Source organism: Streptomyces sp. NPDC017520, from assembly GCF_044329855.1.
Taxonomy (GTDB): Bacteria; Actinomycetota; Actinomycetes; order Streptomycetales; family Streptomycetaceae; genus Streptomyces.
On record NZ_JBIRKB010000002.1, the window covers coordinates 339,461 to 395,203 of the forward strand.

A 55,743-nucleotide genomic window follows, 5' to 3' on the forward strand; every position below is an offset into this window, starting at 1 on the left:
TGTCTCGTTTTGCCGGACTGTTGTCCATCCCTCGGACACGTGCCCGCCGGATTCCGCAGCGCGGGCGAGCAGAGAATCAGAGCGCGCGGGCCCTGACGCGTCGGGCCAGCTCGGCGGTGGCGGCGGCGGGATCGCCGGCCTCGGTGATGGCCCGGACGACGACGACCCGGCGGGCTCCGGCGTCCAGCACCTGATCCAGATTGCCCGCGTCGATCCCGCCGATCGCGAACCAGGGCCGTGACCCGCCGAGGGAGGCGGTGTAGCGCACGAGGTCGAGGCCGGGGGCGTGGCGGCCGGGCTTGGTGGGGGTGGGCCAGCAGGGGCCGGTGCAGAAGTAGTCCACCCCGTCCTGGGCGAGCGCCGCGTCGACCTCGGCCTCGGCGTGCGTGGAGCGGCCGATCAGCCGGTCGGCGCCGATGATCGCCCGGGCGGCGGGGACCGGGAGGTCGCCCTGGCCGAGGTGGAGCACGTCGGCGCCGATGGCGTGGGCGACGTCGGCGCGGTCGTTCACCGCGAGGAGCTTGCCGTGCCGGCGGCAGGCGTCGGCGAACACGGCAAGGTGCTCCAGCTCCTCGGCGGCCTCCATGCCCTTGTCCCGGAGCTGGACGATGTCGACGCCGGCGGCGAGCACCGCGTCCAGGAAGGCGGGGAGGTCACCCTGGCGCCTGCGGGCGTCCGTGCACAGGTAGAGCCGGGCGTCGGACAGCTGCTCGCGAGGCGTGGACATGGGTGGGCTCCCCCGTGGTCGTGACGGTGCACGGGCCGCGCCGGGCGGCCCGTGCACCGCTTCCTGTCGTGTCGGTCAGACGGCGAGCGCCTGGGCGCGGCGCTTCACCTCCGTACCGCGATTCTCGCTCAGCGCCTGCGCGGGGGTGCCGGGCAGGGTCGGGTCGGGAGTGAAGAGCCACTCCAGCATCTCTTCGTCGGAATAGCCGTCGTCCCTCAGGAGGGTCAGGGTGCCGGAGAGGCCCTTGACCACCTTGTCGCCGTCGATGAAGGCGGCCGGCACCTGGAGCGCCCGGTTCTCACCACGGCGTACGGCGATGAGCTGGCCATCCCTGACCAGCTGCCGTACGCGCGTCACCTGGACATCGAGCATTTCCGCGATGTCGGGAAGGTGGAGCCAGGCGGGGACGAGAGCATCGGTCTTTGCGTCAATCTCGGTCACAGGGACAAGCGTGCCATCCCGGACGGACAGCCGGTACCCGGGCCGACCGTACGGGGGCGGCCCGGCGGGTCACCGGTCCCTCACAGGGCGGCGGACTTCAGCGGCACGGCGGGGTCGGCCACCTTCTCCGGGTCGAGGGCGGCCCCCGACTCGATGAGCCTGCGGCCCTGGGCGAGGTCGCGCGGGCGGCCTACGGCGAGCACGGCCGCCAGCGCGCCGTCGCGCAGCCAGCACACCGACCAGGCGGCGTCAGCCCCGTCGCCGCGCCACACCAGGGTGTCGGCGTCCGCGTGGTGGCCGGCGTACTGCACGAAGCGGCCGAACTGCTCGGACCAGAAGTACGGGACCGGGTCGTAGACGGGGAGCGGCTCCCCGTCCCGTGCGGCCATGATCGCGGCGGCCGCCGTGCGGGGGCCCTGGAGGGCGTTGTCCCAGTGGTGGACCAGCAGGCGTGTCCCGTAGCGGGCGGAGGGGAAGGAGGCGCAGTCCCCGACCGCGTACACATCGGGCAGCGAGGTGCGCAGCGCGCTGTCGGCGGTGACCGAGCCGTCGGGGCCCAGCGCGACCCCGGAGCCGGCGAGCCAGCGGGTGGCGGGGCGCGCGCCGATGCCGACGACCACGGCCCCGGCGGGCAGCACCCGGCCGTCGTCGAGGACGACGGCCCCCTCCTCGACGCGGTCGACCCGGGTCCCGGTGAGGAGTTCGGCGCCGCTGTCGGCGTACCAGGCGGCCATGGGGGCGGCCACCTCGGCGGGCAGGGTGCCCGCGAGCGGGCGGGCGGCGGCCTCGACGACGGTGACGGCGCAGCCCGCGGCGCGGGCCGCGGTGGCGAACTCGGCGCCGATCCAGCCCGCCCCGACGACGACCACGTCGTGCTGCCGGTCCAGGACGGGCCGCAGCCGGGCGGCGTCGTCGAGGGTGCGCAGCAGGTGGACGCCGGGCACGCCCTCGGAGCCGGGCAGGGTGATGGGCTCCGCGCCGGTCGCGAGGACCAGGGCGTCGTAGGACACCGGCCCGTCGGCGGTGTCCAGCACATGGTCGGCGGCGCGCAGGGCGGCGACGTCCAGGCCGAGGCGCAGGGTGATGTCCAAGGCCTCGAAGTCGACGTCGAAGGCCGAGTCCTCGGCCTTGCCGAGCAGGACGGCCTTGGACAACGGCGGCCGGTCGTAGGGCTGGTGGGGTTCGGCGCCGATCAGGGTGACGGGCCCGGTGAAGCCCGCCTCGCGCAGGGCCACGGCGCTCTGCACGCCCGCCATGCCCGCACCGGCGACCACCACGTGCCGTGCCTGCCGCGCCGCCCGCTGTTCCGTCTGCTCGCTCACCCGTCCACCTTAATCACCTGATGGTGCGTCAGACAGAGGGGTGCCGGAGGGAACCCGGGAAGGAGCTCAAGAAGGAAGCTGTTCCACCACGCTGGTGCCGCTGCCCTCCTGGGACTCCCAGACCCACCGCTCCTCCAGCCGCACCCGGCCGTCGGCGAGGTCGACGACCGTGGAGAGGCAGTGCCCGGACGAGGTCGTTCCGTCCTGCTTGAGCTGCACGTAGCGGAAGTCCAGCGCGTCCCCGTCGCGGGTGCCGACGAGATGACCGCGCACCACGTCGCCGCCCGCGTACTCGGCCCAGATCCGGCCGTCCCGCTCGTGGTACGTGAAGCGGGTGCGGGTGCCGACCTGGCCCGGGGCCTGGTCGGCGACGGGTGACAGGACGAGTCCGTCGAGCGAACGGGCCATGACGGGCGCTCCTTTACTGACCGCGGGCGAGGGGGTCTAGGCTGGCCACGGTAGAACACTCGCGGGAGCCCGGACGCACCGGGCTGAGAGGGAGGCTGGCCGGCCTCCGACCGTACGAACCTGCTCCGGGTCATGCCGGCGAAGGGAGGGGCTGGACACCCATGCGCGTCTCGGAGAGAAGCTCCGGATCCGATGCCCTCGTCAAGAGAGGCTCCGGATCCGACGTCCTCGTCATCGGGGGCGGAATCATCGGCCTGGTCACGGCGTGGCGGGCCGCCCAGCGGGGGCTGCGCGTCACGGTCGCGGACCCGGAACCGGGCGGCGGCGCCGCCCAGGTCGCGGCGGGCATGCTGGCCGCCGTCACCGAACTGCACTACGGCGAGCAGATGCTGCTCGGGCTCAACCTCGCCTCCGCCGCCCGCTACCCCTCGTTCGTCGCCGAGCTGGAGGAGGCGAGCGGCCGGGACACCGGCTTCCGGACCTGCGGCACGCTCGCCGTCGCACTGGACTCCGACGACCGGGCGCATCTGCGCGAACTGCACGCCCTCCAGGAGCGTTCGGGCCTGGAGTCGGTCTGGCTGAGCGGCCGGGAGTGCCGCCGCCTGGAGCCGATGCTGGCCCCCGGCGTCCGGGGCGGCCTCCGGGTCGACGGCGACCACCAGGTGGACCCCCGCCGCCTCGCCGCGGCACTGCTGACCGCGTGCGAACGGGCCGGGGTCGCGTTCCGCCGGACGACCGCCGAGCGGCTCACCGTGGCCGGGGGCCGGGCCGCCGGGGCGCTGCTCGGCGACGGTACGGAGTTCGCGGCCGATCAGGTCGTGCTCGCCGCGGGCAGTCTCAGCGGCCGGCTCGCCGGGCTCCCGCCGGAGCTCGTGCCGCCGGTCCGCCCGGTCAAGGGCCAGGTGCTCCGGCTCACCGTGCCCCGGGCGTACGCCCCCTTCCTCAGCCGCACCGTGCGCGCCGTGGTCCGGGGCGGTCACCTCTACCTCGTGCCGCGCGAGAACGGCGAGCTGGTCGTCGGCGCCACCAGCGAGGAGATGGGCTGGGACACCACGGTCACCGCCGGCGGGGTGTACGAGCTGCTGCGCGACGCCCACGAGCTGGTACCGGGCATCACCGAGCTGCCGCTCACGGAGACCCGGGCCGGTCTGCGTCCCGCCTCGCCCGACAACGCCCCGCTGCTCGGCCCGACCGCCCTGCCCGGTCTGCTGCTCGCCACCGGCCACCACCGCAACGGCGTCCTGCTGACGCCCGTCACCGGGGACGCGATGGCCGACGTCCTGACCACCGGCGAGCTGCCCGAGACGGCCCGCCCCTTCGCCCCCGGCCGTTTCGAGACCGCCGTCCTCGCCGCCCCCGTACCCCAGGAGCAGCCCGTATGACCCAGCAGTACGCCGTACCGGAATCCGGCGCCACCGTCTCCGTCCCGGTGTCCGCCGCCACCGTCTCCGTCTCGGTGAACGGGGAAGTCCGCGCCGTTCCCGCCGGGACGGATCTGGACGCCCTCGTCGCCACGCTGACCCCGGCCCGCTCCGGGGTCGCCGCCGCCGTCAACGAGAGCGTCGTCCCGCGCGGCCAGTGGGCCGCGACGAGGCTCGGCGAGGGCGACCGCGTCGAGGTCCTGACCGCCGTACAGGGAGGCTGACCATGTCCGACGACGTCTTCACGCTGGGGCCCACCACGTATCGCTCCCGGCTGATCATGGGCACCGGCGGGGCCCCGAGCCTGGACGTGCTGGAGCGCTCGCTGATCGCCTCCGGCACCGAGCTGACCACGGTCGCGATGCGCCGGCTCGACCCGACCGTGCGGGGTTCGGTGCTCTCGGTGCTGGAGCGGCTCTCCATCCAGGTCCTGCCGAACACCGCCGGCTGCTTCACCGCGGGCGAGGCGGTGCTGACCGCCCGGCTGGCCAGGGAGGCGCTCGGCACCGACTGGGTGAAGCTGGAGGTGGTGGCCGACGAGCGGACCCTCCTGCCCGATCCGATCGAGCTGCTGGACGCGGCCGAGGTCCTGGTCGACGACGGGTTCACCGTGCTGCCCTACACCAACGACGATCCGGTCCTGGCCCGGAAGCTGGAGGACGTGGGGTGCGCGGCGATCATGCCGCTCGGCTCCCCCATCGGCTCCGGGCTCGGCATCCGCAACCCGCACAACTTCGAGCTGATCGTCGAGCGGGCCGGGGTGCCGGTGATCCTCGACGCGGGGGCCGGGACCGCCTCGGACGCGGCGCAGGCGATGGAGCTGGGGTGCGCCGCTGTGATGCTCGCCTCGGCGGTGACCCGGGCCCAGGAGCCGGAGCTGATGGCGGGTGCGATGCGTCACGCGGTGGAAGGCGGCCGGCTCGCGTACCGGGCGGGCCGGATTCCGCGCCGCCACTTCGCCGAGGCGTCCTCGCCGGTGGACGGGCGGGCGGCACTCGACCCGGAGCGGCCGGCGTTCTGAGCGCCGGTACGTCATCGGGGGCGCCGCCCCCGAACCCCCGCTCCTCAATCGCCGGAGGGGCTTGAATCGCCCCCGGACGGGCCGGAAGCCCGGGCGCGCGGCCGAAGGACGTGTCCCTGTCACGGATCGGCTGCAGAACGGCCCCGGGTACGCCCTCGCCCGTCCGGGGTGTCGGCGGCGGCTCGTAGACTCTCGGGGTGGACACGACCCTCCAGGACCCTCTCGTCGGGCAGCTGCTCGACGGCCGGTATCGCATTGAGGCGCGCATCGCCGTCGGCGGGATGGCCACGGTCTACCGGGCCGTGGACACCCGCCTGGACCGGGTGCTCGCCCTCAAGGTGATGCACCCGGCGCTCGCCACCGACGTCTCGTTCGTCGAGCGCTTCATCCGTGAGGCCAAGTCGGTGGCCCGCCTGGCGCACCCCAATGTCGTCGCGGTCTTCGACCAGGGCGCCGAGGGCGCGTATGTCTACCTCGCGATGGAGTATGTGGCGGGCTGCACCCTGCGCGACGTGCTGCGCGAGCGCGGGGCCCTCCAGCCCCGGGCGGCGCTGGACATCCTGGAGCCGGTCCTCGCCGCGCTCGGCGCCGCGCACCGCGCCGGGTTCGTGCACCGGGACATGAAGCCGGAGAACGTCCTGATCGGGGACGACGGCCGGGTGAAGGTCGCCGACTTCGGACTGGTCAGGGCGGTCGGCACGGCCACCGACACGACCGGCTCCCTGCTGGGCACCGTGTCGTATCTGGCCCCCGAGCAGATCGAGCACGGCGACGCCGACACCCGCAGTGATGTGTACGCCTGCGGGGTCGTGCTCTACGAGATGCTGACCGGCGTCAAGCCGCACACCGGCGAGAACGCCGCCCAGGTCATCTACCGGCACCTCAACTCCGACGTCCCGGCCCCGTCCGCCGTCGTGCCGGGGCTCCCGGTCGCGCTGGACAGCCTGGTGGCGAGCGCGACCGCCCGCAATCCCGAGGTGCGCCCGCACGACGCGGTACTGCTGCTGGCCGAGGCGCGTGAGGCCCGTGCCACGCTGACCGACGCCGAGCTGGACGCCGTCCCGCCGGGGGCCCTGTCGGATGCCCATGACGGCGCGGACGACCGTACGAGCGTGATCCCGCGGGCCCTCCCGGCGGACGGCGACGGGGGCGGAGTGCACCGCACCAGCCGGCTGGTGATGGAGCCCGCCGGCCCCGCCGCCCCCCGGCGCGGGGCCGGTCGTCGCGGCCCGTTCGGCGGGCCGCACCGCAAGCTGATCACCGTGCTCGCCGCCGTACTGCTGACGCTGGGCATCGGGACGGGCGTCTGGTACATCAACTCCGGGCAGTTCACCCAGGTCCCCTCGCTGCTGGGCCAGACCCAGCAGACCGCCGAGAAGCGGCTCTCCGACGAGGGGCTCGGGCTGAAGGGCGTGGAGCGGGTCTTCAGCGACACCGTCGAGCGGGGCTCGGTCGTGAGCAGCGACCCCGCCTCGGGCGACCGGATCCGGGGCAACGGCTCGGTGAAGCTCGTCGTCTCGCGGGGTCCGGAGATCGTGCGGGTGCCCGATGTGGCGGGCCGTTCCCTCGCGGACGCCCGGCGCTCCCTGAAGAAGGTGGGCCTGGCCCCCGGGATGGTGACCAGACAGTTCAGCGAGGACGTGGCCCGCGGCGAGGTGATCCGCACGGATCCCCGCGCGGGCACCGACCGCACCCCGGACACGGCCGTGGCGCTCGTCGTCAGCAAGGGCGCCCCGATCGACGTCCCGGACGTCACGGGGCTCTCCGCCGAGGAGGCCACCGCCGAGCTGGCGGCCGAGGGGCTGAAGGCCGAGGTGCTGCCGGGCCGGGTCCACTCCGCCGAGGCCGAGGGAGATGTGGCCGAGCAGTCCCCCGGCGGGGGCACCGAGGCCGCCGAGGGCGACACGATCGAGCTGACCGTCTCCAAGGGCCCCCGGATGCTGGACGTCCCGGACGTCACCGGCCGGGACGTCGACGAGGCGCGGAGCACCCTGGAGGAGGCGGGCTTCGACGTGAAGGTCGACCGGCCGTTCCTCTCCTTCAGCGACACGATCGCGAGCCAGTCCGTGGACGGCGGCGAGCAGGCCCCGGAGGGGTCCACGATCACGATCAAGACCAAGGGGTTCTAGAACCAGATGCACACGCTGCGCAACCCGGTGGGCGGACACGTTCCGGTCGCCGGCGGTCTGGCCAAGGTCGGCCTGGAGTACGCCCGGGAGCTGGCGGCGGAGACCGTGCAGGTCTTCGTGGCCAATCCGCGCGGCTGGGCCACGCCCGCCGGGAACCCGGCGCAGGACGAGCTGTTCCGGGCCGGGTGCCGGGCGGCCTCGATCCCGGCGTACGTCCACGCCCCGTATCTGATCAACTTCGGCTCGCACACCGAGGCGACGGTCGAGAAGTCCGTGGAGTCCCTGCGCCACTCACTGCGGCGGGCCCGGGAGATAGGCGCGCTGGGTGTGGTGGTGCACACCGGTTCGGCGACCGGCGGACGGCCGCGCGCCGAGGCGCTGGCCCAGGTGCGCGAGCACCTGCGTCCGCTGCTGGACGAGCTGACCCACGACGACTCCCCGGATCTGCTGCTGGAGTCGACGGCCGGCCAGGGCTTCTCGCTCTGCTCGCGGACCTGGGACTTCGGTCCGTACTTCGAGGCACTGGACTCGCACCCGAAGCTGGGCATCTGCCTGGACACCTGCCACATCTACGCCGCCGGGCACGATCTGGCAGGTCCCTCGGGGATGCGGCAGACGCTCGACCTGCTGGTCGACACGGTCGGCGAGGGGCGGCTCAAGCTGATCCACGCCAACGACTCCAAGGACGTCGTGGGCGCCCACAAGGACCGGCACGAGAACATCGGCGCCGGTCACATCGGGGTGGAGCCCTTCCGGGAGCTGCTCGCGCATCCGGCGACCGAGGGCGTGCCGCTGATCATCGAGACGCCCGGCGGCAAGGAGGGGCACGCGGCGGACGTGGCCCGGTTGAAGTCCCTGCGCGAGCCGCGTCAGAGCTCGGGGCCGTCCCCGGGCTCCTCCTGATAGGAGTAGCGCTGCTCGCCCCAGGGGTCGCCGATGTTGTGGTAGCCCCGTTCCTCCCAGAATCCGCGCCGGTCCGCCGTCATGTACTCGATGCCCCGGACCCATTTGGGGCCTTTCCAGGCATACAGATGCGGGACGACGAGGCGGAGCGGGAAGCCGTGCTCGGCGGTGAGGAGTTCGCCGTCCTTGTGGGTGGCGAACAGGGTGTGCTCGGCGGCGAAGTCGTCGAGGCGCAGATTCGATGAGAAGCCGTACTCCGCCCAGACCATCACATGGGTGGCGTCGGGGGCGGGCGGCGCCAGTTCGAGGACCGTACGGGCGGGGACTCCGCCCCATTCGGCGCCGATCATGCTGAATTTCGTCACGCAGTGCAGATCGGCGACGACCGAGGAGAACGGCAACGCCGAGAACTCCTGGTGGTTCCAGCAGTGCTTGTCACCGTCGGCGGTGGCCCCGAAGACCCGGAACTCCCAGCGGTCGGGCTTGAACTTGGGAACGGGCCCGTAGTGGGTGACCGGCCATCCGCGTTGCAGCCGCTGTCCCGGCGGAAGCTCGGACTGCTCTGTCTCGCGGTTTTCCCGGCTTTCCGGCTGACCCATGCCTCCATGGTGACAGACAGGCAGGGGTGGTCATGACCAGGGGAGCGTCCCATCCGGGCAACTCGTACTAAGCGTGCACTTACTGGACGGCCACCGGGCGCGGTGCGAGGATCTCGCCAACTCGCCAGATCGATCACCGGTTGGAAGGAGCCTTTGCCATGCAGGGCGACCCCGAGGTCCTTGAGTTTCTCAATGAACAGCTGACCGCCGAATTGACTGCCATCAACCAGTACTTCCTGCACGCCAAGATGCAGGACAACTTCGGGTGGACGAAGCTCGCCAAATACACCCGGGCCGAGTCCTTCGACGAGATGAAGCACGCCGAGATCCTCACCGACCGGATCCTGTTCCTCGAAGGGCTGCCGAACTACCAGCGGCTCTTCCATGTGCGGGTGGGCCAGACGGTCACCGAGATGTTCCAGGCGGACCGCCAGGTCGAGGTGGAGGCGATCGACCGCCTCAAGCGCGGTATCGAGGTGATGCGCGGCAAGGGCGACATCACGTCCGCGAACATCTTCGAGTCGATCCTGGCGGACGAGGAGCACCACATCGACTATCTCGACACCCAGCTGGAGCTGGTCGAGAAGCTCGGTGAGCCGCTCTACATCGCCCAGCTGATCGAGCAGCCGGAGAGCTGACCGTCAGGCGGCTTCCGGCAGGCGTGCGTCCCCGAGCGCACGCACGGCGGCGGGCTCCTGTCGCTGGTCGAGCAGCTCACGGCGGGGGCAGTCGCCCCGGCCCAGCAGCGCCTGGATGCGCCGCACACATCCACCGCAGTCCGTCCCCGCCTTGCAGGCCGAGGCGATCTGGCGGGGTGTGCAGGCTCCGGCGTCCGCATGCTTCTTGACCTGTGCTTCCGTGATGCCGAAGCAGGAACAGACGTACATGCGGTTCACCTCCCTGCGGGTCGGTCACGGGCGCCGCTCCGATTTCCACGGTGAGGCTAACCTAACCTTACCCGCCGCTCAACCGGCGGAAAAGCCCGGATACGACTGTGGGGCACGGATCACATGGATCCGTGCCCCACAGGTGCGACTGCCGGAAGATCCTCCCGGCCTGCCGGACTCCTACTGGTCGCGGTACATCTCGGCGACGAGGAAGGCCAGGTCGAGGGACTGGCTGCGGTTGAGCCGGGGGTCGCAGGCCGTCTCGTAGCGCTGGTGCAGGTCGTCCACGAAGATCTCGTGGCCGCCGCCCACGCACTCCGTGACGTCGTCGCCGGTCAGCTCCACGTGGATGCCGCCCGGGTGGGTGCCGAGGCCCTTGTGGACCTCGAAGAAGCCCTTGACCTCGTCCAGGACGTCGTCGAAGCGGCGCGTCTTGTGGCCGGAGGCGGCCTCGAAGGTGTTGCCGTGCATCGGGTCGGTCACCCAGGCGACGGTCGCGCCGGAGGCGGTGACCTTCTCGACCAGCTCGGGGAGCTTGTCGCGGACCTTGTCGGCGCCCATCCGGACGACGAAGGTCAGCCGGCCCGGCTCGCGCTCGGGGTCGAGGCGGTCGATGTAGCCGAGCGCCTCGTCGACCGTGGTGGTCGGGCCGAGCTTGATGCCGATCGGGTTGCGGATCCGGGCGGCGAACTCGATGTGCGCGCCGTCCATCTGGCGGGTGCGCTCACCGATCCACACCATGTGGGCGGAGGTGTCGTACAGCTCGCCGGTGCGCGAGTCCGTACGGGTCAGCGCCGACTCGTAGTCCAGCAGCAGGGCCTCGTGCGAGGCGTAGAACTCGACCGCCTTGAACTCGGCCGGGTCGGTGCCGCACGCCTTCATGAAGTTCAGCGCGTTGTCGATCTCGCGGGCCAGTGCCTCGTAGCGCTGACCGGAGGGGGACGACTTCACGAAGTCCTGGTTCCAGGCGTGGACCTGGCGCAGGTCGGCGTAGCCGCCGGTGGTGAAGGCGCGCACCAGGTTCAGCGTGGAGGAGGACGCGTGGTACATCTGCTTCAGCCGCGCGGGGTCCGGGATCCGGGCCTCCTCGGTGAAGGCGAAGCCGTTCACCGAGTCGCCGCGGTAGGTCGGCAGGGTCACGCCGTCGCGGGTCTCGGTCGACTTGGAGCGCGGCTTGGAGTACTGACCGGCGATGCGGCCGACCTTCACCACGGGCACGGAGGCCGCGTAGGTCAGGACGGCGCTCATCTGGAGCAGCGTCTTCAGCTTGGCCCGGATGTGCTCGGCGGACACCGCGTCGAAGGCCTCGGCGCAGTCGCCGCCCTGCAGCAGGAACGCCTCGCCCTTGGCGACGGCTCCCAGGCGGGCACGCAGCTGGTCGCACTCGCCGGCGAAGACGAGCGGCGGATACGACGCGAGGTCCGCGAGTACATCGCGCAGGGCCTCGGAGTCGGGGTACTCGGGCTGCTGCGCCGCGGGAAGGTCTCGCCAGGTGTTGCCACCGGCGACGGAGGTATTGGCGTTCACGGTCACGAGCACAACATTACGGGGTCGGAAGAGGCGTCCAGCCGTGCGCTCAACAGATGAGACACGCGCTCCGATGCCGGGACCGGTCCGCTAGGGTCGGGGCATGTCGACGCGACTGATCGGGATCTCGATCCAGAACTGGTGGTGGACCGCTCATCCGGCGGCCCGCTGATTCATCGCGCTGACACTTCGCGAAGGCCGCCCGAGGGGCGGCCTTTCTGCGTTGCGGAGCCGTTCCTCCCCCTGTGAATCCCGTACGCGATGCCGTACGGGCCGTCCGGAAGGAACCTGCTCCCATGTCGCAGACCGCATCCCGCTCCGCCTCCGGTCTCATCCGCCGGCTCCTGGCGGACGACGCCCCGCCGTTCGCCCTGCTGCGCCGGCGCACGCCCGGCCGCGACCACGATCACGTCGAACTGCTGATCGGCGGGGTGCGGGAGGCGGACCGGCTGGCCGACCTGCCGGTGGGCGCGGCGCCCGCGCTGGCCCTGGTGCCGTTCCGGCAGATCGCCGAGCGCGGCTTCGACGTGCGCGACGACGGCACCCCGCTGAGCGTGCTGGTCGCCGACGAGACGCACGAGCTGGAGCTCGCGGAGCTGCTGGCCGCGCTGCCCGCCCATGACGTGCGGGTGGAGGACCGGGGCTTCGACGTGGAGGACGCTGAGTACGCGGAGATCGTGCGGCGGGTCATCCGGGACGAGATCGGGCAGGGCGAGGGCGCGAACTTCGTGATCCGGCGGACGTTCCGGGGCGAGATCCCCGGGTTCGGGCGGGCGGACGCGCTGGCGCTGTTCCGGCGGCTGCTGGCGGGCGAGCGGGGCGCGTACTGGACGTTCGTCGTCCACACCGGGGACAGGACGCTGGTGGGGGCGAGCCCGGAGGTGCACGTACGGATGTCCGGCGGGACGGTCGTGATGAACCCGATCAGCGGGACGTACCGCTACCCGGCCGAGGGGCCCACCGCGACGGGCCTCCTGGCGTTCCTGGGGGACCGCAAGGAGAGCGAGGAGCTGTCCATGGTGGTCGACGAGGAGCTGAAGATGATGTGCACGGTGGGCGACATGGGCGGGGTGGTGGTCGGGCCCCGGCTCAAGGAGATGGCGCACCTCGCGCACACCGAGTACGAGCTGCGCGGGAAGTCCTCGCTGGATGTGCGGGACGTACTGCGCGAGACGATGTTCGCGGCGACCGTCACCGGCTCCCCGGTGCAGAACGCGTGCCGGGTCATCGAGCGGTACGAGTCCGGGGGCCGCGGCTACTACGCGGGCGCGCTGGCCCTGCTGGGCCGGGACGCGAACGGGGCGCAGACCCTGGACTCGCCGATCCTGATCCGTACGGCCGACATCGCCCCGGACGGCTCGCTGAAGGTGCCCGTCGGGGCCACCCTCGTACGCCACTCGGACCCGGAGAGCGAGGTCGCCGAGACGCATGCCAAGGCGGCCGGGGTGCTCGCCGCGCTGGGGGTGCGGCCGGGCCGGCCCGGGGCGGAGGCGGAGCGCCCGCGGCTGGCGTCCGACCCCCGGGTGCAGGCGGCCCTGGACGACCGGCGCGGGGGGCTCGCGCCGTTCTGGCTGCGGATGCAGGAGCGCACCCGGGATCTCGCGGGGCACGCGCTGGTGGTGGACGGCGAGGACACGTTCACCGCGATGCTGGCCCATCTGCTGCGGGCGTCCGGGCTCGACGTCTCGGTGCGGCGCTACGACGAGCCGGGACTGCGCGAGGTGGTCCGGGCACACGAAGGACCCGTGGTGCTGGGTCCGGGACCGGGCGATCCGGGCGATCTCACCGATCCGAAGATGCGACTGCTGCGGGAGATCACCGCCGAGCTGGTGCGGGACCACCGGCACGGGCTGCTGGGGGTCTGCCTCGGGCACGAGCTGATCGCGGCGGAGCTGGGTCTGGAGATCGTGCGCAAGGCCGTGCCGTACCAGGGGGCACAGACCCGGATCGAGCTGTTCGGCCGGCCGGAGACGGTGGGTTTCTACAACAGCTTCACCGGGCGGTGCGACGGCCCGGCCGCCGTCGAGCTGGCCGCGCACGGGATCGAGGTGAGCCGCGACGAGGCGAGCGGTGAACTGCACGCGCTGCGCGGTCCCGGATTCGCCTCGGTGCAGTTCCACCCGGAGTCGGTGCTGACGGTGCGGGGCTCGGTGATCGTGACGGAGCTGCTGGCGGGGCTGCCGGTGGTGCCGAGCTGAGAGGCTGCGAGGTCACCCGAGCCTCCGAGGGGCGGCTTCACGCCCTCGGCACGAGGACGTTCTCGCTGTGGCGGCGGGCCAGGTAGTCGGTGACGTTCTTGACGGTCGCGTCGATGATCTGGCCCACCGCGTCCTCGGTGTAGTACGCCTGGTGGGAGGTGACGACGACGTTGGGGAAGGTCACCAGCCGGGCGAGGGTGTCGTCGTCGATGCCCTCCAGGGACTTGTCGAGGAAGAACAGCCCGGCCTCCGCCTCGTACACGTCGAGTCCGACGCCGAGGAAGCGGCCCGCGCGCAACTCGGTGACCAGGGCGGCGGTGTCGATGAGGCCGCCGCGGCTGGAGTTGACGAGGATCGCGTCGTCCTTCATCGCCTTGAGGGCGGCCGCGTCCAGGATGTGGTGGGTGCTCGGCAGCAGCGGCACATGCAGGCTGATCAGGTCGGCCTCGGCGAACAGCCGCTCCTTGTCGACGTACTCCATGCCCAGCTCGACGCAGGCCGGGTTCGGGGCCACGTCCCAGCCGAGCAGCTTCATGCCGAAGCCGTGGGCGATCCGGGTGAACGCCTCGCCGATCTTCCCGGTGCCGAGCACGCCGACGGTCCGGCCACGCATGTCCCGGCCGAGCAGCCCGTCCAGGCGGAAGTCGAAGTCCCGGGTGCGGCTCGCGGCGCGGATGATGCGCCGGTTGACGGCCATGGCGAGCGTCCAGGCGAATTCGGCGACCGAGTACGGGGAGTAGTACGAGACCCGGGCGACACGCAGGGCGAGGCGCTCGGCGACCTCCAGGTCGATGTTGTTGAAGCCGGTGGAGCGCTGGGCGATCATCTGCGTGCCGCCCGCGGCGAGCGTCTGGAGCACCTGGGCGCCGAGGTCGGCGTTGACGCTGGTGGAGACGATCTCATGGCCGGCCGCGATGGGGGCGGTGTCCCGGTTCAGGAAGACGTCCAGGCAGCGGACCTCGTGCAGCCCCGCGAAGGCCTTCTCGATCAGGGGCTTCTCGTCGGACTGCACACCGAAGGCCAGGATTTCCACGGGTTCTCCCGAGCTGTTTCCGCGGGCGGGGCCGGACAACGCGAATATACGGCTCCGCCCGGTCAGGCGTCGTCGAGGCCGCGCTCGATGGCGTACCGCACGAGTTCCACGCGGTTGTGCAGCTGGAGCTTGCCGAGGGTGTTCTGCACGTGGTTCTGCACGGTGCGGTGCGAGATGACCAGGCGTTCCGCGATCTGCTTGTACGACAGTCCCTTGGCGACCAGTCGCAGCACCTCGGTCTCCCGGTCGGTGAGCTGCGGGGCCTTGGGCTCGTTCGACGCCACGGGGACGGGGTCGGAGGCGAGCCGGCGGTACTCGCCGAGGACCAGGCCCGCCAGGCCCGGGGTGAAGACCGGGTCGCCGGCCGCGGTGGAGCGGACGGCGTCGGTCAGCTCCTGGGTGGAGGCGGACTTCAGCAGATAGCCGGTGGCCCCGGACTTCACCGCCTCCAGGACGTCGGCGTGCTCGCCGCTCGCGGAGAGGACCAGGACCCGCAGGCCCGGGTGGGAGCCGACGAGCTCCTTGCAGACCTGGACGCCGGGCATGCCGGGGAGGTTCAGGTCGAGGACCAGGACGTCCGGGCTCACGGCCTTGGCCCGGCGGACCGCCTGCGGGCCGTCCCCGGCGGTCGCGACGACGTCGAAGCCGGACTCGGCCAGATCGCGGGCGACCGCGTCGCGCCACATGGGGTGGTCGTCGACGACCATGACCCTGATGGGCCGGTCCGCGGCCCCCTGCTCGTCCTGTGTCGTGTTCTGCGTACTCATCGGGCCGATCCTGCCTTCCCCCGGGAAACCTTCGGTGCTTTCGGAACCTTCAACTCGACCTCGCAGCCCTGTCCGGGCACCGAGATCAGCTCTGCCGTGCCGCCCAGGTCGCGCAGCCGGCCCCGGATGGACAGCGCGACGCCGAGCCGCCCCTCCCCCTCCGCCTGGGCGAGCCGCCCCTCCGGGATGCCGGGGCCGTCGTCCCGGACGGTGACGATCACCTCGTCCGGCTCGTCCTCGACCAGGATCCACGCCTGGGCCTCCGGGCCCGCGTGGACCCGCACGTTGTCCAGCGCGGCGCTGACGGCGGCGGCCAGCTCACGGGCCGACTCGGCGGGGAGCAGCACCGGGGCGCCCGGCTCCGCGAAGCTCGTGCGGGATCCCGCGTGCGGGGCGAGCAGGGCGCGCAGGTCGCAGGCGGCCCCGGCCCCTTCGTCGTCGTCCACGTCGACCGTGCGGACCTGGGCCCCCTCGGCGGCGTCCTCGGAGACCCGGGTCGGTGGGACCAGGCCGCTGGAGACCAGGGTGCGCAAAGCGACCTCCTGCTCCCCGGCCATCCGGCCCAGCTCGGCCGCCTCGCCGCCGATGGCGGTGCCCCGGCGCTGGACCATGGCGAGGACCTGGAGCACGCTGTCGTGGATGTCGCGGGCGAGCCGTTCGCGTTCGCGGGTGGTGGCCTCGATCTCCAGGGCGCGGGCCAGGGTGCGTTCACTGGCGCGGGCGACCTCGACGACGTACCCGATGGCGATGGAGGCGACCCAGACCAGCAGGACGTTGTGGTAGGTGTCCCGGCTGGGCTCGCCGCGCTGGATGATGTTGGCGGCGGCGACGAACGTGGAGGCGAAGGCCGCCCACCGCCAGCCGCCCTTGATCGCGAAGGCGAGGACCGCGCCGGCCGTCCAGATCGACGGCAGCGTCGGACCGTCGAACGACTGGGAGTCGAAGTCGGCGAGCGGGGTGAGCAGGATGCCGGTCAGCGCGACGATCAGGTCCGCGACGAGGAACCGTTTGGTGCAGCTCGCGGCCGAGCGGACCTTCGGCAGCGTGGCGAGCGTCCAGACGAGGAGGAACGCCAGGTAGGCGACGGCCACCCACGGCCGCTCGAACCTCTGCTGGCCGAAGTTGTCCTTCCCGAAGATCGCGAGCAGCACCGCGTAGAGCATCGTCAGGACGCGGTAGCCCGTCAGCGCGCGCCAGAGCGGCAGCTCGACCGACATCCGTACGACCCGCTCACGCTTGGCCATGGCCCCCACCCCCCGGACGGTGAACGACGCGGTTACGCGTCGGACCGTTCCGTTCCGTTCTCGTCGCTGCTCGCGGCGGCCTGCTTCTGGGCGCGCTTGGCCTCTTCGGCCCTGGCCTTCGTCTCCTGGGCCCTGGCCTTCGCCTCGTCGGCGATCTGGCGCTTGGCGGCGGTGGCGTAGACGTCCACGTACTCCTGGCCGGAGAGCTTCATGATCTCGTACATGACCTCGTCGGTCACCGAGCGCAGGATGAAGCGGTCGCCGTCCATGCCCTGGTAGCGGCTGAAGTCCAGCGGCTTGCCGATCTTGATGCCGGGGCGCATCAGCTTGGGCATCACCTGGCCGGGCGGCTGGATCTTCTCGGTGTCGATCATGGCGACCGGGATCACGGGCGCTCCGGTGGCCAGCGCGACCCGGGCCAGACCGCCGGGCTTGCCCCGGTAGAGGCGGCCGTCGGGCGAGCGGGTGCCCTCGGGGTAGATGCCGAAGAGGCCGCCGCTCTCGACGACCTGGATACCCGCCTTGATCGCCGCCTCGCCCGCGCCGCGCGCTCCGGAGCGGTCGACGGGGAGCTGGCCGACGCCCTTGAAGAAGGCGGCGGTGAGCTTGCCCTTGACGCCGGGGGCGGTGAAGTACTCGGCCTTGGCGATGAAGGTGACCTTGCGGTCCAGCACGGCCGGGAGGAAGAACGAGTCGGAGAACGACAGGTGGTTGCTCGCGAGGATCGCCGGACCGCGCTCGGGGATGTTCTCCAGGCCCTCCACCCACGGCCGGAAGGCGAGCTTCAGGGACCCGCCGATGGAGAACTTCATTGCGCCGTAGATCAACTCTTGTGCCTCCTGTGTGCTGTGGTTGAGACCTTAGCCTGTGGGGCCGTCGCGGCCGGTGCCCGGCATGGGCGGACCGGCCGCCCGGACGGGCCGTCGCGGGGCGGCCCCGGGGGGCGTGACGGCCCTGGTCGGTGTCGGTCCGGTCGCGTACGGTGAAGTCATCCGTCAAGCACTCCCCCGGGTGCCCGCCCGCCCCGTCCCACGAACAGGAGACCCTGGTGCCGGTCCTCCCTGGAGCCGAGCCGTTCCGCCACGAGGGCGGAGAGGTCGGCGTCCTCCTCTGTCATGGCTTCACCGGATCGCCGCAGTCGCTGCGCCCCTGGGCGGACCATCTCGCCGAGCGCGGGCTGACGGTCTCGCTGCCGCTGCTGCCGGGCCACGGCACCCGCTGGGAGGACATGGCGGTCACCGGCTGGCAGGACTGGTACGCGGAGGTGGACCGGGAGCTGCGGGTCCTCGGGGAGAAGTGCGAGCGGGTCTTCGTCTTCGGTCTGTCCATGGGCGGCGCGCTGAGCCTGCGGCTCGCGGCCAAGCACGGGGACGCGATCAGCGGTCTGGTGCTGGTCAACCCGGCCAACAAGGTGCACGGCCTCTCGGCGTACGCGCTGCCGGTGGCCCGTCATCTGGTGCGGACGACCAAGGGCCTGGTCGACGACATCGCGCTCCCGGGCTCGCACGAGGTGGGCTACGCCAAGGTGCCGCTGCACGCCGCGCACTCGGTGCGGCAGTTCTTCCGGCTGGTCGACGGGGAGCTGCCCCAGGTGACCCAGCCCGTGGTGGTGCTGCACAGCCCGCAGGACCATGTCGTGCCGCCCGCGGACAGCGCACGGATCCTGAGCCGGATCTCCTCGACGGACGTCACGGAGATCCTGTTGGAACAGAGCTACCACGTGGCGACGTTGGACCATGATGCGGAGCGGATCTTCGATGAGAGCTACCGGTTCATCGGCCGTCTCGCACCGAGCGTCGGGATGAAGGGGAGCACGTCCGGTGGCTGAGCACGACGCGGAACGCACAGGCAGCGACGAGGAGCGCGAGCCGCGCCCCACGGAGCCCGAGCCCGCGGCCGTCCCGGAGGGGACGAAGCCGGAGGGGACGAAGCCGAAGGGGGCGGAGGGAGCGGAGCAGGAGCGGGCGATCGACGAGGACGCGGCGTGGGCCGCGATCGTCGAGGGGTACGGGGAGGAGCCGCCGGACCCGCCGGGCGCCAAGCCGTTCAAGTCCATCGAGGACCTGGCCCTGCTGGAGGACGATCAGCGCAATGTGGTGGGGCCGAAGGACGGCTCCGCCGGTGGCCCGGCGGACAAGGGGTCGGGCAAGGCGCCCCCGAAGCCGCCGGAGAAGAAGCCGCTGGGCAGCTCCGTGGTCTTCGCCCCCGGTGTCGCCGGCCCCCGCGACTACGAGCTGCCCGAGTCCAAGGACGACGGCGAGGGCGTGCCGGACGACGGGGACGAGGGCCATTTCGTGCCCCCGGAGCCGCCGCCGCTGCCGGAGGCCGACGTCACGGCGAAGTTCGCCTGGCTCGCGGTGATCGGCGGGCCGGTCCTGATGCTGATCGCGGTGATGCTCCGCTGGGAGATGACGTGGTGGCTCACCACGCTCTGCATCGGCGGCTTCCTCGGCGGCTTCGCCACCCTGGTGGCCCGGATGCCGCACGACGACGATGACGACACCTACGGCGACCCGGGGCGCGGCGCGGTCGTGTGACCCGTGGGAATTCTGAGGGCGGCCAGAACCGGCAGATGGTCCGTGGCCGCCCTCAGGTCGTCCCCGCTCACCCCGTCCAGCCCGCTCGGCACACCGCAGCCGAGCACCTCGATGCCCGGGGTCGCGAAGACGGCGTCGATGCGCTTACGGGGTTCGTCGGGCGGGAACGTCAGCTCGCCGCCCCACGGAGCGACGGCCCGGCAGTCCTGGAGGGGCCCGGCCAGGTGCCGGAACGCCTTGCCGGTCGGTACGTCGTTGAGGTCGCCGCCCGCCACAGCGTGGTCCACGCCCATCGCCGCCATCCGTTCCAGCAACAGGCCGGCCTGGGCGAGGCGTTCGTCGCGCTGGAGGCTCAGATGGCAGCTCAGCACCCCGAGCCTGGTCCCGGCGATCCGCACCACGGCGGTGGCGAAGCCCCTGCGGTGCAGGCCGGGGGTGAGCGGCAGCAGGACGTCCTCGGTGCGCTCGACGGCCACCCGGAGCGAGCACAGCAGCAGCGGTCCGGCGGCGGTGGCCCCGCCGCTCAGCACCACCAGGCCGCTGCTCTTCGCGAGCCTGGCCGCGGCCTTGCGCCAGCGGAAGAAGCGCGGGGCCTCCTGGACGAGGACCAGGTCGGGCGCGCAGGCGCGGATGACGCGGGCCAGCGCGGCGGTGTCGTCGTGCATCGACCGGACGTTGTAGCTCAGCACTCTGATGACGGCCGAACCGTCCGGCTCGGTACGGGAGACGGGCAGGGGCGTCAGGACCATGCGGGCCACGATACGACGGACGCCCGCCGTGGCCCGGGAGGGCGACGACGGGCGTCCGGTGGGTCGGGTGAAGCCGTTCTCAGCCCTGGCGAGCCAGGTCGGCCGCGCCCACGAGCCCTGCCTTGCCGCCGAGTTGGGCGGCCAGCACCTGGGCGTGCGGGCGCCATTCGCCGCCGATCAGCCAGCGCCGGAACGACTTGCGGATCGGGTCGAGGACGAGCTCGCCCTCGTCCGACACGCCGCCGCCGACGATGAACGCGGACGGGTCGAACAGCGAGGCGAGGTCCGCCAGTCCGGCACCGGCCCAGCGGGCCAGCTCGCGGAACGAGTCGACGGCCACCGGGTCGCCCTGGCGGGCGGCCGCGCTGATGTGCTTGCCCTCGATGCCGTCCACCGAGCCGTCGCCGAGGCCGAGCAGTATGGCGGCGTTCTCGGGGGTGGCGTTGGCACGCTGCTTGGCGTACCGGACGAGCGCGCGACCGGAGGCGTACTGCTCCCAGCAGCCCTGGCTGCCGCAGCCGCACAGCAGTCCGTCCGGGACGACCCGGATGTGGCCGAACTCGGCGGCCACGCCGAAGCGTCCGCGGCGCAGCTTGTTGCCGATGATGATGCCTCCGCCGAGGCCGGTGCCGAGCGTGATGCAGATGACGTCGTCGTGACCCTGGCCGGCCCCGAAGCGATACTCGCCCCAGGCCGCGGCGTTGGCGTCGTTCTCGACGACGACGGGCAGGCCGACGCGCTGCTCGACCTTGTCCTTGAGCGGCTCGTGACGCCAGTTGATGTTCGGTGCGAAGAGCACGGTGGCGCGCTTGTCGTCGACGTAACCGGCGGCGCCGATGCCGACGGCCTCCACCTCGTGTCCCTCGCTCGCGCCGGCCACCGCCGCGCAGATCGCGTCGACGATGCCTTCGGCCGTCGGCGGGGTCGCCACCTTGAACGTCGAGAGGATCCGGCCCTCTTCGTCGACCACTCCAGCCGCGATCTTCGTGCCGCCGATATCGACGCCGATGGTGAGTCCCATGAATCCCTCAGTTTCGGTCGAGCCCCGCTAGGGGCAACCGTACCCGAGGCGTGGCCCGGCCTGGCCGGGACCGGTCGGTGACGGCCGGCCGTCCGGTCGGTTACGGCCGATCGCCCGGTCGGTTACGGCCGATCGCCCGGGCGGTGACGGCCGGTCGCCCGGTCAGTCCAGGTCGATGCGTTCGGTGCCGGAGGGGCCTTCGTCCCGGGGGTCGGACGGGTCGTCGGCGGCCTTCTTCGAGGGGTCGGCGGGGCGCGCGGCGCCCGACGCTCCCTCGGTGGTGCGGGTCCAGCGGCTCTCCTGGCCCTCGACCGCGGAGCGGTAGGCGGCCAGCAGCTCGCTGCCCGCGGCGGCGAGGTGGTCGAAGAGCTGGGGGTTGCGTTCGATGACCGGTTCGACGGCGGACCTGGCCTGCCGGATGGCCTGCTGGACCGCGCCCTGGGCGGCGGCGCCCAGCAGCGGGGTCTGGAGCGAGGAGACCTTGTCGGCGACCGCGTCGACCAGCTTGCGCAGTTCCTCGGCGGCGGATCCGGGCTGGGGGCCGTACTGCGCCCGGCGGCGGGCCTTCTCGGCCGCGAGGTCCTCGGCGCAGGCGTCGGCCCACGCGTCGCCGTCGGCGGGACGATCGGTGGCTTCACTCATGGCGGACTCCTGCTACGCGGGGCGGCCGACGGTCGGCCTGCGGTACACGTACCACCGACGTTACCCGAATGGCCGCAGGCCGTTCAGGAGGTGCGCGGCCACAGGGCCGGATCCGGCGTGAACCGCACCCGCAGCACCCCGTCGGCCAGGGCCGCGCCGGAGACGCTGCAGCGGCGCAGCGCGGAGGCGATCCGCACGACGCGGTGGAAGGGGGCGACGGTCAGGAGCAGTTCGTCGCCCCGGCGGACCAGGCGCAGCTGCTCCTTGGCGGCCCCGGGAAGGGGCAGGCACCAGGTGAGGGTGAGGGTACCGTCCTCGGCCTCCGGGTCCTCCTCGATCCACCAGGGGTCCTCGGCCCGGCCGGGCGTCCGGTCGTCGGGGGCGGGTATCTCCAGCGCGGCCAGGTCGTCCGGGCCCTGCGGGTCGCGGCCCAGGTGGTGGGCCTCGTGCACGGGGAGGTCCGGGGCCATGTCCTGGTGCCAGTGGTCCAGGCACTTCTCCTGCTGGGCGGCGAGCGCGGCGAACCAGGGGTCGGGCGAGTGCCGGGGCAGCACGCGGGAGGCGACCAGCAGGTCGGCACGGAGTCCGTGCAGGGCGAGGCCGGTGCGGGCCGAGCGCAGGGCGTCCTCGCCGGCGGGGCCCGGCTCCGCGACCAGGCGGAGCGTGGTGGCCTCGTCCTCGATGAGGGCCTGGACGGCGGCCAGCTCGGCGTCCTTGCGGGCGGCGGCCTCGTACAGCCACTGCGCGGGCATCGGGACCCCGGCGAGCTGGGCGAGGACCGGGCGCAGGGCGCGGGCGGCCTGGCGTTCGGCGGGGAGCAGCCGGCGCAGGTAGCGGCGCAGCTGTTCCGGCAGGGCGAGCAGGGCCAGGGCTTCGGCGAGCGGTGGGAGGTCGACGACGAGGGTGTCGTAGCCGGACCAGTCGCCCTCGGCGGCCCGGCGCAGGGTGTGCAGCAGGGCGAACTGTGGCGAGCCGGGGAGTTCGGTGAGCTCCTCGCCGTCGAGCCGGCCGGCGCCGAGCAGGTCCAGGACGCCGGAGGCGCGCTTCTGGAGCTCGGTGAGTTCGGCGCGGAAGTGCTCGCCGGAGTCGATGCGGGCGTGGTCGAGGCGGTCGGCGGCCCGGGTCGGTTCCGGGGCGGCCGGGAAGCCGGGTATGGCCTCGGCGGAGATCAGCAGGGTGCGGCTGCCGCTCGCGGCGGCGGCCAGTGCGGTGGCCGCGGCGACGGTGGTGCGGCCCGCGCCGCCGGGGCCGGTGACCAGGACCGTGCGCACGGCCCTCAGTTCCCCGGTGCGGACTCGACGCGCTTCTTCAGACCGGCGAGGGCGCGGTCGATGATGACCTTCTCGGCTTTGCGCTTGATCATGCCGAGCAGCGGGATCTTGACGTCGACGGCGAGCTTGTAGGTGACCTCGGTGCGCTCGCCGCCGCCGAGCGGGGCCAGCGCGTACGTGCCGTCCAGGGAGCGCAGCATCTGGGACTTGACGAGGCTCCAGCTGACCTCTCTCTCGCCGGTCCAGGTGTAGGAGAGGACGTGGTCGTCCTTGATCGCTCCGGCGTCCAGGACGAGGCGGACCTGCTCGGCGCGGCCCTGGTCGTCGGTCGAGAGGACTTCGGCCTCCTTGACCTCGCCGGTCCACTCCGGGTAGCGGGCGAAGTCGGCGATCACGCCCATGACGTCGGCCGGCGCCGCCTCGATCGTGATGCTCGAGCTGGTGTGTTCAGCCATCGCCGTGGCCCTCCAGTGCGGTGTAACCGGTCGCGTTCGGCAGGAGCCTGCCGCTGTGCAGGCTATCGCGTGCCCGGCGCGCTCCGGTCCACGCCCCGGCCGCCCGCGGTCACCAGCTCAGCGCCCAGGGTGTTCCGGTCGAGGCGAAGTGGCCGACGTTGACGCACTCGGTGGCACCGATCCGCATCCGGCGGACCAACGGCTGGTGAACATGGCCGAAAAGCGCGTACCGGGGGCGGGTGGTACGGATCGCCTCCAGCAGGGCGCTGCTGCCGCGTTCGAAGCGGCGGGCGACCGTGTCGTACGTCAGCTCGGGGACCTCGGGCGGGATGTGGGAGCAGAGGACGTCGACCGGGCCGAGCGCCTCGACCTTGGCGGCGTACTCCTCGTCGCTGATCTCGTACGGGGTGTTCATCGGGGTCCTGAGGCCGCCGCCGACGAAGCCGAAGACCCGGCCGCCGATCTCGACGCGTTCGCCGTCGAGGACGGTGGTGCCGGGGCGGGCGTACTCGGGCCAGAGGTCGGGGACGTCGACGTTGCCGTAGGTGGCGTACGTCGGAGTGGGGAAGGCGGCGAAGAGTTCGGCGTACTGCTTGCGCACCGCGCCGAGGATCTCGGTGTCGCGGTCGCGGCCCGCCCACAGCTCGCGGCCGAAGGCGCGGGCCTCGTCGTAGCGGCGGGCGGTGCGCAGGGCGACGATGCGGTCGGCGTTCTCCTCGCCGAACAGGTCGGGGAAGATTCCGCGCGAGTGATCGGCGTAGTCGAGGAAGAGCACCAGGTCACCGAGGCAGATGAGGGCGTCCGCGCCGTCCCCGGCGCGGGCCAGGGCCTCGGTGTTCCCGTGTACGTCGCTGACCACGTGGACCCGGGTCGAGCCCCCGGCCCTGTCCCGGCTGTCCGGTTCGCTGCCTCGCATGGGATCACCCTAGGGGGCCGCTTCCGTCGCTGGTAGACCGTCCGGACCTGCGGTTACTTCCACGTCGGGACGGCAGTGGACTACTGTGCGCGAAAGGGTCATGTGTATGTGTGATGCATAAGACATCTGGCCGGAACCCCCTATCCGGAACCGAGTACCGGTGGGTAACGTCCGGGCAGTCCAGTCGTGCTCTCCCCACTGAGCACCCGCCAATCTTGGACCGCAGCCGGTGCGTCACACAGAGCCGTGGCACCGGAGCCCGATGAGGAGCAGCAGTCTTGCGCGAGTTCAGCCTTCCGGCCCTGTACGAGGTCCCGACGGACGGCAACCTGACGGATCTCATCCGCCGCAATGCCGCTCAGCATCCCGAAGTCGCGGTGATGAGCCGCAAGGTGGCCGGCGTCTGGACGGACGTCAGTGCCACGCGGTTCCTGGCCGAGGTGAGAGCCGCCGCCAAAGGTCTGATCGCCTCGGGCGTGCAGCCCGGTGACCGGGTCGCCCTGATGTCGCGCACCCGTTTCGAGTGGGTGCTGCTGGACTTCGCGATCTGGAGCGCGGGCGCGGTGACCGTGCCGGTGTACGAGACCAGCTCGGCCGAGCAGGTGCAGTGGATCCTCGGTGACTCGGGGGCGGTGGCGGTGCTCGTGGAGAGCGACGCGCACGCCGCCTCCGTGGCCTCCGTACGGGACGCGCTGCCGGAGCTGGAGCACGTCTGGCAGATCGACGCGGGCGCGGTGGACGCGCTGGGCAGGGCGGGTGCCGAGGTCTCGGAGGAGACCATGGACCTGCGGACGCGCAGCGCCAAGGCGGACGACCCGGCGACGATCGTCTACACCTCGGGCACCACGGGCCGCCCCAAGGGCTGTGTGCTCACCCACCGCAGCTTCTTCGCGGAGTGCGGCAACGTGGTGGAGCGGCTGAAGCCCCTCTTCCGTACGGGCGAGTGCTCGGTGCTGCTGTTCCTGCCCGCCGCGCACGTCTTCGGCCGGCTGGTCGAGGTGGCCTCGGTGATGGCCCCGATCAAGCTCGGCTGTGTGCCGGACATCAAGAACCTCACGGACGAGCTGGCCTCGTTCCGGCCGACGCTGATCCTGGGCGTGCCCCGGGTCTTCGAGAAGGTCTACAACGCTGCGCGCGCCAAGGCGCAGGCCGACGGCAAGGGCAAGATCTTCGACCGGGCGGCCGATACGGCGATCGCCTACAGCCGGGCGCTGAGCACCCCGCAGGGCCCCGCGCTGGGGCTGAGGCTCAAGCACAGGCTCTTCGACAAGCTGGTCTTCGGCAAGCTCCGCGCCGTCCTCGGCGGCCGGGGCGAGTACGCGATCTCGGGCGGCGCGCCGCTGGGCGAGCGGCTCGGCCACTTCTACCGGGGCATCGGCTTCACGGTCCTGGAGGGCTACGGCCTGACCGAGACCTGCGCGGCGACCGCGTTCAACCCGTGGGACCGGCCGAAGATCGGCACGGTCGGCCAGCCGCTGCCCGGTTCGGTCGTGCGGATCGCGGACGACGGCGAGGTACTGCTGCACGGCGAGCACCTGTTCACCGGTTACTGGAAGAACGAGTCGGCCTCGGCCGAGTCGCTGGCCGACGGCTGGTTCCACACCGGGGACATCGGCACGCTCGACGAGGACGGCTACCTCGCGATCACCGGCCGCAAGAAGGAGATCATCGTGACGGCGGGCGGCAAGAACGTCGCCCCCGCGGTGATCGAGGACCGTATCCGCGCGCACGCCCTGGTCGCGGAGTGCATGGTGGTCGGCGACGGCCGTCCGTTCGTCGGCGCGCTGGTCACGCTGGACGAGGAGTTCCTGAGCCGCTGGGCCGAGGAGAACGGCAAGCCGGCCGGCTCGACGGCTCTGTCGCTGCGCGAGGACGCGGAGCTGCTGGCCGAGGTGCAGCGGGCGGTGGACGACGGCAACGCGGCGGTCTCCAAGGCCGAGTCGGTGCGCAGGTTCCGTATCCTGCCCGCCCAGTTCACCGAGGAGGCGGGCCACATCACGCCGTCGCTGAAGCTGAAGCGGAACGTGGTGGCGAAGGACTTCGCGGACGAGGTGGAGTCGATCTACCGCTCCTGAGCGGTGTTACGCGTACGGAGGGGCCCGCGCCTGGTGACCAGGTGCGGGCCCCTCCGTCGTACGGCGTTCTCACAGCAGGGTCTTGAGCTTCTCCGCCAGCAGGTCCCAGCGCCACTTCTCCTCGACCCAGGCCCGGCCCCGCTCCCCCATCCGCTGCCGCAGCTCCGGGTCGCCGAGCAGCGTCACGATCCGGTCCGCCGACTCCTCGACGCTGCCGCCGCGCACCACCCACCCGGTCTCGCCGTCGAGCACCGCGTCCGGGGCGCCGCCCGAGTCGCCGGCCACCACGGGCAGCCCGGTCGCGGACGCCTCCAGGTAGACGATCCCGAGGCCCTCCACGTCGAGCCCCCGCCGCCGGGTGCGGCAGGGCATCGCGAAGACGTCCCCGGCCCCGTAGTGCGCGGGGAGCTCGGCCCAGGGCACGGGTCCGGTGAAGCGCACCGAGTCCTGGACCCCGGTCTGGGCCGCGAGCCGCTCCAGGTCCTTGGCGTACGGTCCGCCGCCGACGATCAGCAGCACCGCGTCCGGGACCCGCGCGAGGATCGCGGGCATGGCCAGGATCAGCGTGTCCTGGCCCTTGCGCGGCACCAGGCGGGAGACGCAGACGACCACGGGGCGGTCGGAGAGCCCGAGGCGGGCCCGGACCCGGTCCCCGCCGGACGCCGGGTGGAAGGTCTTCTCGTCGACGCCGGGCGGCAGTTGGACCATGCGCCCGGCGGCCTCGGGGGTGAGGGCCCCGGCGATCCGGGAGCGGGTGTACTCACCGAGATAGGTGATCGTGTCCGTGGCATCGCCGATCCGGCGCAGCAGCTGCCGGGAGGCGGGCAGTTGCGCCCAGCCGGCCTCGTGGCCGTGGGTGGTGGCGACGAGCCGCCGGGCGCCCGCGCGGCGCAGCGCCGGGGCCATCAGGCCGAGCGGGGCGGCGGCGCCGAACCAGACGGAGGTGCAGCCGTGCTCGCGCAGCAGACCGGCGGCCCGGCCGGTGACGCGCGGAGTCGGCAGCAGCATCGTCGTCCGGTCGCGGACCACGGGGAACGGCTGCTCGGCGTCGAAGGCGGCGGTGGCCGCCGCGCCCTCCTCGCCGCGCTTCCAGGTGGAGGCGTAGACGACGACCCGGTCGGGATCCAGGCGCAGCGCCATGTTGTGCAGGAACGCCTGGATGCCACCGGGGCGGGGCGGGAAGTCATTGGTCACGATCAAGGTCTTGTCCATCGTCGCCGACAGTACCGAACGGCCGCGCTTCACCGCTGGCGCGCTCTCCCGACGGCATCATGAGCCGCCGGGAACCCGGCCGGGCACGAGCGACGAGGAGGCGGCGATGACGGTGATGGCGGCACGAGAACCCATCGGCGCCGGGCCGTGGCCGTACGCGCTGTGGGCACTGACCCGGGCCTGGCTGCTGGCCTGTGTGTTCAAGGTGGTCACGGTGCCCGGCCCGGACGTCACGGTGGACGTGTCGGTGATCTACCGGAGCTGGTACGAGACGCTGCTGACCGGCACGTATCCGCTGGACGACGTCACCTGGCAGTACCCGCCCGGGGCAGCCCTGGCGATCCTCTCCCCCGCCCTGCTGCCGTTCCTGGAGTACGCGACCGCGTTCTTCGTGGCTGTGCTGCTCTGCGACGCGCTGGTGCTGGGGCTGCTGCTGTACGCGGGGCGGCGGCCGGGGATAAGGGCGGCCGGCGCCTGGGTGTGGGTCGTGGGGGTGCCGCTGCTCGGTCCGACGGTCTACGCCCGCTACGACCTGATGGTGACGGCGGTCGCGGTGGCGGCGCTGCTGGCGGGGGTGCGCCGGCCCCGTGCGCTGGGGGCGTTGGCTGCGTTCGGGGCGCTGCTGAAGGGGTGGCCCGCGCTGCTGCTCGTCGGGGTGCGCAAGGGGCGTCCGACGCGGGCCGCGTGGACGTCGGCGGTGCTGACGGCGGCGGGGCTCGCGGCGGCGTTCGCGCTGTGGATGCCGGGGGCGTTCGCGTTCCTGGCCTTCCAGCGGGACCGGGGCACCGAGGTCGAGTCCCTGGGCGCGCTGGTCTTCCACGTGGCGCGGCGGTTCGGCTGGGAGGGGCGGGTGGAGCTGCGCTACGGCTCGCTGGAGTTCGTCGGCCCGCACGTGGAGCTGGTGTCGACGCTGGCGTTGGGGCTCGGCTTCCTGGCGCTGGGCTGGCTGTTGCTGTGGCGGCTGCGGGCCCGGACGTTCGCCGCGCACACCCCGGCCGAGGCGGCGTTCACGGCGGTGCTGCTGTTCACGGTCACCAGCCGGGTGATCAGCCCGCAGTACGTGGTGTGGCTGGTCGGGCTCGCGGCGGTGTGCCTGGTGTTCCGGCGGGCGGCGATGACGCTTCCGGCGGTGCTGGTGCTGGTGGCGGCGGGGGTGACGCTGCTGGAGTTCCCGGTCGGCTTCGGCCATGTGGTGGCGAGCGACGCGTGGGGCGTGGGGCTCCTCCTCGTACGGAACGGGCTGCTGGTGGGTGCCTCGGTGGTCGCGGCGCGGCGGCTGTGGCGGTCGACGGTGCCGGAAAAACCGCGTGCCCAGGGCGCTCTTCTCCCGGGCGGGGGTCAGCCGAGCCGGGTGGCGAGGTAGTCGCGCCAGTCGGCGGTGAACTGCTCGGGGGTGGTGTCGAGCACCGCGTTCAGCGCCTGCTCCACCGCCCCCTCGCGCCCGTCGTGCGCGCCGACGGCCTCGTAGAAGGCGATCAGCTTCTCCTTGCCCCACCGCTCCGCGATCAGCTCGCAGGCCAGCCAGCCGCCCTCGTAGGCTCCCGCGAGTTTCGCCGGGTCGCCGTCGAAGCCGAAGTCCGGGTCGGCGGGGAGTCCGGCGGGGGTCCGGCCGCTGCGGACGGCTTCGGCCAGCTCGGGGGCGATGGTGTCGGCGGCGCGGTCCTCGCCCCGGTAGGCGGTCCAGTCGGCGAAGCCCTCGGAGAGCCAGACCGGGGTGGCGGTGGAGGTGCTGGTACGGGTGGCGACATGGGTCGTCTCATGGGTCAGGACGATCCGCTGCCCGAAACTGCCCAGGGTGGCGTACGCCTGTGGGTTGACGATCACCCGGTCGGCGATGGCCGGGCGCTCGCCGGTGCCGCCGACCTCGCCGGTGGTGACGGCGGCGATGCCCCGGTAGCTGGCCTCCGGCGAGCCGAGCAGCCCCGCCATGGACTCGACGGAGTCCGGGACGAGGACGACCACCCGGCGGGTCCAGGGCCTCGGCCAGGCGTCCGAGACGGCCGGCACGGCGAGGTCCACGGTGTCGGCGACCTGGCGCAGCTCGTTCTTCGGCCGTCCGACGCCCAGGACGATGCTGTGCTCGCCCTCGACGACCTCGACGTCCCCCTGTTGCCACAGCTGCCCGGAGGCTCCCTCGGCGGGCCGGTCGGCCGTGATGTACCAGCGCTCGCCGTCGCGCATGAGCTCCAGGACGCGGCGGGTGGCGACCGGGGCGGTGTCGTACCCGTCGATGCGGTAGCGCAGTTCCACGTCGGCGGTGGCCCACTGCCCGTCCTGCTGGGTGATGTCCTCGACGTCGTAGGTCCAGGACTTCAGGGGCACGTCGGCGAGCCGGTCCAGCTCGGTGCGCTGGGCGGCCCGCAGCTTCGCGGCGTCCGGCGCGAGGCCGTCGACGTAGCCCGCCGGGTCGTGGGCGAGGACGGCCGCCGCGCGGCGTTCCAGCGTGGCGTCGAGGGCGCCGGTGGTGAGGAAGGTGTCCGTGTCGGCGGGGGCCGTGCAGGCGGCCGCGGTCAGGAGCACGGCGAGCAGCGGGCCCGCCGGGCGCCGTGGTCCCCGGGGGCGTCCCCCTCGCGCGTCACGTCCTCGTACGGCCACCCTGCCGATCGTACGGTCAGATCCGGTCGTACGGTCAGATCCGGGTCACCGAGGAGACGGGCATCATGCCGACCGGATCGTAGCGGACCGGGGCGCCCGGGTAGGGGGCGTGGATGACCTGGCCGTTGCCGACGTACATGCCGATGTGGCTGGCGTCCGCACGGTAGGCGACCAGGTCCCCCGGCCGCGCCTGGGAGAGGGGCACCATGCGGCCCGCGTATCGCTGGGCCTGGGAGGTGCGGGGCAGGCTCACCCCGGCCTGGGCGTAGGCCCACTGCATCAGGCCGGAACAGTCGAACCCGGAGGGCCCGTTGGCGCCCCAGACGTAGGGTCTCCCGAGCGCCTGGTGGGCGGCGGCCACGGCGGACATCGCGCGGGCCGAGCCGGGGACGACGCCGGAGAGGTCGGGCGGTCCCTCGCGGCCGGAGCGGGAGGCCCGGTCGAAGGTGGCGCGTTCCTCCGGGGGCAGCGAGTCCAACAGCCGGCGGGCCTCGCGGAGCTTGGACTCGACGGCGTGCTTGTGGCGCGTGACGGCGGCCCGGTTGCGCTCCAGCTCGGTCAGGGCACGGGTGGTCTCCGCGCGGGTCTGGGCGAGTTTGCGCTGCGCGTGCCGCAGCTTGTCCAGGGTCATCGCCTGCCGGGCGCCGGCCCGCTCAAGGGCGGCGGCCCGCTCCAGGTAGGTGTCCGGGTCGGCGGAGAGCAGCAGAGCGAGCGCCGGGTCGATGGAGCCGGTGCGGTACTGCGCGCCCGCCATCGCACCCAGCGCGTCGCGCATCCGGTTGACCCGCTCCTGGCCCCGGGCCGTGGCGTCCTGGAAGCGGTCCGCCTCGCCGCGCAGCCGGTCCACGCGCTCCCCGGCCTCGTTGTAGCGCTCGGTGGCCTGCTCGGCCTCCCCGTAGAGGCGGTCGACGGCTGCCTTGGCGCTCTCCCGGGTCTCCTTCGGGTCGGCGCTCGCCGGGGCCCCGGTCAGCGTCGCGGCCGCGGTGGCGGCGGCCGCCGAGACGACCGTGACCCGGACGCCTCTGGTGAAGCCGGACGGTGTGGAACGGCGATGGGACACCACAGGTAGCCGCACTCCCTTCCGCTGACGCGGTAGTGCGCAGCCCCTGCCGCCCGGGACGGGCGGACGGAGACCGGGAGCTGCGCGGCAGCCAGACAGTAATCGCGCGACTACGCACCGGCAAAAGACCGCGCCGGTGGCGGCAGAGAGGTCCAACGCCACCGCCCCGCCGGTGACCTTGGTCTCCGGCGGGGCGGGGCGTCAGTGCGGTGCTCGGCGATTCCCTCGTTCGGGTGCGCCGCGGGCGGGCCGTGGCGTCAGATGCGGACGCCGAACTGGAAGGTGCCCATGTAGTCCATCGACTCGTAGCGGACGACGGTGCCCGGCTTCGGGGCGTGCAGGATCTGGTTGTTGCCGGCGTAGAAGCCGACGTGCGCCAGGTTGTTGAAGAAGACCAGGTCGCCCGGCTTGAGCTGGCTGCGGCCGATCTTCGTGCCGTCGTTGTGCTGGGTGAACGTGGTCCGGGTGATGGAGACGCCGGCCTGGGCGAAGGCCCACTGGGTCAGCCCGGAGCAGTCATAGGAGTTGGGGCCCGAGCCGCCGGAGACGTACGGCTTGCCGATCTGCGTGGCGGCTGCGGCCAGGGCGGCGGCTCCACGGCCGGACGCGGGGGACTCGTTGCCGAGTTCGACCCGGTCGCTGGCGGCGCGGCTGGCGCGCTGCTCGTCCTTCTGCATCTTGGCACGCTCGGCCTGCGTCAGCGTGTTGAGCAGCTGCTGGGCGTCGGCCAGTTTGCCCTGGTACTTCTTCTTGTTCTCGCCGAGCGCCTTGCGGACGTCGGCGAGGTCGCCGAGCTTGTCCTGGGCTTCCTTGCGCTGCTGGGCGAGGGTGCGCTGCTTGGACTGGATCTTCTGCAACGACTCCGTCTGCTTGACCGTCAGCTGGTCGAGCGCGGAGGCCTGGTCGAGGAAGCTGTCCGGGTCCGAGGCGAGGAAGAGGGCCACGGAGGGGTCGATGCCACCGGAGCGGTACTGCGCGGTGGCGATCGAACCGAGTTCGGTGCGCAGCGTGTTGAGCTCGGCCTGGCCGCGGGCGACCTTGTCCTGGAGCGCGTCGACTTCCTTCTTCAGGTTGTCCTGCTGCTCCTTGGCCCCGTTGTACTTCTCGGTGGCCGCCTCGGCCTCGTGGTAGAGCTTGTCGACCTTCGCCTTGACTTCGCTCTTGCTCGGCTTGGGGTCGGCGTGGGCGGCCTGGGAGGTCAGGGCCACGGCCGCGGCGGCGGTCGCGGTGAGCACGGTCACGCGGGTGCGGCTCGGCTGCTTGGGACGACGGTGGGACGCCACGAAGGCGAGCTCCTTCTTCCTCAGAGCCGCCTACCGGGCTGTGGGGGAAAGATTCCCCGGCTCCGTGCACATGACGGACTCGGCGGTTCCTTCGCCGTCACCCCCAATGGGTGATCAACCGTGCGAAGGTTCGAGGCCCGACCTTAGTGACCATCTTGTGATCAGTTCAAATCCTCACAGGATTTTTCTCGTCACACCAGGCACTTCTTTACTCTCACCCCACCGCGTGTAGCGGCGACTTGACGGTACGTTCCCATAAAACCGGCATGCCACACATGTCGTGCATATTCCGCTAGACGCGCGAAAGGCGCTTGAGGAGCAAGACGGACGCGACGGGCCGTGCGCCGGCCTTGGCCACGCCGTCCGCCACCTCCCGGTCGGTGGAGACGACCACCACGGGCCGCCCCGGCGGTTCCGCGCGGGCCAGTTGACGGATCAGCTCGTCCGCCGTGACCCCGGCCTTGCTGAACAGCACCCGTACGCCCCGGGGCGGGGCCAGCAGCACCGGGGCGGCCAGTTCGGCCCCGTCGAAGACGCAGGTCATCTCGGCACCGGTCTGCGCCGCGAGCACCGAGAGCCCGCCCAGCAGCCGCAACCGCTGCTTCTCCAGCGGCATCTGGGGATAGCCGGTCTTGGTCACGTTGTAGCCGTCCACGATGAGATGGGCCTGCGGAAGCGCCAGCAGCTGGTCGAGCAGCGCCGGATCGGTCTCCGAAAGGGCCCTGGCCGCAATGTCCTTGGGTGACATCCGGCCGGGCTCCACCGCGTCCACGGTGTCGGCGGGACGTGTCGTCGCCGGGGGCAGCGCCAGCTCCCGCCGCAGCCCCGATGCCGCGTCCAGCACGGTGTCCAGGAGCAGCCGCAGCCGCATGTCCTCCACCGAGCGGCCCTCACGCGCGGCCCGGCGGCTCGCCTCCAGGGCCGCCTCTGCCTCCCCCAGCCGCCCCTTGAGCCGGCGCGACTCGCTCTCCGCGGCGGAGAGCTGGGCCGCCGACTCGGCGCGTACGGTGTCGGCCTCGGCGGCGCCGCGGCGCAGGGCGGCCTCGCCGCGCTTCACCTCGCTCAGGGCGCTGCGCAGCTTGCGGTGCAGCGACTCGGCCTCCTTGCGGGCCGCCTCCAGCTCGGTGCGCAGCCGCTCGGTCTCGGCGCGGGTGTGGGCGCGGGCGCGCTCCAGCTCCTCGCGCAGGTGCTCCAGTTCGCGCCGGGTCTCCTCGTCGGCCCGTTCCGCGTCGGCGCGCTGGACCTCCTCGCCGGCCGATTCGACCAGCTTGACCCAGCCGACCGGGCGCAGCACGTAGGCGGCCGCGGCCACATCGAGGGGATCGGCGGCGGCGGGCGGCGAACCCGCCTCCAGCGCGCCGGTCAGCTCGGGCTGGGACTGGCCGAGCCGCTCCCCGATGCGCCGCCGGAAGAGGGAGTCGCCCTCCAGCGCGGCGGCCATCGCGTTCCCAGCGAACTTCGCCCGCCGGGTCGGGGTGAACCGGGCGTACTGCCGTAGCTGGGCGGGCAGTTCGGAGACGGTCAGGCCACCGAAGGCGTCCGAGACCAGCGCGATCACCCGCCGTCGGACACCCTCGGGCAGCGGACGGCCGAGCACCTCCGCACCGCCGTCGGCCTCATCGGCCGGTCCGGCGCCGCTGGTCGGCTGATCCACCGTCCGTCACCCCATAGATATGTCGAAGGGTGCGCTCCCTCAGGAAGCGGCACCCGGCCTGTCCACCAGTTCGATCTGGTCCACCGCGTTGCACCAACGACAGCGGACCGACTCGATGGTCTCACTGACGACCTCCCGCTCCTCGACACTCGACTCACCGGCCAGGTCGAGGTGCACGTACTCCACGACCTTGGACGAGCGGGTCACGTCGAAGCGCGTGAGATTGCCGCACAGCGTGCAGCGCCAGCGGGTCGAGTCGGTCGGCAGGGGAACCGTCGTCATCGTTGGGTCCTCTTTCGTCGTCGCCAGAAGCCCGCGCCGGGCGCGCCGCCGCGTCTCCACCTGTCTACGTCAAGGATCTCGCGGTGCGCCGTCGAACTGCGGAAGTCCTGGCGTAACCCTACGGCCTCGCGTATAGGCATCGGCACGGCGAGGCGCTCCGTCCGGTTCTCCACCAGTACGTCATGCTCTGTCCATGATCGATGGGCGGCAGGCCGACTGGCGGACCACGGCGGGGAGGATCCGGGACGCGGCGGCGTCGAGCGGCGCCCCGGTCACCTACGGGCTGATCGCCGTCTGCGGTGTGATCTTCCTGATCAGCCCGCTCTCCGGGTTCGGCGGCGCCGCCCGCGGGAGCGAGGACGCTCTCCTCGCCGCGCAGGCCGGGTACTTCGAGCGGTGGGGAGTGATCCCCGCCGAGCTGTGGGCGGGGTCCACTCATGCGCTGATCACACCGTTCACCGCCCTGTTCGTGCACGGCAGCTGGCTGCACCTGCTGGGGAACCTGCTGTTCCTGTACGTCTTCGGCGCGATGGCCGAGGAGCGCATGGGCCGGTTGCGGTTCGCCCTGTTCTACGTGGGCTGCGGCTATGTGGCGCTGGTCTGCTACGCGGCGGCGCACGCGGACTCCGGGCAGACGCTGGTCGGTGCGTCGGGGGCGATCTCCGCAGTGCTCGGCGCGTTCCTCTACCTGTTCCCCAGAACCCGGGTGACCAGCCTGTTCCCGTTCCTCTTCTTCCTGCCGCTGCGCTTCCCCGCCTGGATGGTGCTGGTCTTCTGGTTCGGGCTCCAGTGGGCGGCGGCGCAGGGGGCGGGCAGCGGGCCCGGGGTGGCGTACCTGGCGCATGTGGCGGGTTTCGTGGCCGGGTTCCTGTACGCCTGGGTGCGCTACAGGGGTGGGGCGGGAGGCCCTAGAGTGAAGGTTCCAGCCACCGAGGGAGACAGCCAGCCGTGATCACCGCGATCGTGCTCATCAAGACCAGCGTGGACCGGATTCCGGAGATCGCCGAGGCCATCGCCGCGCTGGACAGTGTCAGCGAGGTCTTCTCCGTCACCGGCACCTACGACCTGATCGCCATGGTCCGGGTCGCCAGGCACGACGACCTCGCCGATGTCATCCCCGGCCGGATCAGCAAGATCCCGGGCGTCGAGGGCACCGACACCCACGTGGCGTTCCGTACGTACTCCCAGCACGACCTGGAAGCCGCCTTCGCCATCGGCCTCGACGCGTAAGGCCTCTCGTGGCCGATCAGGCCGGGGACGGGCGGTGCGCCTGTCCCCGGCCGAGGTGTTTCGTCAGGACGTGTCAGACCTGGGCGGCCTCGCCGCGGTCCGGGACGCAGCGGCCGTCCTCGGTGCGGTAGTTCCAGCGGGCGCCCTCGCGGACCAGCTCGGAGACCGCGCGCAGGAACCGGTCGATGTGCTCGTCGGGCGTACCGGCGCCGAAGCTGACGCGGATCGCGTTGAGCGAGCTCTCGCCCGGCTCGCCTTCCGGCGCACCGCACTCGCCCGGGTCCTGCGGGTCGCTGCCGAGCAGGGTGCGCACCAGCGGGTGGGCGCAGAAGAGGCCGTCGCGCACGCCGATGCCGTACTCGGCGGAGAGGGCGGCGGCGAAGTGCGAGCTGTTCCAGCCGCGCACCACGAAGGAGATGACGCCGACCCGGGGGGCGTCGTCGCCGAACAGCGAGAGCACCCGCACCTCGGGCACCTCGGCGAGCCCCTCGCGGACCCGGCCCACGAGCTGCTGCTCCCGGGCGACCAGGTCCTCGAAGCCGGCCTCGGTCAGGGCCTTGCAGGCGGAGGCGATGGAGTAGACGCCGATGACGTTGGGCGAACCGGCCTCGTGGCGGGCGGCCGTGGTGTGCCAGTCGACGTCCACGCCGCCGTCGGCGCGCCGGGCGACCTTGCGGGACGCGCCGCCGCCGGCGAGGTACGGCTCGGCGGCCTGGAGCCAGTCGGCGCGGCCGGCCAGGACGCCGGAGCCGAAGGGCGCGTACAGCTTGTGGCCGGAGAACGCGACCCAGTCGACGTCCAGTTCGGCGATGTCCACGGGGTGGTGCGGGGCGAGCTGCGCGGCGTCCAGGACGATCCGGGCGCCGTGTGCGTGGGCGGCGGCGGCCAGTTCCCGTACCGGCCACAGCTCGCCGGTCACGTTGGACGCGCCGGTGACGCAGACGAGGGCAGGGCCGTAGGGGTCGCGGTCGGCGAGCACGCGCTCCAGGGTCTCGACGGCCTGGGCCGGGGTGCGGGGCGCGTTGAGGTAGGTGACCTGGGCGTCGCGCCAGGGCAGCAGGGACGCGTGGTGCTCGGTCTCGTAGACGAAGACCTGGCAGTCGGCGGGGATCGCTGCGGCCAGCAGGTTGAGGGAGTCGGTCGTGGAGCGGGTGAAGACGACCTGGTCGTCCGCGCGGCAGCCGAGGAACTCCGCGACCGTACGGCGGCTGTTCTCGAAGAGGTCGGTGGAGAGCTGCGAGAGGTAGCCGGCGCCTCGGTGGACGCTGCCGTAGTACGGGGCGTACGCGGCGACGTCGTCCCAGACCCGCTGGAGGGCCGGGGCGCTGGCGGCGTAGTCGAGCGCGGCGTAGGTGACCTCACCACCGGTGACGAGCGGGACCGTGACGTTCTGCCCCAGAACGGGCAGCGGGGCACAAACCGACGAGTCGAGGGCAGCGGTGGGGACAGACATGGCGAACTCCCGTAAAAGGCAGGCGAAATCCATGCGCCGGCAGTACGCGGCAGCGCAGGGAGGGGGGAAGAAAAAGGGTGCGCGGAAGGAGGGCGACAAGCCCTAGCGCATTCGCTTGCTCACAGAAGACTCCCTAGGGACCAGGACCCCGGGGGCTGGCATCCGCTGGATGCCGAGGGGCCCGCGCTTGCCGCAGACCTCGCTGCCTGCGGCCTGGTCTTCACCCGGGGCACCCCGCCACGGACGGAGGGTTGCCGGACAGCGGGCCGGGGCCGTAGTCGCTGTCACTCATGACCTGCGCAGCATCTTGCCATACGTGTGCACACGCGCAAGGGCGCAGTCCGGCATCCGGACTGCGCCCTGTGCCACACCGTGCGGGCCGCAGGCGGCTCCGTCGCGCGTTCAGGCGTTGCTGGCCACCACCCAGCGCTCCAGGGCCCGCTTGGCGGCCCCGGAGTCGATGGACTCGGCCGCGACGAGGATCTTCGCCGCGAGCTGCTCGGTCAGCGTGCCGGGGGCCGGGTCCAGGGCGACCAGGGCCGCCGCCGAGTTGAGCAGCACCGCCTCCCGTACCGCGCCGCCCTCGCCGTCCAGCAGCCGGCGGGCCACATCGGCGTTGTACGAGGCGTCGGCGCCGCGCAGCGCCTCGACGGGGACGATGGGCAGCCCGACGTCGCGCGGGTCGAAGGGCTCCCCGCGGACCGAGCCGTCGCGCACCACCCAGACCCGGGAGGTAGCGGTGGTGGTCAGCTCGTCGAGGCCGTCGTCACCGCGGAAGACCAGGGCAGAGTTGCCCCGGTCTGCCAGCACGCCCGCGACGATGGGCGCCATCCGGGCGTCGGCGACGCCGACCGCCTGGGCGCGGACCTGGGCCGGGTTGGTGAGGGGGCCCAGGATGTTGAACGTGGTCTGCGCGCCGAGTTCCTTGCGGGCCTTGGCGGCGTACCGCAGGGCGGGGTGGAACTTCACGGCGAAGCAGAAGGTGATGCCCGCCGCTTCGGCGACCTCGACGACCCGCTGCGGGGTCAGCTCCAGGTTGACGCCGAGCTTCTCCAGCACGTCGGAGGAGCCGCTGGCGGAGGAGGCGGCCCGGTTGCCGTGCTTGACGACCTTGGCGCCGGTGCCGGCGATGACGATCGCGGACATGGTCGAGATGTTGACCGTCCTGGCGAGGTCGCCGCCGGTGCCGACGATGTCGACGGTCCGGCCCGGTACGTGGATGGTGTTGGCGTGCGCGTACATCGCGCGGACCAGTCCGGTGACCTCGTCGACGGTCTCGCCCTTGGCCCGCAGCGCGACGGCGAACCCGGCGATCTGCGCGTCGGTGGCCTCGCCGCTCATGATCCGGTCCATGGCCCAGGCGGTCTCCTCGGAGCTGAGGTTCTCGCCGCGCAGGAGGGGGTTCAGCAGGCCGGGCCAGGAACGGTCCGCCACGCTGTCGCCGCCGTTCGGGGTCACAACGTTCATGGTCCGCTCCAGGGTCCACAGCCGGTCAGGAAAGATGGCTCCACCCTATCCAGCCGGGCGGACCGCGAAGAGCCCCGTCCATCGAATGGACGGGGCTCTCACGGTGGCGATCAGTTCAGGTGATCAGTGGTGGCCGTGGCCCTCGCTGATCTCCTTGTACTCCTCGGGGGTTGCCTTGGGGATCTGGTTCCCGTCGGCGTAGTACCCCTTGCTGAGCTTGGCGCGCAGCTTCTGCACCGGGGAGATCTTGCGCTTGACGCCGTTCTCGTCGACCGCGGGGCCGAGGTCGAGCGGCTGGTACTGCTCGTGCGCCGTGAGCGTGTGCAGCTGCCCGGGGCTGAGCGGCTCGTGGATCTCGACGAACTCACCGTGCGGCAGGCGCTTGATGATGCCGGTCTCGCGACCGTGCAGCACCTTCTCCCGGTCGCGGCGCTGGAGGCCGAGGCAGATCCGCTTGGTGACGATGAACGCGATGACCGGTCCGACGAAGAAGAAGATCCGGACGAACCAGGTGATGGCGTTGATCGACAGGTGGAAGTGCGTGGCCCACAGGTCGTTTCCACCGCCGATGAGGCCGATGAAGTACGCCGTGATCCAGGCGACGCCGAAGCCCGTACGGGTCGGGACGTTGCGCGGGCGGTCCAGGATGTGGTGCTCGCGCTTGTCGCCGGTGACCCAGGACTCGATGAACGGGTACACCGCGATCGCGGTGAGGACCACGCCGAAGCCGACCAGCGGGATGAACACGCCCAGGGCGAGCGTGTGGCCCCACAGGTTGATCTCCCAGCCCGGCATCACACGCACCAGACCCTCGGCGAAGCCCATGTACCAGTCGGGCTGGGCGCCGGTGGACACCTGGTCGACCCGGTACGGGCCGATGGCCCAGATCGGGTTGATCGTGGCGATGGCCGAGATGGCCGCGATGACGCCGAAGACGAGGAAGAAGAACCCTCCGGCCTTCGCCATGTACACGGGCAGCAGCGGCATGCCGACGACGTTCTTGTTGGTCCGGCCGGGACCCGCGAACTGCGTGTGCTTGTGGTAGAAGACCAGGATCAGGTGGGCCACCAGCAGGCCGAGCATGATGCCCGGCAGCAGCAGGATGTGGATCGAGTAGAACCGGGCCACGAAGTCGTGGCCGGGGAACTCGCCGCCGAACAGGAACATCGAGATGTACGTACCGACGATCGGCACGGACAGGATCGCGCCCTGGGTGAAGCGGACACCGGTACCGGAGAGCAGGTCGTCCGGCAGGGAGTAGCCGGTGAACCCGGTGAACATGCCGAGCACGAACAGCAGGAAGCCGAAGAGCCAGTTGATCTCGCGCGGCTTGCGGAACGCGCCCGTGAAGAAGACGCGCATCATGTGCACGAACATGGCGGCCAGGAAGATCAGCGCCGCCCAGTGGTGGATCTGCCGGACGAGCAGACCACCCCGGACCTCGAAGCTGATCTTCAGGGTCGAGGCGTAGGCCTCGGACATCCGGATGCCCTGCATGGGCTCGTACGGACCGTGGTAGACGATCTCGCCCATGCTCGGCTGGAAGAACAGCGTCAGATACACACCCGTGAGGATGATGATGATGAAGCTGTAGAGCGCGACCTCACCGAGCATGAAGGACCAGTGGTCCGGGAAGATCTTGCGCATGTTGGCCTTGGCGAGGCCGTAGATGCCCAGCCGGCCGTCCGCCCAGTCGGCCACCCGCTCGCCGGCCGGAGCCTTGCGCCCGCTCGCCGGACCGGCGGCGGAGGGGTTCTTTGTCGCAGTACTCATCCGCGCTCCCAGAAGGCAGCACCGACGGGCTCGTCGAAGTCGCCGAGCGCCTCGAGGTTGCCCTCGCTGTTGACACCGATCCGCAGCTGCGGAAGGGGGTGGCCGGCCGGACCGAAGATGACGCGAGCGCCGTCGGAGAGGTCGAAGGTGGACTGGTGGCACGGGCAGAGCACGTGATGCGTCTGCTGCTCGTACAGGCTGATCGGGCAGCCGACGTGGGTGCAGATCTTGGAGAACGCGACGATGCCCTCGTGGGCCCAGTCACGCTGGCGCTTGTCCTTGATGTCGTCCGGCTCGATGCGGACGATCATCAGGGCCGCCTTGCCCATCTGCGTCTGGAAGTCGTGCGACTCCGGGTCGAGCCCCTCGGGCATGGCGAAGGCCAGCGACCCGACGGTGATGTGCTCGGGGCGCAGCGGCTTCATCGTGTTCATGTTGATGAGCTGCTTGCCCTCCGCCCACAGGGTGGTCCGGAGCTTCTTCTCCGGCAGCGGACCGAGGTCGCGCAGCAGGACCACACCGGAGAGCGGCACCAGGGCCAGCGCACCGAACATGGTGTTGCGGATCAGCTTGCGACGGCCGATCGCGGACTCCTCGGCGCCGGCCCTGAAGTCGGCCATGACCTGGGCCTTGACCTCGGGCGGGGCCTCGATCGGGTGGCGGTCGGCCGCGACCTCGACGTCGGACATCAGAGTGCGCGCCCAGTGGACGGCTCCCGCGCCGATGAAGAAGAGCGCCGCGCCCAGGGTGAGACCCAGGGAGAAGTTGAGCGCGCTCACATGGCCGAAGGGCCAGATGTAGACGATCTTGTCCACCGGGAAGATGACGTAGGAGGCGATGAAGCCCACCGTCGCCAGCATCGAGAGGGTGAACATGAACGCGACGGCGCGTTCCGAGCGGTTCGCGGCGCGTTCGTCGAGGTCCTGGATGCGCGGCTGGTGGGCCGGCAGTCCCGGGTCGGCGAACGGGTCGTCGTGACGCTCCACCGCGCCGTGCGCGGTCTCCTGCACCACAGGCAGGTTGTCTTCTGGAATCTGTTGGCTACTCATGACTTCTTGGCCTTAGCGGTGTGGGCCGCGACCCAAACGGCGACTGCGACGAGCGCGCCGAGTCCGAAGATCCACGCGAACAGACCTTCGCTGACCGGGCCGAGACCGCCGAGGGCCAGGCCGCCGGGGCTCTCCGTCTCGTCACCGTTCACGGTCTCGATGTACGCGATGATGTCCTTCTTCTCCTGCTCCGGCATCGTCGTGTCGGGGAAGGAGGGCATGCTCTGCGGGCCGGTCTGCATGGCCTCGTAGATGTGCTTCGGGCTCACGCCTTCGAGGTCGGGGGCGTACTTGCCCTCCGTCAGGGCTCCGCCCTTACCGGTGAAGTTGTGGCACTGGGCGCAGTTGGTGCGGAACAGTTCGCCACCGTTGGCGACGTCCGCGCCCGCGGGGTCGACCTGCTTGTCGGTCGGCGTGATGGGACCGGCGCCGAGCGACGCGACGTACGCCGCGAGCTGGTCGATCTCCGCCTGGGTGTAGATGACCTTCTTCTTCGGTACCTGGGCGCCCGGCTGCTGCGCGGGCATACGGCCCGTACCGACCTGGAAGTCGACGGCGGCGGAGCCCACGCCCACGAGGGACGGCCCGTCGGTGGTGCCCTGACCGCCGGTTCCGTGGCAGCTGGCGCAGCCTACGGAGTAGAGCTTCTTGCCCTCTTCGATGGCGAGGGACTGGGCGGTTTCATCGGCCTGCGCCTTGCCCGCAGGCGCGAACGCGGCGTACAGCCCCCCGGTGGCCGCCAGCGCGAGGAGTAGTACGACGACCGCCGCCAGCGGATGGCGTCGTCGTGCGGAGAGCTTTTTCACGGATTACCCCGGTGTCAGGATCTTCTGCGTCGATGGTGGGCGGGTGCGAAGCCCGGTTACTTGATCATGTAGATCGTTGCGAACAGGCCGATCCATACGACATCGACGAAGTGCCAGTAGTAGGACACGACGATGGCGGCGGTGGCCTGATCGTGGGTGAACCTCTTGGCCGCGTACGTTCTGCCGAGGACCAGCAGGAAGGCGATGAGACCGCCTGTCACGTGCAGACCATGGAAGCCGGTGGTCAGGTAGAACACCGAGCCGTACGGGTCGGACGACAGGGAGAGCCCCGCGTCCTTGACCAGCTCGGTGTACTCCAGGACCTGGCCGCCGATGAAGATCGCACCCATCACGAACGTGATGATGAACCAGGTGCGGAGCTTCTTCACATCGCCCCGCTCGGCTGCGAAAACGCCGAGCTGGCAGGTGAGTGAGGAGAGCACCAGGATCGTGGTGTTCGTCGCCGAGAACGGGAAGTTCAGATGATCGGACATCTCCTTCCAGTAATCGGGTCCCATCACCGATCGCAGGGTGAAGTACATCGCGAAGAGGGCCGCGAAGAACATCAGCTCGGAACTCAACCAGATGATGGTTCCGACGCTGGTGAGGTTCGGCCGATTGACCGACGGGTGCGCGTGCCCGGTTTCTACTGTCGTTGCTGTCGCCACGACCGACATTATGTCGGTCGCTTATCCCGCCCTCACCCCGGGGGGTGCCGTTCGGTGTGTCCGTACCGTCTGCAGGGGTCGCACCCTGCGCCGAACGGCCCATCGGAAGGTCGTCATTACCGGTGCTGACGGCCGGTCGGGCGGAGTACGATCCGCGCATCGGTTCATGCCCCGAGAGCCCCGACGACGTCGATGTCACGGAGGAACAATGCAGGCGACCGCCACGGTCCTGGTCTACAGCGACGACGCCAACATCCGCGAGCAGGTGAGGCTGGCAGCCGGTCGCAGGCCTGCCGCGGACGTCCCACCCGTGGAGTTCCTGGAGTGCGCGACGCTCCCGGCCGTCCTCAAGGCGCTCGACGCCGGCGGCGTCGACGTCTGCGTGCTGGACGGGGAGACGGCTCCCATCGGCGGGATGGGCGTCTGCCGCCAGATCAAGGACGAGATCTTCCGCTGCCCGCCGGTGCTCCTCCTGATCGGCCGCCCGCAGGACGCGTGGCTGGCCACCTGGAGCCGGGCGGAGGCCGCCGTGACGCTCCCGGTGGACCCGGTGGAGTTCGCCGACGCGCTGGCGGCGCTGCTGCGGCAGCGGCTCGCCGTGGAGGCCTGAGAGGCCCCCACGGCCCGCTGAGGGGCGTCCGGCGCCGTACGGCACCTTCCTGCCCGGATCAGACGTGGGGACGCAGCCGGGCGGCCTGGAGCGTCCCCGGGCTGTCCGGCGCCCCCTCGTGGAGGGCGCTGCCCTTCTGCCACTTCTCCCAGGAGAGGTTCCAGTCGCCGAACCCGTTGCCGAACGGGTCCATGTCCTCGCCCTCGCTGCCGACGACCTTGACGATGTCGCCCTCGCGTACGGTGTCGAAGAACCATTCGGCGTTGTCGGTGCTCATGCCGGTGCAGCCGTGGCTGACGTTGGCGTTGCCCTGGGAGCCGGTGGACCAGGGGGCGGCGTGGACGTACTCGCCGCTCCAGGTCACCCGGGTGGCCCAGTAGACCGGCAGGTCGTACGACTCCGACGAGCCGGCGGCGATGCCGATGCTCTCGCCGCGCATACGGACGAACTGCTCCTTGGCGAGCACCACCTTGACCCCGTTGCGGGTGGAGAAGCCGGGCTTGCCGGTGGTGACCGGAATGGTGTTGATCACTTCTCCGTTGCGGTACACCGTCAGGGTGTGGTCCGCGGCGTCGGTGATGGCCTCGATCCGGTCGCCGGTGGCGAGCTTCAGGGGCTTGGCCTCGGCTCCGTAGAGCGCGTTGGTCACCTTGATGCCCGCCAGGTTGGAGCGGACCTCGATGGTGGCGTTCGCGGGCCAGTACTCCTTCGGGCGGTAGTGCAGCTTCTTGTCGTCGACCCAGTACCAGGAGCCGGTGACCGCCGGGGTGGAGCGGACCTTCAGGGCGCGCTCGACGGTGGCCCTGGCCGCCTTGTCGGTGATCGGGGCGCTGAGTTCCGCCGTGATGGGCTGTCCGACGCCGTAGGTGCCCGCCTCCGGGCCGAAGGCGACCTTCAGCAACTTCTTGGGCGATGAGGTGTCGAAGGAGAGCGTACGGACGCCTGGGGCGCCGTCGCTGTTCTCCATGGCGACCCTGACGGTGTATCCGGTGCCTGCCGCGAGCGGGGCGGTGGAGCGCCAGCGCCTCCCGTCGGCGGAGAGCTCTCCCGCGAGGTGGCGGCCGCCGGTGTCCACGGCGCTGACGTCGGTGATGCGCCCGTCGTCGCCCTCGACGGTGACTTCCAGGGGCTTGTCGGGGTCGGCCTTCTCCTTGTCGGAGGGGCCGTTGAAGGAGACCTGGTCGCCCGCGTCGTAAGGCTTCGTGGAGAGCGGGTGGCCGTCGGGCGAGCCACAGGCGGTCGCACCCGCGGCGAGGGTCACGACCAGCAGGGTGCAGCTCACTACGGTGCGGATGCGCGGCGTGTGGTTCATGCCGTCCACGCTAGGAAGATTCATCCGTTCCAGCGCGTTCAGTGACTGCAAACGAGGGAAGGGCCCGCGTCGCTGTCGGCGATGCGGGCCCTTCGTGGTGTAGCGCGTGTCACCGGCGGCGCGGTGTCACGGGATGCGGTGTCACTGGGTGCGGTTCTCGCCCCGGTAGTACTCGAAGACCCAGCCGAAGAGGCCGATCAGGAGCAGGGGGGCGGAGAAGTACAGCAGCCACCAGCCGAAGACGACGCCCATGAAGGCGAAGGCACCGCCGACCGCCAGGGAGAGCGGCTGCCAGCTGTGCGGGGAGAAGAACCCCAGCTCGCCCGCCTCGTCGGCGACGTCCGCTTCCTTGTTGTCCTGGGCCATGGCGTCGACCCGGTTGGCCGTGAAGGCCAGGTAGAAGCCGATCATGATGGACAGCCCGAAGGCCAGGAAGAGGGCCGTGGTGCCGACCGGCTCCTTGGACCACACGCCGTACACGACGGCCATGGCGAGGATGAAGACGCTCAGCCAGATGAACATCTGTCCCTGGATCTTCACTTGCCTGCCTCCTTCGAGCCGGCGAGGGCCTTGTCCGACTCGGAGAGGTGGTCGAGCTGTTCGAGCGCCGTGATCTCCGGGTGGTGCAGGTCGAACGCCGGGGATTCGGAACGGATCCGCGGCAGCGTGAGGAAGTTGTGCCGCGGCGGCGGGCAGGAGGTCGCCCACTCCAGCGAACGGCCGTAACCCCACGGGTCGTCGACCTCGATCTTCTTGCCGTACTTCGCGGTCTTCCAGACGTTGTAGAAGAACGGCAGCATCGACAGGCCGAGGAGGAACGAGGAGATCGTCGAGATCGTGTTCAGCGCGGTGAAGCCGTCGGCGTCGAGGTAGTCCGCGTAACGACGCGGCATGCCCTCGGCACCGAGCCAGTGCTGCACCAGGAAGGTGCCGTGGAAGCCCACGAACAGCGTCCAGAACGTGATCTTGCCGAGCCGCTCGTCCAGCATCTTGCCGGTGAACTTCGGCCACCAGAAGTGGAATCCGGAGAACATCGCGAAGACCACGGTGCCGAAGATGACGTAGTGGAAGTGCGCGACGACGAAGTACGAGTCCGAGACGTGGAAGTCCATCGGGGGCGAGGCGAGGATGACGCCGGTCAGACCACCGAAGGTGAAGGTGATCAGGAAGCCGACGGCCCAGAGCATCGGTGTCTCGAAGGACAACGACCCCTTCCACATCGTGCCGATCCAGTTGAAGAACTTCACGCCCGTTGGCACGGCGATGAGGAACGTCATGAAGGAGAAGAACGGCAACAGCACACCGCCCGTGACGTACATGTGGTGCGCCCACACCGTCACGGAAAGGCCGGCGATGGCGATCGTCGCGGAGATCAGACCGATGTAGCCGAACATCGGCTTGCGGCTGAATACCGGGATGACCTCGGAAATGATTCCGAAGAATGGCAACGCGATGATGTACACCTCTGGATGGCCGAAGAACCAGAAGAGGTGTTGCCAGAGCAATGCGCCGCCATTGGCCGCGTCGAAGATATGCGCACCGAATTTTCGGTCCGCCTCCAGTGCGAAGAGCGCCGCGGCGAGGACCGGGAAGGCCAGCAGGACCAGGACACCGGTCAGCAGGACGTTCCAGGTGAAGATCGGCATGCGGAACATCGTCATGCCGGGTGCGCGCATGCAGATGATCGTGGTGATGAAGTTGACCGAGCCGAGGATCGTGCCGAAGCCGGAGAAGGCCAGACCCATGATCCACATGTCGGCGCCGACGCCCGGCGAACGGACCGCGTCCGAGAGCGGGGAGTAGGCGAACCAGCCGAAGTCGGCCGCACCCTGCGGGGTGAGGAAGCCGGCCACCGCGATGAGCGAGCCGAAGAGGTACAGCCAGTACGCGAACATGTTCAGCCGCGGGAACGCCACGTCGGGCGCGCCGATCTGCAACGGCATGATCCAGTTCGCGAATCCGGCGAACAGCGGCGTCGCGAACATCAGCAGCATGATCGTGCCGTGCATCGTGAACGCCTGGTTGAACTGCTCGTTCGACATGATCTGCGTGCCCGGACGGGCCAGCTCGGCGCGCATGAAGAGCGCCATGAGTCCGCCGATGCAGAAGAACACGAACGACGTGACCAGGTAGAGCGTACCGATCGTCTTGTGGTCAGTGGTGGTCAGCCACTTCACGACGATGTTTCCCGGCTGCTTGCGCCGCACGGGCAGCTCGTCCTCGTACGAGTCGTCTGCCGGAGCGGCACCCTGAGGTTCGTTGAGGATGCTCACAGTTGGTTCTTCTCCGCATTCCTGGCCGGGTCCGTCTGCGCGATGCCTGCCGGCACGTAGCCCGTCTGACCCTTCTCAGCCAGCTCCTTGAGGTGCTGCTGGTAACGCTCCGGGGAGACGACCTTGACGTTGAAGAGCATCCGGGAGTGGTCGGCGCCACAGAGCTCGGCGCACTTGCCCATGAAGGTGCCCTCCCGGTTGGGAGTGACCTCGAACGCGTTGGTGTGGCCCGGGATGACGTCCTGCTTCATGAGGAACGGCACCACCCAGAAGGAGTGGATGACGTCACGCGAAGTGAGGACAAAGCGGACCTTCTCACCCTTCGGCAGCCACAGGGTCGGACCCGGGTTGCCGTTCTGCGGGTTGCGGGTCCCGGGGATGCCCACGTCGTAGACGCCGCCGGCGCCCTCGGGGAAGTCCTTGTGGAACCGGTCGGGGATGGCGTCGAGTTCCTTGGGGATCTCGGGGCCCGCAGCGGGCTGGCCATCCACCTTCTCGATGTAGTTGAAGCCCCAGCTCCACTGGAAGCCGACCACGTTGATGGTGTGGGCGGGCTTGTCGGAGAGCTCGAGGAGCTTCGACTCATCACGTGCGGTGAAGTAGAAGAGCACCGAGACGATGATGAGGGGAACCACTGTGTACAACGCCTCGATGGGCATGTTGTACCTGGTCTGCGGAGGTACCTCCACCTTGGTCCTGCTACGCCGGTGGAAGAAGACGCTCCAGAGGATCAGTCCCCAGACAAGGACACCCGTGACGAGCGCTGCCGCCCACGAGCCTTGCCAGAGGGAGAGGATCCGAGGGGCCTCTTCCGTAACCGGAGTGGGCATTCCGAGGCGGGGGAAATCCTCCCAGTTGTATGAACAACCGGAGGCCGTCGCCAGGACCAGGCCCGCAGTCAGCACCTGCGGCAGCTTCCGCCGCATCGGGCGCCGCGACGAGCGGTCGGAGCCGTTGGGACTCACGTAGCGCCTTCCCGAGAGTCTCGCCCGCACGGTCGGCGCGCCCGTATGTCTCTGGTCGGTCGCCGGCCCTGACGCGGGCAGGGGTTTGGATGTTTATGCGGACCAAACCCTACTGGACGCTATTTGGGGTCGCGCGGGGAGGGTGCCCAACGCGCCGCCCGACACGCCCATGGGGTGGAATCCGGGCCTCCGGCCCCCATCTGACGGCCACTCGCCCGTCCGGACGGAACGGCCCCCTGCGAGGTGGGGCCGGGTGCGGGCTAGCGTGGCGGGGTGCCCTACTTCGACGCCGCCTCCGCCGCCCCCCTGCACCCCGTCGCACGCCAGGCCCTGCTTGCCGCGCTCGACGAGGGCTGGGCCGATCCCGCCCGCCTGTACCGGGAGGGGCGGCGGGCCAGGCTGCTCCTGGACGCGGCCCGGGAGGCCGCCGCGGAGGCCGTCGGATGCCGCCCCGACGAACTGGTCTTCACCTCGTCCGGGACGACGGCGGTGCACGCGGGAATTGCCGGGGCTCTTTCGGGGCGTCGGCGTGTCGGCCGCCATCTGGCCCTCTCGGCGGTCGAACACTCGTCGGTGCTCCATTCGGCGGCGGCCCACGAGGCGGCGGGCGGCTCGTTCACCGAGGTCCCGGTGGACCGCACGGGGGCGGTGGACCCGGCGGTGTACGGCGGGGCGCTGCGGGCGGACACCGCGCTGGCCTGCCTCCAGTCGGCCAACCACGAGGTGGGCACCGAGCAGCCCGTCGCCGAGGTCGCCGCGCGCTGCGCGGACGCCGGGGTGCCGCTGCTGGTGGACGCGGCCCAGTCGCTCGGCTGGGGGCCGGTCCCGGCGGGCTGGTCCCTGCTGACGGCGAGCGCGCACAAGTGGGGCGGTCCGGCCGGGGTCGGGCTGCTCGCCGTCCGCAAGGGGACGCGCTTCTCGCCGCAAGGCCCGGCCGGGGAGCGGGAGTCGGGGCGGGCGGCGGGGTTCGAGAACCTGCCGGCGATCGTGGCGGCGGCGGCCTCGTTGCGTGCGGTACGGAGCGAGGCGGCGGCGGAGTCGGTGCGGCTGCGGGCGCTGGTGGACCGGATCCGGGCCGTCGTGGCCGAGCGGGTGCCCGATGTCGAGGTGGTGGGTGATCCGGAGCGGCGGCTGCCGCATCTGGTCACCTTCTCCTGTCTCTATGTCGACGGGGAGACCCTGCTGCACGAGCTGGACCGGAGGGAGTTCTCCGTGTCGTCCGGCTCGTCCTGCACGAGCAGCACCCTGATCCCGAGCCATGTGCTCAAGGCGATGGGGGTGCTCTCGGAGGGGAACGTCCGGGTGTCGCTGCCGCCGGGCACGGCCGGGGCGGACGTGGACCGTTTCCTGGAGGTCCTGCCCGGGGTGGTCGCCGAGGTGCGCGAGCGGCTCGGCGCCCCGGCCTCCGCACCCCGGCCCCCCGGTCCCGCCGCGTCCCTGGTGGTCGACGCGCTGGGCCGTCGCTGCCCGATCCCGGTGATCGAGCTCGCAAAGGTGATCGGGGAGGTAGCGGTGGGCGCCACGGTGACGGTGCTCGCCGACGACGAGGCCGCGCGGCTGGACATCCCGGCCTGGTGCGAGATGCGGGGCCAGGAGTACGTGGGCGAGGAGCCGGCGGACCGCGGCTCGGCCTATCTGGTCCGCCGGCTCAGCTGATCACGCCAGGTGCTGCCGGACCTCGGCGGCGGCCTCGTGGCCGTACGCCTTGGTGAAGCGGTCCATGAAGTGGGTACGGCGCAGGGTGTACTCCTGGGTGCCGACCGTCTCGATGACCAGGGTGGCGAGCATGCAGCCGACCTGGGCGGCGCGCTCCAGGCCGACGCCCCAGGCGAGGCCGGAGAGGAAACCGGCCCGGAAGGCGTCGCCGACGCCGGTGGGGTCGGCCTTGACGTCCTCCTCGGGGCAGCCGACCTCGATGACCGGCTCGCCGGCCCGCTCGATCCGGACACCGCGGGCGCCGAGGGTGGTGACGCGGTGGCCGACCTTGGCGAGGATCTCCTCGTCGCTCCAGCCGGTCTTGGACTCGATGAGCCCCTTCTCGTACTCGTTGGAGAAGAGGTAGGTGGCGCCGTCGAGGAGGATGCGGATCTCCTCGCCGTCCATCCGCGCGATCTGCTGGGAGAAGTCCGCGGCGAACGGGATGTTCCGGGAGCGGCACTCCTCGGTGTGGCGGAGCATCGCCTCGGGGTCGTCGGCTCCGATGGAGACGAGGTCGAGGCCGCCGACGCGGTCGGCGACGCTCTTCAGCTCGATGAGGCGGGCCTCGCTCATGGCGCCCGTGTAGAAGGAGCCGATCTGGTTGTGGTCGGCGTCGGTGGTGCAGACGAAGCGGGCGGTGTGCAGTACCTCGGAGATACGGACCGCTCCGGTCTCGACACCGTGCCGGTCGAGCCAGGAGCGGTACTCGTCGAAGTCCGCCCCGGCGGCGCCGACGAGGATCGGGTTGGTGCCGAGCAGGCCCATCCCGAAGCAGATGTTGGCGGCGACACCGCCCCGGCGCACATCGAGGTTGTCGACCAGGAAGGACAGGGAGACCGTGTGCAGCTGATCCGCGACCAGCTGGTCGGCGAAGCGGCCGGGGAAGGTCATGAGGTGGTCAGTGGCGATCGAGCCGGTGACTGCAATACGCACGGGGAGGTTTCTCCTGCGGAAGGCGAAGGGCCGTGAGTGCGCCCTCCGGGACGACGTGACAGTTCACGCTACCGGGTGAGCCGAAGGTCAGGAAAAGGGAAAACTACCCGATAGTAGGGCTTTCTACCTGAGCTCGGCCGTGGTTACGGTGCGGATATGTCGAAGCACACCGCATTGCCCGAGTCGGAATTGAGCCTGGCCGCACTGCGCGGGGACTGCGCGCGGATGGCGCCGCACTGGACGGCGGCCGTGAAGAGCGCCCCGGCCCCGGTGGAGCCGTCCCTGATCAACGGGGTGACGGTCCCGCCCTCGTCGGCGCGGCTGATCGACGCGATGTCCGAGTACGGCGACTGAGGCCCGCGGGCCGGGCCGGACGCCATCGTCTTTCGGCCCTTTTCATGCGGACTCCGGCGGCGACCGCACGGTGCCCGCGTCCGGGCGGCCCCGGCCGCGGGAACCGCATGCTCCTCCGCTCCGTCCCACCGGTGTCCCCGCCCGGGGACACGCGGCAGGCACGCGACGGCAACGCAGTCGAAGGAGCGATCCGGTGAGCACCGAGCGACCCGACAACGATGTGACCGGCCCCCGGCGGCGGCGTCCACCGCTCGCGGTGGCCTCGGTGGCCGCGGCCGTGCTGCTGGCCGGAGGCGGCGGGGCGTACTGGGCCTCGACCGCCGCGGGCGACGGCGGAGCGGCGGACAGCGGTTCGCCGGCGCGGGGCGAGGCCCTGCCGCTGGCCCTGGACGCTCCCGCCGGCGACGGCCCGGGCTCCACGTCCTCGGCCTCGGACACCCTTCCCCCGGGCATCGCACCCGGCGAACCGGACCCGGGCGGCCCACCCGTGATCTACCGGGCCGCGGGCGAGCTCCCGGACGGCCCGGACGCGGCGGCGGTCCACCACGCGAGGGGCACGGTCGCGTCGGCCGATGTCGCCCGGCTGGCGAAGGCGCTGGGCATCCCGGGCTCGCCGCGCACCGAGGGCACGTCCTGGGTGGTCGGCGACGACGACGGCCCCGGGGCGCTCCTGAAGGTGGGGAAGCAGGCCCCGGGCACCTGGACGTTCGCCCGCAGCACTCCGCCCAAGCCCTGTGCGCCGGGCACGATGTGCGCGAACGGGGCCTCGGAGCCGGGCGGCGACCCGGTGAGCGAGAAGGCGGCGAAGGCGGCCGCGGTCCCGGTGCTCAAGGCGACCGGGCAGGACGACGCGGCGCTGAACGCGGGCCAGCTGATGGGCGACGTCCGTGTGGTGAACGCCGACCCGAAGATCGACGGGCTGCCGACCTACGGCTGGTCGACCGGTGTCCAGGTGGGCCCGGACGGCGAGGTGACCGGCGGCAGCGGACACCTGAAGGCGCTGGAGAAGGGCGACACCTACCCGGCGGTCGGCGCGGACGAGGCGCTGAAGCAGCTGAACGCGGTGAGCCGGGGCAAGGGCGACGCCGACCGGGACGTCGGCGGCTGCGCCACTCCCGTACCGCACCAGGGCGAGCCGAAGCCCTCGGACCCCCAGTGCGTGCCGTCGAACGGCAAGCGGGCGCCGGTGGAGCAGACGGTCGAGGACGCGGTGTTCGGCCTCGCGCTGAACTACGTGGACGGCCGGCAGACGCTGGTGCCGTCCTGGCTGTTCACGGTCCGCCAGGCCCCGGGCGGCCCGGAGAACACGGTCACGCAGGTCGCCGTGGACCCGAAGTTCATCGAGAAGCCGGCGGCGTCCGCGCCCTCCGGGGACCGGAGGGTGACGTCGTACGGCGCGGACGGCCGGACCCTTGAGGTGACGTTCTGGGGCGGCGTGTGCAGTACGTACACGGCGAGCGCCAAGGAGAGCGCGGGCCAGGTGCGGATCTCGATCACGGAGAAGCCGCAGGAGGGCAAGAAGGCCTGCATCATGATCGCCAAGGAGCTGACCCGGACGGTGACGCTGGAGAAGCCGCTGGGCGACCGCACGGTGATCGACGCGGCGTCGGGCGGTGCGGTGCCGCGCGGCTGAGCGGGTGAGCGGCTGAGCGGGTGTACGTACGGAGGCGGCCCCGGGAGTGATCCCGGGGCCGCCTCCGTATGCCGTACGCGCAGCGCTTAGCTGAACGAGTCGCCGCAGGCGCAGGAGCCGGAGGCGTTCGGGTTGTCGATCGTGAAGCCCTGCTTCTCGATGGTGTCGACGAAGTCGATGGAGGCGCCGCCCAGGTACGGGGCGCTCATCCGGTCGGTGACGACCTTGACGCCGTCGAAGTCCTTCACGACGTCGCCGTCGAGCGAACGCTCGTCGAAGAAGAGCTGGTAACGCAGGCCCGAGCAGCCGCCGGGCTGAACGGCGACGCGCAGCGCCAGATCCTCGCGGCCTTCCTGCTCCAGCAGGCCCTTGACCTTGGCGGCGGCGGCGTCGGACAGGAGGATGCCGTCGCTCACGGTGGTGGTCTCGTCCGATACGGACATCTGCTTCTCTCCCGGGTTGTACGGACTGCTTGCCGACGGTTCAACCGCCAGACCCGCGGATTCATTCCGGGCCAAGCGCTTGTCTGTTCCTTTTCATGCTCGCACACCGGGCCGCTCGGGTGATGCGTCACATCGACACTATCGGCATCGTCAAACTGACACGAAGCGGCTATGATAGATAGCGTCAAATAGACGAAAAGGCGAGTTCGCCGAAGCTCTCCGCGGATGTTCGCGGAGTGATCTTGAGTTCGCAGACTAGAAAGGGTGCGTGACGTGACCACGGCCCAGCCCCTGGACGTACAGCCGACACCGCTCGCGCTGCTGCTGCTCGGCCGCGAGGCCGACCCGAGGAGCGAGCGCGGCGTCGAATGCCCCGGCGACCTGCCCTCCCCGTCCGACCCGGACCTGGTGGAGCGCGCCCGCGTCGCGAAGGAGAAGCTCGGGGACAAGGTGTTCGTCCTCGGCCACCACTACCAACGCGACGAGGTCATCCAGTTCGCGGACGTCACCGGCGACTCGTTCAAGCTGGCCCGCGACGCGGCCGCGCGCCCGGAGGCCGAGTACATCGTCTTCTGCGGCGTCCACTTCATGGCCGAGTCCGCGGACATCCTGACCACGGACGCCCAGGCGGTCGTGCTGCCCGACCTTGCGGCCGGCTGCTCGATGGCCGACATGGCCACCGCCGAGCAGGTCGCCGAGTGCTGGGACGTGCTGACGGAGGCCGGGGTCGCCGATCAGGTGGTGCCCGTCTCCTACATGAACTCCTCCGCCGACATCAAGGCCTTCACCGGCAAGCACGGCGGCACGATCTGTACGTCGTCGAACGCGAAGCGGGCCCTGGAGTGGGCCTTCGAGCAGGGCGAGAAGATCCTCTTCCTGCCCGACCAGCACCTGGGCCGCAACACGGCCGTGCGGGACATGGGCCTGGAGCTGGACGACTGCGTCCTCTACAACCCGCACAAGCCGAACGGCGGCCTCACCGCCGAGCAGCTGCGCGACGCGAAGATGATCCTGTGGCGCGGGCACTGCTCGGTCCACGGCCGCTTCTCGGTCGAGTCGGTCGAGGACGTCCGGGCCCGGATGCCCGGGGTCAACGTGCTGGTGCACCCGGAGTGCAAGCACGAGGTCGTCGCCGCCGCGGACTACGTGGGCTCGACGGAGTACATCATCAAAGCCCTGGAGGCGGCCCCGGCCGGCTCGAAGTGGGCCATCGGCACGGAGCTGAACCTGGTCCGCCGGCTGGCGAACCGTTTCGCCGCGGAGGACAAGGAGATCGTCTTCCTCGACAAGACGGTCTGCTTCTGCTCGACGATGAACCGCATCGACCTGCCGCACCTGGTCTGGACCCTGGAGTCGCTGGCCGAGGGCAAGCTGGTCAACCGGATCGAGGTCGACCCGGAGACGGAGAAGTACGCGAAGCTCGCGCTTGAGCGGATGCTGGCGCTGCCGTAGACCCGCGCGGGTCCCCGAGAAGCGAGAAGCCCCGGTATGCCGCAGGTCGGTGTACCGGGGCTTTCCCGTATGCCCGGGGCGCACCGGCGGAGACGCTCCGGTCGGGGCGGGTGGGCAGGAACGTTCCGGTCGGGTCGGTTCTCCCATACGGCGACCGATGACACCACCGCGTAACTACGCTGCTACTCACCGCAGCGCTTCTTCGCGTGCGGGTCCGGTGAGGCCCGATGAGGCCGATCGGAACGAACGGCGAGAACGATGGGGCGGGTATGGGTTACGAGGACCGTGGAACGGGCGTCGGCGACGAGGCGGTGGGAGCGGGCGCGGGGCACGACGAGGTCCGGCAGAACGACGCCGCCTCCGACGCGTCGGAGGCGGAGCTGGCGCGTGCGGAGCTGGCGCGTGCGCGGGAGGAGGTGAGCGGCCGGCGGGCCGCCGCCGAGGAGGACCCCGACACCCACCTGCCCCCGCTGGCCGGAGCCCTGCACCGGCTCTCGGACCTGCTCTCCGCTGCCGGGGACCACACCGGCGCCCTGCCCCTGGCGAAGGAGGCCGCGCGGATCTACGCCGAACTCGGCATGAAGCGCCCCGGCGACTTCCAGGCGGAACTGGCCCTGACGATGGGCGCCCTGGGTGACCGCGTCGCGGACACCGGGGACCGGGTGGCCGCCGTGCCGTTCGCGAAGCAGTCCGTGCGGCTCCAGCGCGAGCTGGTCGAGGAGGAGCAGCCGGGCGCGTCCGTCCCGGTGCTCGCCGCGTACCTCCTGAACTACGCCGCACGTCTCGCGGGGGCCGGGGAGGCCGTGGAGGCCGTACCCCACGCCGAGGAGGCCGTCGGCCTCCTCCGGGGCCTGGCCGAGGAGGATCCGGAGACCTTCCTCCCCCGGCTCGCCGCGGCTCTCCACGCCCTCGGCAACCACCGCGCGGCCGTGAGCGACGCCTCCGGGGCGGTCGAAGCGGCCCAGGAGGCGTGCGGCCGCTTCCGCGCGCTCGCCGCGGACCGACCGGACGTCTTCCGCCCGGAGCTGGCCACGGCGCTGGACAGCCTGGCCGCTCACCTCAACAAGGCCGGTGACGCGGGGGCGGGCCTCCGGGTGGCGGAGGAAGCCGTCGTCCTGTGCCGCGAGTTGGCCGCGCAGGGCCCCGCGGCCTGCCGCCCCGGCCTCGCCGCCGCGCTGCGCACCCTCGCCCGGAGCCTGGCCGGCACCGGCGACCCGCAGGAGGCCCTGCCCCCGGCGCGGGAGG

At 71.4% G+C, this 55,743-nt stretch carries 55 protein-coding genes and 2 riboswitches (1 of these 57 running past the window's edge); of the genes, 20 read left to right on the forward strand and 35 right to left on the reverse strand.

All coding sequences use genetic code 11. The features are described 5' to 3' along the window. Positions 1-76 precede the first annotated feature (76 nt). The 4 genes from thiE to ACH4KB_RS05605 all read right to left on the reverse strand — a co-directional run bounded on the left by thiE (position 77) and on the right by ACH4KB_RS05605 (position 2,898). Positions 77-727 (reverse strand): thiamine phosphate synthase, encoded by a 651-nt coding sequence (gene thiE, locus ACH4KB_RS05590; RefSeq protein WP_398063854.1) that lies wholly within the window; start codon positions 725-727, stop codon positions 77-79. 75 nt (positions 728-802) lie between these two features. Then, complete coding sequence (locus tag ACH4KB_RS05595) at positions 803-1,168, reverse strand: Rv2175c family DNA-binding protein (protein WP_007451303.1); 366 nt, start codon at positions 1,166-1,168, stop codon at positions 803-805. Positions 1,169-1,248: 80 nt separating this feature from the next. After that, positions 1,249-2,490, reverse strand: a complete 1,242-nt coding sequence (locus ACH4KB_RS05600) for an NAD(P)/FAD-dependent oxidoreductase (RefSeq protein ID WP_398063856.1) — start codon at positions 2,488-2,490, stop codon at positions 1,249-1,251. A 66-nt stretch (positions 2,491-2,556) separates the two neighbouring features. Then, the gene (locus ACH4KB_RS05605; RefSeq protein ID WP_398063858.1) at positions 2,557-2,898 is read right to left on the reverse strand and encodes a hypothetical protein; all 342 of its coding nucleotides are present in this window, start codon (positions 2,896-2,898) and stop codon (positions 2,557-2,559) included. Positions 2,899-2,949: 51 nt separating this feature from the next. After that, positions 2,950-3,062, forward strand: a riboswitch (TPP riboswitch). Here ACH4KB_RS05605 and thiO point away from each other — a divergent pair. The 5 genes from thiO to ACH4KB_RS05630 all read left to right on the forward strand — a co-directional run bounded on the left by thiO (position 3,060) and on the right by ACH4KB_RS05630 (position 8,372). Further along, positions 3,060-4,280: a glycine oxidase ThiO gene (gene thiO / locus ACH4KB_RS05610; protein ID WP_398063860.1), complete on the forward strand. Its 1,221-nt coding sequence runs from the start codon at positions 3,060-3,062 to the stop codon at positions 4,278-4,280. (Overlaps the previous riboswitch by 3 nt.) Beyond that, entirely contained in the window at positions 4,277-4,543 is a 267-nt protein-coding gene (gene thiS, locus ACH4KB_RS05615; RefSeq protein WP_398063862.1) for a sulfur carrier protein ThiS, read from the forward strand. Before thiO ends, thiS begins: the two co-directional genes overlap by 4 nt. Before the next feature lie 2 nt (positions 4,544-4,545). Then, the gene (locus ACH4KB_RS05620) at positions 4,546-5,340 is read left to right on the forward strand and encodes a thiazole synthase (protein WP_398063863.1); all 795 of its coding nucleotides are present in this window, start codon (positions 4,546-4,548) and stop codon (positions 5,338-5,340) included. A gap of 197 nt (positions 5,341-5,537) precedes the next feature. Next, a complete protein-coding gene (pknB, locus tag ACH4KB_RS05625) occupies positions 5,538-7,469 on the forward strand; it encodes a Stk1 family PASTA domain-containing Ser/Thr kinase (RefSeq protein WP_398063865.1) in 1,932 nt (643 codons plus the stop codon). A 6-nt stretch (positions 7,470-7,475) separates the two neighbouring features. Next, positions 7,476-8,372 carry a deoxyribonuclease IV gene (locus tag ACH4KB_RS05630; RefSeq protein ID WP_398063867.1) on the forward strand — a complete coding sequence of 299 codons (897 nt, stop codon included), beginning with the start codon at positions 7,476-7,478 and terminating at the stop codon, positions 8,370-8,372. Here ACH4KB_RS05630 and ACH4KB_RS05635 read toward each other — a convergent pair. Then, on the reverse strand, positions 8,339-8,971 hold the full coding sequence (locus tag ACH4KB_RS05635) for a sulfite oxidase-like oxidoreductase (protein ID WP_398063869.1): 633 nt from the start codon (positions 8,969-8,971) through the stop codon (positions 8,339-8,341). The genes ACH4KB_RS05630 and ACH4KB_RS05635 overlap by 34 nt on opposite strands. Before the next feature lie 158 nt (positions 8,972-9,129). Between ACH4KB_RS05635 and bfr the strand changes: the two genes are divergently transcribed. Next, positions 9,130-9,609, forward strand: coding sequence for a bacterioferritin (bfr, locus tag ACH4KB_RS05640; RefSeq protein ID WP_215104479.1), 480 nt, complete (start codon positions 9,130-9,132; stop codon positions 9,607-9,609). A 3-nt stretch (positions 9,610-9,612) separates the two neighbouring features. Here bfr and ACH4KB_RS05645 read toward each other — a convergent pair whose 3' ends face one another. Both ACH4KB_RS05645 and ACH4KB_RS05650 read right to left on the reverse strand, forming a co-directional pair. Then, positions 9,613-9,858 carry a bacterioferritin-associated ferredoxin gene (locus tag ACH4KB_RS05645; RefSeq protein WP_398063871.1) on the reverse strand — a complete coding sequence of 82 codons (246 nt, stop codon included), beginning with the start codon at positions 9,856-9,858 and terminating at the stop codon, positions 9,613-9,615. 180 nt (positions 9,859-10,038) lie between these two features. Beyond that, positions 10,039-11,385: a class II 3-deoxy-7-phosphoheptulonate synthase gene (locus ACH4KB_RS05650; RefSeq protein WP_265602123.1), complete on the reverse strand. Its 1,347-nt coding sequence runs from the start codon at positions 11,383-11,385 to the stop codon at positions 10,039-10,041. Between the two features lie 103 nt (positions 11,386-11,488). On the opposite strand from ACH4KB_RS05650, the gene ACH4KB_RS05655 reads away from it, so the two are divergent. Next, entirely contained in the window at positions 11,489-11,557 is a 69-nt protein-coding gene (locus ACH4KB_RS05655) for a trp operon leader peptide (RefSeq protein WP_398064646.1), read from the forward strand. 124 nt (positions 11,558-11,681) lie between these two features. Further along, complete coding sequence (locus tag ACH4KB_RS05660) at positions 11,682-13,583, forward strand: anthranilate synthase family protein (protein ID WP_398063873.1); 1,902 nt, start codon at positions 11,682-11,684, stop codon at positions 13,581-13,583. Between the two features lie 37 nt (positions 13,584-13,620). Here the strand turns inward: ACH4KB_RS05660 and ACH4KB_RS05665 are convergent, their stop codons facing one another. From ACH4KB_RS05665 to ACH4KB_RS05680, 4 genes are all read right to left on the reverse strand, one after another. Next, a complete protein-coding gene (locus tag ACH4KB_RS05665) occupies positions 13,621-14,616 on the reverse strand; it encodes a 2-hydroxyacid dehydrogenase (RefSeq protein ID WP_398063875.1) in 996 nt (331 codons plus the stop codon). Between the two features lie 62 nt (positions 14,617-14,678). Continuing rightward, positions 14,679-15,383 carry a response regulator gene (locus ACH4KB_RS05670; protein WP_398063877.1) on the reverse strand — a complete coding sequence of 235 codons (705 nt, stop codon included), beginning with the start codon at positions 15,381-15,383 and terminating at the stop codon, positions 14,679-14,681. Next, complete coding sequence (macS, locus tag ACH4KB_RS05675; RefSeq protein ID WP_398063879.1) at positions 15,380-16,627, reverse strand: MacS family sensor histidine kinase; 1,248 nt, start codon at positions 16,625-16,627, stop codon at positions 15,380-15,382. The genes ACH4KB_RS05670 and macS overlap by 4 nt, the downstream gene beginning before the upstream one ends. A 32-nt stretch (positions 16,628-16,659) precedes the next feature. Continuing rightward, on the reverse strand, positions 16,660-17,454 hold the full coding sequence (locus ACH4KB_RS05680) for a lysophospholipid acyltransferase family protein (RefSeq protein WP_398063881.1): 795 nt from the start codon (positions 17,452-17,454) through the stop codon (positions 16,660-16,662). 221 nt (positions 17,455-17,675) lie between these two features. On the opposite strand from ACH4KB_RS05680, the gene ACH4KB_RS05685 reads away from it, so the two are divergent. Together ACH4KB_RS05685 and ACH4KB_RS05690 are read left to right on the forward strand one after the other, a co-directional pair. Then, positions 17,676-18,455, forward strand: a complete 780-nt coding sequence (locus ACH4KB_RS05685; protein ID WP_398063883.1) for an alpha/beta hydrolase — start codon at positions 17,676-17,678, stop codon at positions 18,453-18,455. After that, a complete protein-coding gene (locus ACH4KB_RS05690) occupies positions 18,448-19,164 on the forward strand; it encodes a hypothetical protein (protein ID WP_398063884.1) in 717 nt (238 codons plus the stop codon). Before ACH4KB_RS05685 ends, ACH4KB_RS05690 begins: the two co-directional genes overlap by 8 nt. On the opposite strand, the gene ACH4KB_RS05695 is transcribed toward ACH4KB_RS05690, so the two are convergent. The 6 genes from ACH4KB_RS05695 to ACH4KB_RS05720 all read right to left on the reverse strand — a co-directional run bounded on the left by ACH4KB_RS05695 (position 19,131) and on the right by ACH4KB_RS05720 (position 24,218). Next, positions 19,131-19,913, reverse strand: a complete 783-nt coding sequence (locus ACH4KB_RS05695) for an endonuclease/exonuclease/phosphatase family protein (protein WP_398063886.1) — start codon at positions 19,911-19,913, stop codon at positions 19,131-19,133. The two genes, ACH4KB_RS05690 and ACH4KB_RS05695, sit on opposite strands and share 34 nt — an antisense overlap. Before the next feature lie 79 nt (positions 19,914-19,992). After that, the gene (locus ACH4KB_RS05700) at positions 19,993-20,934 is read right to left on the reverse strand and encodes an ROK family glucokinase (protein WP_398063888.1); all 942 of its coding nucleotides are present in this window, start codon (positions 20,932-20,934) and stop codon (positions 19,993-19,995) included. A gap of 162 nt (positions 20,935-21,096) precedes the next feature. Further along, positions 21,097-21,576: a DUF5304 domain-containing protein gene (locus ACH4KB_RS05705; RefSeq protein ID WP_398063890.1), complete on the reverse strand. Its 480-nt coding sequence runs from the start codon at positions 21,574-21,576 to the stop codon at positions 21,097-21,099. A gap of 83 nt (positions 21,577-21,659) precedes the next feature. Beyond that, the gene (locus tag ACH4KB_RS05710) at positions 21,660-22,847 is read right to left on the reverse strand and encodes an ArsA-related P-loop ATPase (RefSeq protein WP_398063892.1); all 1,188 of its coding nucleotides are present in this window, start codon (positions 22,845-22,847) and stop codon (positions 21,660-21,662) included. A gap of 5 nt (positions 22,848-22,852) precedes the next feature. Next, complete coding sequence (locus ACH4KB_RS05715) at positions 22,853-23,302, reverse strand: SRPBCC family protein (RefSeq protein ID WP_398063894.1); 450 nt, start codon at positions 23,300-23,302, stop codon at positions 22,853-22,855. Positions 23,303-23,411: 109 nt separating this feature from the next. After that, on the reverse strand, positions 23,412-24,218 hold the full coding sequence (locus ACH4KB_RS05720; protein WP_398063896.1) for a metallophosphoesterase: 807 nt from the start codon (positions 24,216-24,218) through the stop codon (positions 23,412-23,414). Positions 24,219-24,496: 278 nt separating this feature from the next. On the opposite strand from ACH4KB_RS05720, the gene ACH4KB_RS05725 reads away from it, so the two are divergent. Next, entirely contained in the window at positions 24,497-26,293 is a 1,797-nt protein-coding gene (locus ACH4KB_RS05725) for an AMP-dependent synthetase/ligase (protein ID WP_398063898.1), read from the forward strand. A gap of 69 nt (positions 26,294-26,362) precedes the next feature. Here ACH4KB_RS05725 and ACH4KB_RS05730 read toward each other — a convergent pair whose 3' ends face one another. Continuing rightward, positions 26,363-27,505 carry a glycosyltransferase family 4 protein gene (locus ACH4KB_RS05730; RefSeq protein ID WP_398063900.1) on the reverse strand — a complete coding sequence of 381 codons (1,143 nt, stop codon included), beginning with the start codon at positions 27,503-27,505 and terminating at the stop codon, positions 26,363-26,365. 115 nt (positions 27,506-27,620) lie between these two features. On the opposite strand from ACH4KB_RS05730, the gene ACH4KB_RS05735 reads away from it, so the two are divergent. Next, on the forward strand, positions 27,621-28,868 hold the full coding sequence (locus ACH4KB_RS05735; protein WP_398064648.1) for a glycosyltransferase 87 family protein: 1,248 nt from the start codon (positions 27,621-27,623) through the stop codon (positions 28,866-28,868). Here the strand turns inward: ACH4KB_RS05735 and ACH4KB_RS05740 are convergent. The 5 genes from ACH4KB_RS05740 to ACH4KB_RS05760 form a co-directional block, all read right to left on the reverse strand. Beyond that, positions 28,844-30,025 carry a hypothetical protein gene (locus ACH4KB_RS05740; RefSeq protein ID WP_398063902.1) on the reverse strand — a complete coding sequence of 394 codons (1,182 nt, stop codon included), beginning with the start codon at positions 30,023-30,025 and terminating at the stop codon, positions 28,844-28,846. The genes ACH4KB_RS05735 and ACH4KB_RS05740 overlap by 25 nt on opposite strands. A 109-nt stretch (positions 30,026-30,134) precedes the next feature. Continuing rightward, positions 30,135-31,163, reverse strand: coding sequence for an NlpC/P60 family protein (locus tag ACH4KB_RS05745; protein ID WP_398063904.1), 1,029 nt, complete (start codon positions 31,161-31,163; stop codon positions 30,135-30,137). A gap of 254 nt (positions 31,164-31,417) precedes the next feature. Beyond that, on the reverse strand, positions 31,418-32,443 hold the full coding sequence (locus ACH4KB_RS05750) for an NlpC/P60 family protein (RefSeq protein ID WP_215102953.1): 1,026 nt from the start codon (positions 32,441-32,443) through the stop codon (positions 31,418-31,420). A gap of 292 nt (positions 32,444-32,735) precedes the next feature. Beyond that, positions 32,736-34,097 (reverse strand): NYN domain-containing protein, encoded by a 1,362-nt coding sequence (locus tag ACH4KB_RS05755; protein ID WP_398063906.1) that lies wholly within the window; start codon positions 34,095-34,097, stop codon positions 32,736-32,738. A 39-nt stretch (positions 34,098-34,136) separates the two neighbouring features. Beyond that, positions 34,137-34,379, reverse strand: coding sequence for a hypothetical protein (locus tag ACH4KB_RS05760; RefSeq protein ID WP_003969643.1), 243 nt, complete (start codon positions 34,377-34,379; stop codon positions 34,137-34,139). A gap of 193 nt (positions 34,380-34,572) precedes the next feature. Between ACH4KB_RS05760 and ACH4KB_RS05765 the strand changes: the two genes are divergently transcribed. Then, positions 34,573-35,331: a rhomboid family intramembrane serine protease gene (locus ACH4KB_RS05765; protein ID WP_398063908.1), complete on the forward strand. Its 759-nt coding sequence runs from the start codon at positions 34,573-34,575 to the stop codon at positions 35,329-35,331. Continuing rightward, positions 35,328-35,609 carry an Lrp/AsnC family transcriptional regulator gene (locus ACH4KB_RS05770; RefSeq protein WP_003969641.1) on the forward strand — a complete coding sequence of 94 codons (282 nt, stop codon included), beginning with the start codon at positions 35,328-35,330 and terminating at the stop codon, positions 35,607-35,609. The genes ACH4KB_RS05765 and ACH4KB_RS05770 overlap by 4 nt, the downstream gene beginning before the upstream one ends. A 73-nt stretch (positions 35,610-35,682) precedes the next feature. On the opposite strand, the gene ACH4KB_RS05775 is transcribed toward ACH4KB_RS05770, so the two are convergent. The 6 genes from ACH4KB_RS05775 to ACH4KB_RS05800 all read right to left on the reverse strand — a co-directional run bounded on the left by ACH4KB_RS05775 (position 35,683) and on the right by ACH4KB_RS05800 (position 42,834). Beyond that, positions 35,683-37,062, reverse strand: a complete 1,380-nt coding sequence (locus ACH4KB_RS05775; protein WP_398063910.1) for an aminotransferase class V-fold PLP-dependent enzyme — start codon at positions 37,060-37,062, stop codon at positions 35,683-35,685. Positions 37,063-37,240: 178 nt separating this feature from the next. Next, a riboswitch (SAM riboswitch) is annotated at positions 37,241-37,358 on the reverse strand. Positions 37,359-37,464: 106 nt separating this feature from the next. After that, positions 37,465-38,529 (reverse strand): anthranilate phosphoribosyltransferase, encoded by a 1,065-nt coding sequence (gene trpD, locus ACH4KB_RS05780; protein WP_398063912.1) that lies wholly within the window; start codon positions 38,527-38,529, stop codon positions 37,465-37,467. A gap of 123 nt (positions 38,530-38,652) precedes the next feature. Next, positions 38,653-40,302 (reverse strand): cytochrome bc complex cytochrome b subunit, encoded by a 1,650-nt coding sequence (locus ACH4KB_RS05785; RefSeq protein WP_398063913.1) that lies wholly within the window; start codon positions 40,300-40,302, stop codon positions 38,653-38,655. After that, entirely contained in the window at positions 40,299-41,351 is a 1,053-nt protein-coding gene (locus ACH4KB_RS05790; protein ID WP_398063915.1) for a Rieske 2Fe-2S domain-containing protein, read from the reverse strand. Before ACH4KB_RS05790 ends, ACH4KB_RS05785 begins: the two co-directional genes overlap by 4 nt. Then, positions 41,348-42,157 (reverse strand): c-type cytochrome, encoded by an 810-nt coding sequence (locus tag ACH4KB_RS05795; protein WP_018957425.1) that lies wholly within the window; start codon positions 42,155-42,157, stop codon positions 41,348-41,350. The genes ACH4KB_RS05790 and ACH4KB_RS05795 overlap by 4 nt, the downstream gene beginning before the upstream one ends. A 56-nt stretch (positions 42,158-42,213) precedes the next feature. Further along, on the reverse strand, positions 42,214-42,834 hold the full coding sequence (locus ACH4KB_RS05800) for a heme-copper oxidase subunit III (RefSeq protein WP_003969635.1): 621 nt from the start codon (positions 42,832-42,834) through the stop codon (positions 42,214-42,216). A 199-nt stretch (positions 42,835-43,033) separates the two neighbouring features. Here ACH4KB_RS05800 and ACH4KB_RS05805 point away from each other — a divergent pair, with 199 nt between their 5' ends. Continuing rightward, positions 43,034-43,435 carry a hypothetical protein gene (locus tag ACH4KB_RS05805; protein WP_361867288.1) on the forward strand — a complete coding sequence of 134 codons (402 nt, stop codon included), beginning with the start codon at positions 43,034-43,036 and terminating at the stop codon, positions 43,433-43,435. 58 nt (positions 43,436-43,493) lie between these two features. On the opposite strand, the gene ACH4KB_RS05810 is transcribed toward ACH4KB_RS05805, so the two are convergent. From ACH4KB_RS05810 to coxB, 4 genes are all read right to left on the reverse strand, one after another. Further along, positions 43,494-44,747, reverse strand: coding sequence for an Ig-like domain-containing protein (locus ACH4KB_RS05810; RefSeq protein ID WP_398063917.1), 1,254 nt, complete (start codon positions 44,745-44,747; stop codon positions 43,494-43,496). Positions 44,748-44,888: 141 nt separating this feature from the next. Continuing rightward, positions 44,889-45,287 carry a cytochrome c oxidase subunit 4 gene (locus ACH4KB_RS05815; protein ID WP_007451224.1) on the reverse strand — a complete coding sequence of 133 codons (399 nt, stop codon included), beginning with the start codon at positions 45,285-45,287 and terminating at the stop codon, positions 44,889-44,891. Then, positions 45,284-47,020 (reverse strand): cytochrome c oxidase subunit I, encoded by a 1,737-nt coding sequence (gene ctaD, locus ACH4KB_RS05820; RefSeq protein WP_228926775.1) that lies wholly within the window; start codon positions 47,018-47,020, stop codon positions 45,284-45,286. The genes ACH4KB_RS05815 and ctaD overlap by 4 nt, the downstream gene beginning before the upstream one ends. Further along, positions 47,017-47,985 (reverse strand): cytochrome c oxidase subunit II, encoded by a 969-nt coding sequence (gene coxB, locus ACH4KB_RS05825; protein WP_215102967.1) that lies wholly within the window; start codon positions 47,983-47,985, stop codon positions 47,017-47,019. The genes ctaD and coxB overlap by 4 nt, the downstream gene beginning before the upstream one ends. 273 nt (positions 47,986-48,258) lie before the next feature. Between coxB and ACH4KB_RS05830 the strand changes: the two genes are divergently transcribed. Then, positions 48,259-49,641, forward strand: a complete 1,383-nt coding sequence (locus tag ACH4KB_RS05830) for a cysteine desulfurase/sulfurtransferase TusA family protein (protein WP_398063920.1) — start codon at positions 48,259-48,261, stop codon at positions 49,639-49,641. Here ACH4KB_RS05830 and ACH4KB_RS05835 read toward each other — a convergent pair whose 3' ends face one another. Then, a complete protein-coding gene (locus tag ACH4KB_RS05835) occupies positions 49,642-50,616 on the reverse strand; it encodes a carbohydrate kinase family protein (RefSeq protein ID WP_398063923.1) in 975 nt (324 codons plus the stop codon). Between the two features lie 156 nt (positions 50,617-50,772). Here ACH4KB_RS05835 and ACH4KB_RS05840 point away from each other — a divergent pair, with 156 nt between their 5' ends. Both ACH4KB_RS05840 and ACH4KB_RS05845 read left to right on the forward strand, forming a co-directional pair. Continuing rightward, the gene (locus tag ACH4KB_RS05840) at positions 50,773-50,970 is read left to right on the forward strand and encodes a hypothetical protein (RefSeq protein ID WP_398063926.1); all 198 of its coding nucleotides are present in this window, start codon (positions 50,773-50,775) and stop codon (positions 50,968-50,970) included. A 193-nt stretch (positions 50,971-51,163) separates the two neighbouring features. After that, positions 51,164-52,603 (forward strand): hypothetical protein, encoded by a 1,440-nt coding sequence (locus tag ACH4KB_RS05845; protein ID WP_398063928.1) that lies wholly within the window; start codon positions 51,164-51,166, stop codon positions 52,601-52,603. Between the two features lie 86 nt (positions 52,604-52,689). Here the strand turns inward: ACH4KB_RS05845 and ACH4KB_RS05850 are convergent, their stop codons facing one another. Next, entirely contained in the window at positions 52,690-53,046 is a 357-nt protein-coding gene (locus ACH4KB_RS05850) for an iron-sulfur cluster assembly accessory protein (RefSeq protein ID WP_007451212.1), read from the reverse strand. 264 nt (positions 53,047-53,310) lie between these two features. Here ACH4KB_RS05850 and nadA point away from each other — a divergent pair, with 264 nt between their 5' ends. Both nadA and ACH4KB_RS05860 read left to right on the forward strand, forming a co-directional pair. Beyond that, positions 53,311-54,498, forward strand: a complete 1,188-nt coding sequence (nadA, locus tag ACH4KB_RS05855) for a quinolinate synthase NadA (RefSeq protein ID WP_398063931.1) — start codon at positions 53,311-53,313, stop codon at positions 54,496-54,498. Between the two features lie 269 nt (positions 54,499-54,767). Beyond that, on the forward strand, positions 54,768-55,743 hold the start of the coding sequence (locus tag ACH4KB_RS05860) for a tetratricopeptide repeat protein (RefSeq protein WP_398063932.1). 1,256 nt of this gene lie beyond the right edge of the window; the window shows 976 of its 2,232 coding nt (coding positions 1-976); the start codon lies at positions 54,768-54,770; the stop codon falls past the right edge of the window.

Bases quoted from the DNA above. Each gene is read 5' to 3' on its own strand.
- thiE (WP_398063854.1), bottom strand. From the start codon at position 727: ATGTCCACGCCTCGCGAGCAGCTGTCCGACGCCCGGCTCTACCTGTGC.
- ACH4KB_RS05605 (WP_398063858.1), bottom strand. From the start codon at position 2,898: ATGGCCCGTTCGCTCGACGGACTCGTCCTGTCACCCGTCGCCGACCAG.
- thiO (WP_398063860.1), top strand. From the start codon at position 3,060: ATGCGCGTCTCGGAGAGAAGCTCCGGATCCGATGCCCTCGTCAAGAGA.
- thiS (WP_398063862.1), top strand. From the start codon at position 4,277: ATGACCCAGCAGTACGCCGTACCGGAATCCGGCGCCACCGTCTCCGTC.
- ACH4KB_RS05620 (WP_398063863.1), top strand. From the start codon at position 4,546: ATGTCCGACGACGTCTTCACGCTGGGGCCCACCACGTATCGCTCCCGG.
- ACH4KB_RS05630 (WP_398063867.1), top strand. From the start codon at position 7,476: ATGCACACGCTGCGCAACCCGGTGGGCGGACACGTTCCGGTCGCCGGC.
- ACH4KB_RS05635 (WP_398063869.1), bottom strand. From the start codon at position 8,971: ATGGGTCAGCCGGAAAGCCGGGAAAACCGCGAGACAGAGCAGTCCGAG.
- bfr (WP_215104479.1), top strand. From the start codon at position 9,130: ATGCAGGGCGACCCCGAGGTCCTTGAGTTTCTCAATGAACAGCTGACC.
- ACH4KB_RS05645 (WP_398063871.1), bottom strand. From the start codon at position 9,858: ATGTACGTCTGTTCCTGCTTCGGCATCACGGAAGCACAGGTCAAGAAG.
- ACH4KB_RS05660 (WP_398063873.1), top strand. From the start codon at position 11,682: ATGTCGCAGACCGCATCCCGCTCCGCCTCCGGTCTCATCCGCCGGCTC.
- ACH4KB_RS05670 (WP_398063877.1), bottom strand. From the start codon at position 15,383: ATGAGTACGCAGAACACGACACAGGACGAGCAGGGGGCCGCGGACCGG.
- macS (WP_398063879.1), bottom strand. From the start codon at position 16,627: ATGGCCAAGCGTGAGCGGGTCGTACGGATGTCGGTCGAGCTGCCGCTC.
- ACH4KB_RS05695 (WP_398063886.1), bottom strand. From the start codon at position 19,913: ATGGTCCTGACGCCCCTGCCCGTCTCCCGTACCGAGCCGGACGGTTCG.
- ACH4KB_RS05700 (WP_398063888.1), bottom strand. From the start codon at position 20,934: ATGGGACTCACCATCGGCGTCGATATCGGCGGCACGAAGATCGCGGCT.
- ACH4KB_RS05705 (WP_398063890.1), bottom strand. From the start codon at position 21,576: ATGAGTGAAGCCACCGATCGTCCCGCCGACGGCGACGCGTGGGCCGAC.
- ACH4KB_RS05715 (WP_398063894.1), bottom strand. From the start codon at position 23,302: ATGGCTGAACACACCAGCTCGAGCATCACGATCGAGGCGGCGCCGGCC.
- ACH4KB_RS05720 (WP_398063896.1), bottom strand. From the start codon at position 24,218: ATGCGAGGCAGCGAACCGGACAGCCGGGACAGGGCCGGGGGCTCGACC.
- ACH4KB_RS05730 (WP_398063900.1), bottom strand. From the start codon at position 27,505: ATGGACAAGACCTTGATCGTGACCAATGACTTCCCGCCCCGCCCCGGT.
- ACH4KB_RS05735 (WP_398064648.1), top strand. From the start codon at position 27,621: ATGGCGGCACGAGAACCCATCGGCGCCGGGCCGTGGCCGTACGCGCTG.
- ACH4KB_RS05760 (WP_003969643.1), bottom strand. From the start codon at position 34,379: ATGACGACGGTTCCCCTGCCGACCGACTCGACCCGCTGGCGCTGCACG.
- ACH4KB_RS05765 (WP_398063908.1), top strand. From the start codon at position 34,573: ATGATCGATGGGCGGCAGGCCGACTGGCGGACCACGGCGGGGAGGATC.
- ACH4KB_RS05775 (WP_398063910.1), bottom strand. From the start codon at position 37,062: ATGTCTGTCCCCACCGCTGCCCTCGACTCGTCGGTTTGTGCCCCGCTG.
- trpD (WP_398063912.1), bottom strand. From the start codon at position 38,529: ATGAACGTTGTGACCCCGAACGGCGGCGACAGCGTGGCGGACCGTTCC.
- ACH4KB_RS05785 (WP_398063913.1), bottom strand. From the start codon at position 40,302: ATGAGTACTGCGACAAAGAACCCCTCCGCCGCCGGTCCGGCGAGCGGG.
- ACH4KB_RS05790 (WP_398063915.1), bottom strand. From the start codon at position 41,351: ATGAGTAGCCAACAGATTCCAGAAGACAACCTGCCTGTGGTGCAGGAG.
- ACH4KB_RS05800 (WP_003969635.1), bottom strand. From the start codon at position 42,834: ATGTCGGTCGTGGCGACAGCAACGACAGTAGAAACCGGGCACGCGCAC.
- ACH4KB_RS05805 (WP_361867288.1), top strand. From the start codon at position 43,034: ATGCAGGCGACCGCCACGGTCCTGGTCTACAGCGACGACGCCAACATC.
- ACH4KB_RS05810 (WP_398063917.1), bottom strand. From the start codon at position 44,747: ATGAACCACACGCCGCGCATCCGCACCGTAGTGAGCTGCACCCTGCTG.
- ACH4KB_RS05840 (WP_398063926.1), top strand. From the start codon at position 50,773: ATGTCGAAGCACACCGCATTGCCCGAGTCGGAATTGAGCCTGGCCGCA.
- ACH4KB_RS05850 (WP_007451212.1), bottom strand. From the start codon at position 53,046: ATGTCCGTATCGGACGAGACCACCACCGTGAGCGACGGCATCCTCCTG.